This is a genomic window from Micromonospora sp. NPDC051924, from assembly GCF_055586005.1.
The window spans coordinates 1-56,756 of record NZ_JBVJJA010000028.1 but is presented as its reverse complement, the minus strand read 5'-3'; the positions used below and the strand labels follow the sequence as shown (position 1 = coordinate 56,756).

50 protein-coding genes and 1 pseudogene (1 of these 51 running past the window's edge) are annotated in these 56,756 nt (G+C 74.1%); 30 read left to right on the top strand and 21 right to left on the bottom strand.

The genetic code is table 11. The features are described 5' to 3' along the window. Together ACZ6S5_RS21955 and ACZ6S5_RS21950 are read right to left on the bottom strand one after the other, a co-directional pair. Positions 1–828, bottom strand: the 5' portion of a protein-coding gene (locus ACZ6S5_RS21955) for a pyridoxal phosphate-dependent aminotransferase (RefSeq protein WP_466003177.1). Its footprint begins 360 nt before the window's first position; only the first 828 of its 1,188 coding nucleotides appear in the window; the start codon lies at positions 826–828; the stop codon falls past the left edge of the window. A 61-nt stretch (positions 829–889) separates the two neighbouring features. Next, positions 890–1,546, bottom strand: a complete 657-nt coding sequence (locus tag ACZ6S5_RS21950) for an MmpS family transport accessory protein (RefSeq protein ID WP_466003175.1) — start codon at positions 1,544–1,546, stop codon at positions 890–892. 558 nt (positions 1,547–2,104) lie between these two features. Between ACZ6S5_RS21950 and glmS the strand changes: the two genes are divergently transcribed. Next, positions 2,105–4,018 (top strand): glutamine--fructose-6-phosphate transaminase (isomerizing), encoded by a 1,914-nt coding sequence (gene glmS / locus ACZ6S5_RS21945; RefSeq protein ID WP_466003174.1) that lies wholly within the window; start codon positions 2,105–2,107, stop codon positions 4,016–4,018. 125 nt (positions 4,019–4,143) lie between these two features. Here the strand turns inward: glmS and ACZ6S5_RS21940 are convergent, their stop codons facing one another. Both ACZ6S5_RS21940 and ACZ6S5_RS21935 read right to left on the bottom strand, forming a co-directional pair. Further along, positions 4,144–5,736, bottom strand: coding sequence for an alpha/beta hydrolase (locus ACZ6S5_RS21940; RefSeq protein ID WP_466003172.1), 1,593 nt, complete (start codon positions 5,734–5,736; stop codon positions 4,144–4,146). Next, a complete protein-coding gene (locus ACZ6S5_RS21935) occupies positions 5,733–6,029 on the bottom strand; it encodes a hypothetical protein (protein ID WP_466003170.1) in 297 nt (98 codons plus the stop codon). Before ACZ6S5_RS21935 ends, ACZ6S5_RS21940 begins: the two co-directional genes overlap by 4 nt. Positions 6,030–6,252: 223 nt before the next feature. On the opposite strand from ACZ6S5_RS21935, the gene ACZ6S5_RS21930 reads away from it, so the two are divergent. From ACZ6S5_RS21930 to ung, 6 genes are all read left to right on the top strand, one after another. Further along, positions 6,253–6,621: a holo-ACP synthase gene (locus ACZ6S5_RS21930; protein WP_466003168.1), complete on the top strand. Its 369-nt coding sequence runs from the start codon at positions 6,253–6,255 to the stop codon at positions 6,619–6,621. A gap of 55 nt (positions 6,622–6,676) precedes the next feature. Further along, positions 6,677–8,146: an NAD(P)H-hydrate dehydratase gene (locus ACZ6S5_RS21925; RefSeq protein WP_466003166.1), complete on the top strand. Its 1,470-nt coding sequence runs from the start codon at positions 6,677–6,679 to the stop codon at positions 8,144–8,146. A gap of 86 nt (positions 8,147–8,232) precedes the next feature. Next, positions 8,233–9,351 carry an alanine racemase gene (gene alr / locus ACZ6S5_RS21920; RefSeq protein WP_466003164.1) on the top strand — a complete coding sequence of 373 codons (1,119 nt, stop codon included), beginning with the start codon at positions 8,233–8,235 and terminating at the stop codon, positions 9,349–9,351. Then, positions 9,348–10,433 (top strand): alpha/beta fold hydrolase, encoded by a 1,086-nt coding sequence (locus ACZ6S5_RS21915; protein WP_466003162.1) that lies wholly within the window; start codon positions 9,348–9,350, stop codon positions 10,431–10,433. Before alr ends, ACZ6S5_RS21915 begins: the two co-directional genes overlap by 4 nt. After that, positions 10,430–10,912: a tRNA (adenosine(37)-N6)-threonylcarbamoyltransferase complex ATPase subunit type 1 TsaE gene (gene tsaE / locus ACZ6S5_RS21910; RefSeq protein WP_466003160.1), complete on the top strand. Its 483-nt coding sequence runs from the start codon at positions 10,430–10,432 to the stop codon at positions 10,910–10,912. Before ACZ6S5_RS21915 ends, tsaE begins: the two co-directional genes overlap by 4 nt. A gap of 60 nt (positions 10,913–10,972) precedes the next feature. Continuing rightward, complete coding sequence (gene ung, locus ACZ6S5_RS21905; RefSeq protein ID WP_466003159.1) at positions 10,973–11,671, top strand: uracil-DNA glycosylase; 699 nt, start codon at positions 10,973–10,975, stop codon at positions 11,669–11,671. Here the strand turns inward: ung and ACZ6S5_RS21900 are convergent. After that, on the bottom strand, positions 11,660–12,394 hold the full coding sequence (locus tag ACZ6S5_RS21900) for a helix-turn-helix transcriptional regulator (protein WP_466003157.1): 735 nt from the start codon (positions 12,392–12,394) through the stop codon (positions 11,660–11,662). The genes ung and ACZ6S5_RS21900 overlap by 12 nt on opposite strands. Before the next feature lie 243 nt (positions 12,395–12,637). Between ACZ6S5_RS21900 and tsaB the strand changes: the two genes are divergently transcribed. From tsaB to ACZ6S5_RS21870, 6 genes are all read left to right on the top strand, one after another. Further along, on the top strand, positions 12,638–13,315 hold the full coding sequence (gene tsaB / locus ACZ6S5_RS21895; protein WP_466003155.1) for a tRNA (adenosine(37)-N6)-threonylcarbamoyltransferase complex dimerization subunit type 1 TsaB: 678 nt from the start codon (positions 12,638–12,640) through the stop codon (positions 13,313–13,315). Beyond that, positions 13,312–13,764: a ribosomal protein S18-alanine N-acetyltransferase gene (gene rimI / locus ACZ6S5_RS21890; protein WP_466003153.1), complete on the top strand. Its 453-nt coding sequence runs from the start codon at positions 13,312–13,314 to the stop codon at positions 13,762–13,764. Before tsaB ends, rimI begins: the two co-directional genes overlap by 4 nt. Positions 13,765–13,769: 5 nt before the next feature. Then, positions 13,770–14,816: a tRNA (adenosine(37)-N6)-threonylcarbamoyltransferase complex transferase subunit TsaD gene (tsaD, locus tag ACZ6S5_RS21885; protein WP_466003151.1), complete on the top strand. Its 1,047-nt coding sequence runs from the start codon at positions 13,770–13,772 to the stop codon at positions 14,814–14,816. A gap of 15 nt (positions 14,817–14,831) precedes the next feature. Further along, positions 14,832–15,086: a hypothetical protein gene (locus ACZ6S5_RS21880; protein WP_466003149.1), complete on the top strand. Its 255-nt coding sequence runs from the start codon at positions 14,832–14,834 to the stop codon at positions 15,084–15,086. A gap of 71 nt (positions 15,087–15,157) precedes the next feature. Beyond that, positions 15,158–16,864: an ABC transporter ATP-binding protein gene (locus tag ACZ6S5_RS21875; protein ID WP_466003147.1), complete on the top strand. Its 1,707-nt coding sequence runs from the start codon at positions 15,158–15,160 to the stop codon at positions 16,862–16,864. Continuing rightward, the gene (locus tag ACZ6S5_RS21870; RefSeq protein WP_466003145.1) at positions 16,861–18,612 is read left to right on the top strand and encodes an ABC transporter ATP-binding protein; all 1,752 of its coding nucleotides are present in this window, start codon (positions 16,861–16,863) and stop codon (positions 18,610–18,612) included. The genes ACZ6S5_RS21875 and ACZ6S5_RS21870 overlap by 4 nt, the downstream gene beginning before the upstream one ends. A 4-nt stretch (positions 18,613–18,616) precedes the next feature. Here ACZ6S5_RS21870 and ACZ6S5_RS21865 read toward each other — a convergent pair whose 3' ends face one another. The 7 genes from ACZ6S5_RS21865 to ACZ6S5_RS21835 form a co-directional block, all read right to left on the bottom strand. Next, a complete protein-coding gene (locus tag ACZ6S5_RS21865) occupies positions 18,617–19,336 on the bottom strand; it encodes a DUF4142 domain-containing protein (protein ID WP_466003143.1) in 720 nt (239 codons plus the stop codon). A gap of 94 nt (positions 19,337–19,430) precedes the next feature. Further along, positions 19,431–20,612, bottom strand: a complete 1,182-nt coding sequence (locus ACZ6S5_RS21860; RefSeq protein ID WP_466003141.1) for an ROK family protein — start codon at positions 20,610–20,612, stop codon at positions 19,431–19,433. Between the two features lie 25 nt (positions 20,613–20,637). Beyond that, positions 20,638–21,897 (bottom strand): sugar ABC transporter permease, encoded by a 1,260-nt coding sequence (locus ACZ6S5_RS21855; RefSeq protein WP_466003139.1) that lies wholly within the window; start codon positions 21,895–21,897, stop codon positions 20,638–20,640. After that, entirely contained in the window at positions 21,894–22,712 is an 819-nt protein-coding gene (locus tag ACZ6S5_RS21850) for an ATP-binding cassette domain-containing protein (RefSeq protein WP_466003137.1), read from the bottom strand. Before ACZ6S5_RS21850 ends, ACZ6S5_RS21855 begins: the two co-directional genes overlap by 4 nt. Before the next feature lie 109 nt (positions 22,713–22,821). Then, the gene (locus ACZ6S5_RS21845) at positions 22,822–23,925 is read right to left on the bottom strand and encodes a sugar ABC transporter substrate-binding protein (protein ID WP_466003135.1); all 1,104 of its coding nucleotides are present in this window, start codon (positions 23,923–23,925) and stop codon (positions 22,822–22,824) included. 219 nt (positions 23,926–24,144) lie between these two features. After that, positions 24,145–24,624: a Cys-tRNA(Pro) deacylase gene (gene ybaK, locus ACZ6S5_RS21840; RefSeq protein ID WP_466003133.1), complete on the bottom strand. Its 480-nt coding sequence runs from the start codon at positions 24,622–24,624 to the stop codon at positions 24,145–24,147. A gap of 70 nt (positions 24,625–24,694) precedes the next feature. Beyond that, positions 24,695–25,882 carry a THUMP-like domain-containing protein gene (locus tag ACZ6S5_RS21835; protein WP_466003131.1) on the bottom strand — a complete coding sequence of 396 codons (1,188 nt, stop codon included), beginning with the start codon at positions 25,880–25,882 and terminating at the stop codon, positions 24,695–24,697. A gap of 302 nt (positions 25,883–26,184) precedes the next feature. Here ACZ6S5_RS21835 and groES point away from each other — a divergent pair, with 302 nt between their 5' ends. The 3 genes from groES (at position 26,185) to ACZ6S5_RS21820 (ending at position 29,978) form a co-directional block, all read left to right on the top strand. Continuing rightward, on the top strand, positions 26,185–26,499 hold the full coding sequence (groES, locus tag ACZ6S5_RS21830) for a co-chaperone GroES (RefSeq protein WP_018222648.1): 315 nt from the start codon (positions 26,185–26,187) through the stop codon (positions 26,497–26,499). Between the two features lie 70 nt (positions 26,500–26,569). Further along, positions 26,570–28,216: a chaperonin GroEL gene (gene groL / locus ACZ6S5_RS21825; protein ID WP_466003129.1), complete on the top strand. Its 1,647-nt coding sequence runs from the start codon at positions 26,570–26,572 to the stop codon at positions 28,214–28,216. Between the two features lie 124 nt (positions 28,217–28,340). Continuing rightward, the gene (locus tag ACZ6S5_RS21820) at positions 28,341–29,978 is read left to right on the top strand and encodes a molybdopterin-dependent oxidoreductase (protein WP_466003127.1); all 1,638 of its coding nucleotides are present in this window, start codon (positions 28,341–28,343) and stop codon (positions 29,976–29,978) included. A 121-nt stretch (positions 29,979–30,099) separates the two neighbouring features. Here the strand turns inward: ACZ6S5_RS21820 and ACZ6S5_RS21815 are convergent, their stop codons facing one another. After that, a complete protein-coding gene (locus tag ACZ6S5_RS21815; RefSeq protein ID WP_466003125.1) occupies positions 30,100–30,855 on the bottom strand; it encodes a hypothetical protein in 756 nt (251 codons plus the stop codon). Positions 30,856–31,048: 193 nt separating this feature from the next. Continuing rightward, the gene (locus ACZ6S5_RS21810) at positions 31,049–31,432 is read right to left on the bottom strand and encodes a WhiB family transcriptional regulator (protein WP_466003124.1); all 384 of its coding nucleotides are present in this window, start codon (positions 31,430–31,432) and stop codon (positions 31,049–31,051) included. 253 nt (positions 31,433–31,685) lie between these two features. Between ACZ6S5_RS21810 and ACZ6S5_RS21805 the strand changes: the two genes are divergently transcribed. Beyond that, positions 31,686–32,510, top strand: a complete 825-nt coding sequence (locus tag ACZ6S5_RS21805) for a helix-turn-helix transcriptional regulator (RefSeq protein WP_466003122.1) — start codon at positions 31,686–31,688, stop codon at positions 32,508–32,510. Positions 32,511–32,534: 24 nt separating this feature from the next. Here the strand turns inward: ACZ6S5_RS21805 and ACZ6S5_RS21800 are convergent, their stop codons facing one another. Beyond that, positions 32,535–32,939, bottom strand: a complete 405-nt coding sequence (locus ACZ6S5_RS21800) for a DUF5319 domain-containing protein (RefSeq protein WP_466003120.1) — start codon at positions 32,937–32,939, stop codon at positions 32,535–32,537. Positions 32,940–33,138: 199 nt separating this feature from the next. Here ACZ6S5_RS21800 and guaB point away from each other — a divergent pair, with 199 nt between their 5' ends. From guaB to ACZ6S5_RS21780, 4 genes are all read left to right on the top strand, one after another. Continuing rightward, on the top strand, positions 33,139–34,701 hold the full coding sequence (gene guaB / locus ACZ6S5_RS21795; protein ID WP_466003118.1) for an IMP dehydrogenase: 1,563 nt from the start codon (positions 33,139–33,141) through the stop codon (positions 34,699–34,701). Between the two features lie 36 nt (positions 34,702–34,737). Then, the gene (locus ACZ6S5_RS21790) at positions 34,738–35,856 is read left to right on the top strand and encodes a GuaB3 family IMP dehydrogenase-related protein (protein WP_466003116.1); all 1,119 of its coding nucleotides are present in this window, start codon (positions 34,738–34,740) and stop codon (positions 35,854–35,856) included. Between the two features lie 71 nt (positions 35,857–35,927). Further along, complete coding sequence (locus ACZ6S5_RS21785; RefSeq protein WP_466003114.1) at positions 35,928–37,319, top strand: M1 family metallopeptidase; 1,392 nt, start codon at positions 35,928–35,930, stop codon at positions 37,317–37,319. Between the two features lie 86 nt (positions 37,320–37,405). Then, entirely contained in the window at positions 37,406–38,869 is a 1,464-nt protein-coding gene (locus ACZ6S5_RS21780; protein WP_466003112.1) for a M1 family metallopeptidase, read from the top strand. A 1-nt stretch (position 38,870) separates the two neighbouring features. On the opposite strand, the gene ACZ6S5_RS21775 is transcribed toward ACZ6S5_RS21780, so the two are convergent. Then, the gene (locus ACZ6S5_RS21775) at positions 38,871–39,980 is read right to left on the bottom strand and encodes an LCP family protein (protein WP_466003110.1); all 1,110 of its coding nucleotides are present in this window, start codon (positions 39,978–39,980) and stop codon (positions 38,871–38,873) included. A gap of 142 nt (positions 39,981–40,122) precedes the next feature. Between ACZ6S5_RS21775 and ACZ6S5_RS21770 the strand changes: the two genes are divergently transcribed. Further along, the gene (locus ACZ6S5_RS21770; RefSeq protein WP_466003108.1) at positions 40,123–41,820 is read left to right on the top strand and encodes an FAD-dependent oxidoreductase; all 1,698 of its coding nucleotides are present in this window, start codon (positions 40,123–40,125) and stop codon (positions 41,818–41,820) included. A 90-nt stretch (positions 41,821–41,910) separates the two neighbouring features. Then, positions 41,911–43,464, top strand: a complete 1,554-nt coding sequence (guaA, locus tag ACZ6S5_RS21765; protein WP_466003106.1) for a glutamine-hydrolyzing GMP synthase — start codon at positions 41,911–41,913, stop codon at positions 43,462–43,464. Between the two features lie 7 nt (positions 43,465–43,471). On the opposite strand, the gene ACZ6S5_RS21760 is transcribed toward guaA, so the two are convergent. Then, entirely contained in the window at positions 43,472–43,864 is a 393-nt protein-coding gene (locus ACZ6S5_RS21760) for a PspC domain-containing protein (RefSeq protein WP_466003104.1), read from the bottom strand. 144 nt (positions 43,865–44,008) lie between these two features. Here ACZ6S5_RS21760 and ACZ6S5_RS21755 point away from each other — a divergent pair, with 144 nt between their 5' ends. From ACZ6S5_RS21755 to ACZ6S5_RS21745, 3 genes are all read left to right on the top strand, one after another. Beyond that, positions 44,009–44,956 (top strand): NUDIX domain-containing protein, encoded by a 948-nt coding sequence (locus tag ACZ6S5_RS21755; protein WP_466003102.1) that lies wholly within the window; start codon positions 44,009–44,011, stop codon positions 44,954–44,956. Positions 44,957–45,088: 132 nt separating this feature from the next. Then, positions 45,089–46,000: an NUDIX hydrolase gene (locus tag ACZ6S5_RS21750; protein ID WP_466003100.1), complete on the top strand. Its 912-nt coding sequence runs from the start codon at positions 45,089–45,091 to the stop codon at positions 45,998–46,000. Between the two features lie 346 nt (positions 46,001–46,346). Continuing rightward, positions 46,347–47,258: a CDP-alcohol phosphatidyltransferase family protein gene (locus ACZ6S5_RS21745; protein WP_466003098.1), complete on the top strand. Its 912-nt coding sequence runs from the start codon at positions 46,347–46,349 to the stop codon at positions 47,256–47,258. A gap of 61 nt (positions 47,259–47,319) precedes the next feature. On the opposite strand, the gene ACZ6S5_RS21740 is transcribed toward ACZ6S5_RS21745, so the two are convergent. The 3 genes and pseudogenes from ACZ6S5_RS21740 to ACZ6S5_RS21730 form a co-directional block, all read right to left on the bottom strand. Then, positions 47,320–48,567: a phosphatidylserine decarboxylase gene (locus ACZ6S5_RS21740; protein ID WP_466003097.1), complete on the bottom strand. Its 1,248-nt coding sequence runs from the start codon at positions 48,565–48,567 to the stop codon at positions 47,320–47,322. A 646-nt stretch (positions 48,568–49,213) separates the two neighbouring features. Beyond that, positions 49,214–49,498 (bottom strand): annotated as a pseudogene (locus tag ACZ6S5_RS21735) (hypothetical protein); the annotation flags it as partial. Next, complete coding sequence (locus ACZ6S5_RS21730; protein ID WP_466003095.1) at positions 49,495–51,303, bottom strand: PspC domain-containing protein; 1,809 nt, start codon at positions 51,301–51,303, stop codon at positions 49,495–49,497. The gene ACZ6S5_RS21730 and the pseudogene ACZ6S5_RS21735, both read right to left, overlap by 4 nt. A 199-nt stretch (positions 51,304–51,502) precedes the next feature. On the opposite strand from ACZ6S5_RS21730, the gene ACZ6S5_RS21725 reads away from it, so the two are divergent. The 3 genes from ACZ6S5_RS21725 (at position 51,503) to ACZ6S5_RS21715 (ending at position 53,735) form a co-directional block, all read left to right on the top strand. Further along, entirely contained in the window at positions 51,503–52,747 is a 1,245-nt protein-coding gene (locus ACZ6S5_RS21725; RefSeq protein ID WP_466003093.1) for a PspC domain-containing protein, read from the top strand. Positions 52,748–52,749: 2 nt separating this feature from the next. Then, positions 52,750–53,430 (top strand): response regulator, encoded by a 681-nt coding sequence (locus ACZ6S5_RS21720; protein WP_466003091.1) that lies wholly within the window; start codon positions 52,750–52,752, stop codon positions 53,428–53,430. 116 nt (positions 53,431–53,546) lie between these two features. Continuing rightward, the gene (locus tag ACZ6S5_RS21715) at positions 53,547–53,735 is read left to right on the top strand and encodes a hypothetical protein (RefSeq protein ID WP_466003089.1); all 189 of its coding nucleotides are present in this window, start codon (positions 53,547–53,549) and stop codon (positions 53,733–53,735) included. A 102-nt stretch (positions 53,736–53,837) separates the two neighbouring features. Here the strand turns inward: ACZ6S5_RS21715 and ACZ6S5_RS21710 are convergent, their stop codons facing one another. After that, the gene (locus ACZ6S5_RS21710) at positions 53,838–54,572 is read right to left on the bottom strand and encodes a PIG-L deacetylase family protein (protein WP_466003087.1); all 735 of its coding nucleotides are present in this window, start codon (positions 54,570–54,572) and stop codon (positions 53,838–53,840) included. Positions 54,573–55,005: 433 nt separating this feature from the next. Between ACZ6S5_RS21710 and ACZ6S5_RS21705 the strand changes: the two genes are divergently transcribed. Next, positions 55,006–56,649 carry a peptide ABC transporter substrate-binding protein gene (locus ACZ6S5_RS21705; protein ID WP_466003085.1) on the top strand — a complete coding sequence of 548 codons (1,644 nt, stop codon included), beginning with the start codon at positions 55,006–55,008 and terminating at the stop codon, positions 56,647–56,649. Positions 56,650–56,756 lie beyond the last annotated feature (107 nt).

Genomic DNA, 56,756 nt, shown 5'->3' with positions numbered 1-56,756 from the left:
CGGGCCGGCGTTGACGAAGGTGAGGAACTGCTTCACCCGGAGCACCGCGCCGACCAGCGGGGCCGGCCCGCTCACCCAGCCGACCTTCCAGCCGGTGCAGGAGAAGGTCTTGCCGGCCGAGGAGATGCGCAGGGTCCGCTCCCGCATGGCCGGCAGGGTCGCCAGCGGCACGTGCGGCGCGGCGGCGTCGGTGAAGACCAGGTGCTCGTACACCTCGTCGGTGACCGCGTACGCGTCGTGCTCCCGGCACAGCTCGGCCACCACGGCCAGCTCGTCCGGGGTGAACACCTTGCCGGTCGGATTGTGCGGCGAATTGAGCAGCACCAGCCGGGTCCGGGGCCCGAACGCGGCGCGCAGCTCCGCCGGGTCGAAGGCGTACCGGCCGTCGGCGGCGGGACGCAGCGTCACCGGACGGCGGACCGCGCCGGCCAGGGCGATCGAGGCCGCGTACGAGTCGTAGTACGGCTCGAAGCAGACCACCTCGTCGCCCGGCTCGCAGAGCGCGAGGATGCTGGCGGCGATCGCCTCGGTGGCGCCGGCCGTCACCACGATCTCGCCGTCCGGGTCGTACTCCAGTCCCCAGAACCGCTGCTGGTGGGCCGCCACGGCCGCGCGCAGCGCCGGGATGCCCGGACCCGGCGGGTACTGGTTGTGGCCGGTACGCAGCGCCTCGGCGGCGGCCGCGAGCATCTCCGGCGGGCCGTCGGTGTCCGGGAAGCCCTGCCCGAGGTTGACCGCGCCGGTGCGCACGGCGAGCGCGGACATCTCGGCGAAGACGGTGGTGCCGAACGCCCGCATCCGGGCCACCAGCGGATCGGTCGTCGTCACGCGCGCCAGCCTACGGGCCGCCGCCGCCCTGGCAAGCCCGCCGTCCGCCGGCCCGCCGGTCCTACCAACCGAAGCAGGTCGCGCCGTAGTCGCCGGTGTCCTGGGAGACGAGCGTGCCGTCGATGGTGAGCCGGCAGCTCACGGTGTCGCTCTCCGCCGACTCGCCGGGCTGGACGAGCACCTGGATCCGCTCCGGGTCGTCGGCGGTGAACGCCAGCCGCCACGGCGACCGGACCTCCTCGTACTCGAGGAAGTCGCCGTTGGCGTCGTAGAACTGGATGTCCACCGGGCCGGCGCCGGTCACCTCGTAGACGACCGAGAGCCGGCCGGGCCCGGCGGACGGGGTGACGGCGGGGCTCCGGGTGGGTGCCGCTGTGCCCAGTCCGTCGTCCGGGCCGCCCAGGTCGTCCATCTCCGTCGGGTACGGCCCGTCGTCGGGATCCGCCGCCTCGTCCTCGGTCAGGCTGCCGAGTACGCCCAGGCCGAGACAGCCGCAGACGGCGAGCACCACCGCGACGACGACGGCGACGACGGCGGTGACGATCCGGCCGCCACCCGTCCCGGCTGGCGCGCCGCCCGGATACGGGTACGGGGGCGGGTGGCCGGGCGGCGGCCAGTTCGCCGGGGCGTGCCCGGCGTACCCCGGCCCGGGGTGGACCGGCGGCGACCCGATTGGCGCCCCGATCGGGGCGACACCGGCCGGTCCGGCCGGTGGCACGGCGGCCCGGGGCGTCGCCGCCGGCCCCTTCGGCGGGTTCCCCGGCCCGGGTCGGCCTGCCGGCCCCGGCGTGCCGGTCGGGTCGGATGGGCCAGCGGGCGGGGGCGTGCCGGGCCGGTCCGTGGGGAAAGAGGAAGCGGTCGGGGTCGGGTGCCCGGCGGGGAAAGGGGAGACGGGATGAACCGGCGGCGTCCCGATCACGGGTGACGCCCACGGTGCCGGTGCGGCCCAGGGCTGCGGCGCGGCCAGCGGGTCCGGAGGGGTCCAGGGCGCGAGCGGCTCCGGGGGCGTCCAGGGGGCCGGCTCCGGTACGGCGGGCGGCGCGGTCGGATCGGTCGGGCCGCCGGCCTGCGGCTCGGGGGGTGGGGTCGCCTCGGACATCGGCTCAACTCGCAGGGGACGGCGGAAACGGGTGGGGTGTCCGGAATCGGGAGGCGGGGCCCTCAATGTACGGGACGAGGGCCAGTCCCGATGGCTGACCTGTTCGCTCAAATTCAGTGATCGTTTACCCGTCTTTCGAGCACGCGCGATGAGCGAAACTGGGTTAGGCTGCGGACCATGTGTGGAATCGTGGGATACGCCGGCGCGCGCCCGGCGCTCGGCATCGTGCTCGACGGACTGCGGCGGCTGGAGTATCGCGGCTATGACTCGGCCGGCGTGGCGATCGCCTGCGAGGACGAGCTGCTGACCGAGAAGAAGGCCGGCAAGCTGGCCAACCTGGAGAAGGTCCTCGCCGAGCGGGCCGCCAGCGACCCCGACTCCTGCGCCGCCAGCCCGATCGGCATCGGGGACGGCACCACCGGCATCGGCCACACCCGGTGGGCCACCCACGGCGGTCCGACCGACCGCAACGCCCACCCGCACCTGTCGCCCGACGGCCGGGTCGCCGTGATCCACAACGGCATCATCGAGAACTTCGCCAAGCTCCGTGCCGAGCTGGAGGCCGACGGCGTCGAGTTCGCCAGCGACACCGACACCGAGTGCGCCGCCCACCTGATCGCCCGAGCCCTCGCGGACCTGCGCTCGGCCGGCGAGGTGGACGGCCCGCAGCTGCTCTCCTCCGCCATGCGGCTGGTCTGCGAGCGGCTGGAAGGCGCCTTCACGCTGCTCGCTGTCGACGCCGGTATCCCCGGCGCGGTGGTCGGCGCCCGGCGCAACTCGCCCCTGGTCGTCGGCCGCGGCGACGGGGAGAACTACCTGGCCAGCGACGTGGCCGCGTTCATCGAGCACACCCGGGACGCGGTGGAGCTGGGCCAGGACCAGATCGTCCTGATCACCCCGGACAGCATCGAGATCACCGACTTCGCCGGCCAGCCCGCCGCCGGCAAGGACTTCCACATCGATTGGGACTCGTCGGCCGCCGAGAAGGGTGGCTACGACTGGTTCATGCTCAAGGAGATCGAGGAGCAGCCCCAGGCCATCGCCGACACGCTGCTCGGCCGGCTCACCGAGACCGGCGAGATCGCCCTCGACGAGGTCCGCCTCAGCGAGCAGGACCTGCGCGACGTCGACAAGATCTTCATCGTCGCCTGCGGCACCGCGTACCACGCCGGCCTGGTCGCCAAGTACGCCATCGAGCACTGGACCCGGATCCCCTGCGAGGTGGAGCTGGCCAGCGAGTTCCGCTACCGCGACCCGGTCCTGGACCGGTCCACGCTGATCGTGGTGATCTCCCAGTCCGGCGAGACCATGGACACCCTGATGGCCCTGCGCCACGCCAAGGAGCAGAAGGCCCGGGTGCTGGCCATCTGCAACACCAACGGCTCCACCATCCCGCGCGAGTCCGACGCCGTCCTCTACACCCACGGCGGCCCGGAGATCGCGGTCGCCTCCACCAAGGCGTTCCTCACCCAGCTCGTCGCCTGCTATCTGGTCGGCCTGCACCTCGCCCAGGTGCGCGGCATCAAGTTCGCCGACGAGGTGAGCGCGGTGGTCGAGCAGCTCCAGCAGACGCCGGACAAGCTGCGCCAGCTGCTCGACCGGATCGAGCCGGTCCGCGAGCTGGCCCGCGAGCTGAAGTCCGAGCCGACCGTGCTCTTCATCGGCCGGCACGTCGGCTACCCGGTGGCGCTGGAGGGCGCGCTCAAGCTCAAGGAGCTGGCGTACATGCACGCCGAGGGCTTCGCCGCCGGGGAACTGAAGCACGGCCCGATCGCGCTGATCGACAAGGGCACCCCGGTGATCTGCATCGTCCCGTCGCCGGTGGGCCGGGGCATGCTGCACGACAAGGTCGTCTCCAACATCCAGGAGGTGCGGGCCCGGGGCGCCCGCACCATCGTGATCGCCGAGGAGGGCGACGAGGCGGTCGTCCGCTACGCCGACCACCTCATCTACGTGCCGCGGACGCCGACGCTGCTGGCTCCGCTGGTGACCACGGTCCCGCTCCAGGTGCTGGCCGCCGAGATCGCCGCCGCCCGCGGCCACGACGTCGACCAGCCGCGCAACCTGGCCAAGTCGGTCACCGTCGAGTAGTCGCCCCGACCGAGGCCCCTCCGCCCCACGACGGAGGGGCCTCGTCGTGTCCGGCACCCGGGCCGGGTGCGCCGAGACCGCCCGGGTCGGCCCGGGCGGGTGAGCAGGGCTCAGCATCGGTGGTCTCACCGGCCCAGCACGATCCGGGCCATGCCGTCGAGCGCCGGGTTGCCGGCCTCCCAGTAGCCGGCATGGCCGTACCGGCCGCTGGGGAAGCGCCGGCCGCCGAAGCCCGGGTCGGCCGGGTCGTGGCCGAACCACAGCTCGTGGCCGTCGAGCGCGCCGGCGAACGGGCCGAACGGCGTGCCGACCAGCACCGCGCGGCGGGCCAGCTCGTCGGGTGGCCGGGCCAGCCGGATCACGTCGTCCGGCGCCGTCGCGGCCCAGACCTGCCCGGCGGGCATCCGCAGCTCGCCCGCGTGGTCGACGCCCACGCCGGGGGAGCCGACGAAGACCAGCGCGTCCGCGCTCAGCCCGTGGTCGCGGGCGGCGCTGCCGACCACCAGCGAGCCGTAGCTGTGGCCCAGCACGGTCTGCCGGGCCGGCGGCCCCTCGTGCGAGGCGCGCAACCCCTCCTGGAACCGGTGCAGCGCCGGCCCGGCCGCCTCCGCCGGCCCGGGTCGGGCGGCCTCGGGCAGCGCGTCCGGGGCGTCGTAGTCCAGCCAGAGCACCGCCGCCGTCTCGGCGGTCGGGGCGAGCGTCGCGCACCGGTCCAGCACCCGGGCGGCCCGCCCCAGCTCGCCGGGGGCGTCCGCGAGGTCCGCCGTCATGCCCGGCACGTACGTGAGCACCGCGCCGGCCCGGTCCGGGTTGCCCAGCGCCACCACCGCCCGCCCGTCCCCGGCCGGATCGAGCCCGAGCAGGTACGCCCGGGGCGCTTCCGGCGCGGCCAGTCGCTCGCCGAGCGCGTCGAGGCCGCGCAGCGCCGCCTCCGCCCGGGCGAGCCGGGCCAGCCGGGCCAGCTCGAGGGGCCCCGCCGGCAGCGGACGCAGCAGGCCCCGGCGGCGGTCGGCCAGCTCCGCCCGCCAGCCGGCCAGCAGCAGCCGGTTGGCCTGGTCCCGGGCCGCCACCGGCACCCCGTCGAGGCGGCCCACCCGCCCCGGGTCGTGGCGGACCAGCCAGCGCCGCTCCGCCGGGGTGAGCCCGGCCCACCAGCGGCTCACCTCCGCCGGCCCGGCACCGGGCGCGGGCCGCCCGGCGGGCGGGACGCCCACCCAGCCGACGGCCGCCGCCGTGGCCAGCTCGGCCAACCGGCCGGCCGCCTCCCGGTCCGCCGCGCCGGCCAGCGCCAGCGCCCCGCGTAGCTCGGCGGCCGCCTGGGCGACGGCGGGTCCGACCCGCGCCGCCGGACGGGGGCGGGCCGGGTCGGGGCGGACCGCGCCCGTCCGGTCCACCAGCAGTCCGCCCGCCTCCACGTGCGCCACGGCGGCGGCGAGCCGGGCCTTCGCCACCCGCAGCCGGGCGGCGAACTCGGCCAGCGTCTGGTCGACCTCCAGCACCGCGGGCAGCACGTCGGTGAGCGCCTCCCGCAGCACCCCGAGCCGCCCCTGCGCGCCCGCCGCCGCCCCGCCGGACCAACCGGAACGCAGCGCGGCGGCCCGGTCGGCCAAGCCGTCGACCCGCTGCCGGACCGGGCCGGTGAGCGTCGCCCAGGCCGCCCCGACGCCGGCCCAGGCGCCCGGATCGGCCCGCCAGAGCTGCGCGTACCCGACGGTCACCGGGGGATCCCGGCCAGCCGCCCGGCGGCCCGCTCGTCCACCGCCCGGTAGCCGTCGGCGGCGGCGTGGACCGCCTCGGCCGTCGCCGCCACCCGGGCCGCCAGGGAACCACACCAGCGCTGCACCGCCGCCTCCAGCCCGGCCAGCTCCGCGCCGGCCCGCCAGCCGTCGGCCGGCACCACCAGCCCCGGCGCGGCGGCCAGCCCGTGCGCCAGCCGGTACGCGTCGTCGCCCAACTCCCGGGCGACCCCGCGCAACAGCTCCGGCTCGACGGTGAACGGCTCCTCGGCCATCGGTGCCTCCCCGCTGGACGGGCCGCCGGCGGGGATCGCCGGCGGCGGACGCGCCCGACCCGTGACGGGGATTCGGGCAACGGGGACGCTAGGCGGCCGGGCGGCATCGACACCGGCCCTGTGGACAACCGGCGGCACCCGTACGCCGGAGTTGTCCACAGGCCTTGTGCACGGCCCCCGCGGTGGCCGATGGTGGGCCGCGACCGCCGGTAGGGTGAGGTTCGTGATCGTGGCAGTCGGCATCGACGTCGTGCTGGTGGACCGGTTCGCCCGGGCACTGGCGCGGACGCCGCTGCTCGCCGACCGCCTGTTCACCGAGGCCGAGCGGCACACCCGCGCCGGCCATCCGCGGCCGCCCGAGTCGATGGCCGCCCGCTTCGCCGCGAAGGAGGCGGTGGCCAAGGCGCTCGGCGCGCCGGCCGGGCTGAGCTGGCACGACTGCGAGATCGTGCCGGATCCGGCCGGCCGGCCCTGGCTGGCCGTCTCCGGCACGGTGGCCGCCGCCGCGGCCGAATGCGGGATCAACCGCTGGCACCTGTCGCTGTCGCACGACGGCGGGATCGCGTCGGCGATGGTGGTCGCGGAAGGGTGAGCCGACCCGGCGGGCCGGCCGGCCCGCGAGGGCAGCACGCACGGGACGGAGTGGCATGAGACCGGTGTGGCGGGTCGCGGACGTACGCGCGGCGGAGGCGGGCCTGATGGCCACCCTGCCGCCCGGGGCGCTGATGCAGCGGGCCGCCGCCGGCCTGGCCCGCCGCTGCGCGCTGCTCCTCACCGACCGGGGCGGGGCCTACGGTGCCCGGGTGCTGCTGCTGGTCGGCTCCGGCGACAACGGCGGCGACACCCTCTACGCGGGCGCGCACCTGGCCCGCCGGGGCGCGGCGGTCGCCGCCCTGCTGCTCACCCCGGGCCGGGCGCACGCCGAGGGACTGGCCGCGCTGCGGGCCGCCGGCGGGCGTCTGGTCGACCGGCCCCCGGCCGTGGTGGACCTGGTCCTCGACGGGATCGTCGGGATCGGTGGCACCGGTGGCCTGCGGGAGACCGCCGACCAGCTCGCGGCGAGCCTGGCGGAGCGCATCGGGCGGGACGGGACCCGGGCCACGGTGGTCGCGGTGGACGTGCCCAGCGGCGTCGCGGTGGACACCGGGCACGTCCCGGTCACCGCCTCCGGGCGGCCCTGCGCGGTCCGCGCCGACGTCACGGTCGCGTTCGGCGCGTTGAAGCCGGCTCTGGTGGTGGGCCCGGCCGCCGCGCTGGCCGGGCACGTGGAGCTGGTCGACATCGGGCTGGAGCCGTGGCTGCGCGGCAGCCCGGCGTTGCGGGTGGTCGAGTGGTCCGACGTGGTCGGCTGGTGGCCGACGCTCGGCCCGTCCTCGGAGAAATACTCCCGGGGCGTGGTCGGGGTGGCCACCGGCTCGGCCATCTACCCGGGTGCGGCGGTGCTCTCCGTGAGCGGCGCGCTGGCCGGCCCCACCGGCATGGTCCGGTACGCGGGCGGCGCCCGGGAGGAGGTGCTGCACCAGCACCCGTCGGTGATCGCCACCGGCCGGGTCGCCGACGCCGGCCGGGTGCAGGCCTGGGTCTGCGGCTCCGGGCTGGGCACCGGCGAGGAGTCGGCTGCCGAGCTGCGCGCGGTGCTCGCCGCGCCGGTGCCGGTGGTGCTCGACGCCGACGCGCTGACCCTGCTGGTCGACGGCAAGATGGGGGACCGCCTGCGCGACCGGGACGCCCCGATCGTGGTGACCCCGCACGACCGGGAGTACGCCCGGCTCTGCGGGGAGACCCCGGGGGCGGACCGGGTGGCGGCGGCGCTGCGGCTGGCCGCCTGGATGAACGCGGTGGTGCTGCTGAAGGGCGACCGCACCATCATCGGCACCCCGGCCGGCCGGGCGTACGTCAACCCGACCGGCACCCCGGTGCTGGCCACCGGGGGCACCGGCGACGTGCTGGCCGGGCTGCTCGGCTCGCTGCTCGCCGCCGGGCTGGCCCCCGAACGCGCGGCCGCCGCAGCCGCGTACCTGCACGGGCTGGCCGGCCGGGAGGCGGCGCGTGGCGGCCCGGTGACCGCCCCCGACGTGGCGACCGCGCTCCGGCCGGTGCTGGCCCGGCTGGGCTGACCGCGACGGCGGCCGGCGGGCGCGGGCCGGGGACCGGCCGAGCGGCTCACGACCACGGTGATCACCGCCGGAAGTAGGCTGGGGGCATGTGGCAGTCGGAGGTGCGCGTCGACCTGGACGCGATCCGGGAGAACGTGGCCCGGCTCAAGTCGGGCACCAGCGCCGAGCTGATGGCGGTGGTCAAGGGCGACGGGTACGGCCACGGCATGATCCCGGCCGCCCGGGCCGCGCTCGACGCCGGCGCGGACTGGCTCGGGGTGTGCACCCTCGACGAGGCCCTCCTGCTGCGCCAGGAGGGGATCACCGCCCCGGTGCTGGCCTGGCTGCTCGACCCGGGCCTGCCACTGCACGACGGGGTCGCCGTCGGGGTCGACCTGGGCTGCGCCAGCCTCACCCAGCTCGACGAGATGATCGAGGCGGGCCGCCGCGCGGACCGTCCGGCCCGGCTGCACCTGAAGATCGACACCGGGCTGTCGCGCGGCGGGGCTACGGTCGCGGACTGGCCCGCCCTCCTGGAGGCCGCCGCGAAGGCCCAGGCCGACGGCCTGGTCGAGGTGGTCGGGGTGTGGAGCCACTTCGTGTACGCGGACTCGCCTGGGCACCCCACCACGGACCGCCAGCTCGCGGTGTTCCACGAGGGGCTGGAGATGGTGGAGCGGGCCGGGCTGCGCCCGCGCTACCGGCACCTGGCCAACTCGGCCGCCACGCTGACCCGCCCGGACACCCACTTCGACCTGGTCCGTCCCGGTCTGGCGATCTACGGCCTGTCGCCGATCGCCGGCGAGCAGTTCGGGCTGCGCCCCGCGATGACCGCCCGGGCCCGGGTGATGCTCACCAAGCGGGTGCCGGCCGGCACCGGCGTCTCGTACGGCCACACCTACCTCACCGAGCGCGAGAGCAACCTGGCCGTGGTCCCGCTCGGCTACGCCGACGGGGTGCCCCGGCACGCCTCGAACACCGGCCCGGTGCAGCTCGGCGGCAAGCGGCGGACGATCTCCGGTCGGGTCTGCATGGACCAGTTCGTGCTCGACTGCGGCGATGACGAGGTGGCCGCCGGGGACGTGGCGACCCTCTTCGGCAGCGGCACGGACGGCGAGCCCACCGCCGACGACTGGGCCGAGGCGGTCGGCACCATCAACTACGAGATCGTCACCCGCTTCGGCGGGGTCCGAGTGCCCCGCGTCTACGACGGTGAGCGACCGTGAGTTTCCGCGTCCCCCGGCCGCGGACCGCGGCCGGCAAGGTGGCCGGGGTGGTCGGCGCCGCCGTCGGCGTCGCCGCCGCCGGGCTCGCGGCGGGCGTGGTGAGCGAGCGGGTCCTGGTCCGCCGGCTCAAGGGCGACCCCACCGATCCGTACGCCCACGAGGACTTCGGCCAGCAGCGGTACGACGAGGCGCGCACGCTGGAGATGCCGGACGGCACCGACATCCACGTGGAGGTGGTCGAGCCGACCCGCCCGGTCGCCGGGCACCCGACGGTGGTGTTGGTGCACGGCTTCTGTCTGGACATGGGGACGTTCCACTTCCAGCGCGAGATGCTCGCGGCTCGCGGCGACTACCGGATCGTCGCGTACGACCAGCCCGGGCACGGCCGCTCCGGGAGGCTGGAGACCGGCGAGTACGACCTCGCCACGCTGGGCCGGACCCTGCGCCGGGTGCTCGACGAGGTGGCCCCCGAGGGGCCGCTGGTGCTGGTCGGGCACTCGATGGGCGGCATGACGATCATGGCGTTGGCCGAGCTCTATCCGGAGCTGTTCGGTGACCGGGTGGTCGGCACGGTGCTGATGGCCACCTCGGGCGGCCTGCTCGCCGAGACCAAGCTGGTGGCCCCCGCGCTGCTCGGCCGGGTCGGCGCGCCGGTGCTCTACATGATGAGCAACGCCACCCGGTACGGCGGCACGGTGATCGACAAGGCCCGCAAGTCGACCTCCAACGTCGCCTGGCTGCTCACCCGCAGGTACGGCTTCGGCACCTCGAAGCCCAGCCCGGCCCTGGTGTCGTACGTCGAGACGATGAACTCGCGGACCTCGGCCGACACGGTCACCCGCTACCTGCGCACCCTGGCCACCCACTCCCGGTTCCCGGCACTGGCCGCACTGGCCGGCACGCCGGTGCTGGTGGTGGTGGGGGACAAGGACATGATCACCCCGGTGACCCATTCCGAGGAGATCGTCCGCCGGCTGCCGCACGCGGAGTTCATCAAGATCCATGACAGCGGGCACGTGGTGATGTTGGAGCACGCCGACGAGGTCAACGCGGCGCTCGAACACTTCCTGGAGTCGTTGTGACCGTCGTGGTGGAGCTGAAGACGGTCGACGACACCCACGAGTTCGGCCGCCGGCTGGCCGGGGTGCTGCGCGCCGGCGACCTGCTGCTGCTCAGTGGCCCGCTGGGCGCCGGGAAGACCGCGCTCACCCAGGGCATCGGCGCCGGCCTGGGGGTACGCGGCGACATCACCTCACCGACCTTCGTGATCGCCCGGGTGCACCGGCCCGACCCGGCGCGGGGCGGCCGGGTGACCCTGGTGCACGCGGACGCGTACCGGTTGGGGGAGTCGGCGGACCCGCGCGCCGAGATCGACGACCTCGACCTGGACGCCTCGGTGGACGAGGCGGTGACCGTGGTCGAATGGGGCGAGGGGATGGTGGAGCAGTTGGTCGACGCCCACCTGCGGGTGCGGATCGACCGGCAGGAGGACGACACCCGGGTGGTCACGCTGCAGCCGGTCGGTGGCGACTGGGCGGCCCGGCTGGCCACCCTGGACTGACGGTTGTCGTACCTTTTTCCTACAGTGCCGGGGACCGATCAGACCGGCGGAAGGTTGCCGATGCACGACGCTCCCACCCTCGACCTGCTGGCGCTCCTCCCCGACGCCTGGCGGACGGTGCTCACCCCGCACCTCGAGCCGGCCCGCACGGCCGCGCTCGCCGAGTTCGTCGCCGCGGAGTACGCGGGCCAGGCCGTCTTCCCGCCGGTCGAGGACCTGTTCTCCGCCTACCGGCTGTGCGGGCCGGCGGAGACCCGGGTGCTGATCCTCGGGCAGGACCCCTACCACAAGGCGGGGCAGGCGCACGGGCTGAGCTTCAGCGTGCGCGAGGGGGTGTCGGTGCCGCCGTCGCTGCGCAACGTCTTCAAGGAGCTGGGTGAGGACCTGGGCGTGCCGAAGCCGCGCAGCGGCAACCTGAACGGCTGGGCGGCGCAGGGCGTGCTGCTGCTCAACTCGGTGCTCACCGTCCGGCAGGCCACCCCCGGCTCGCACGCGAACAAGGGGTGGGAGGAGTTCACCGACGCCACCATCCGCGCCCTGGACGCGCTCGACCAGCGGGTGGTCTTCCTGCTCTGGGGCGGGTACGCCCGCAAGAAGGCGGCGCTGGTCACCAACCCGCAGCACGTGGTGCTGGAGGCGGGCCACCCGAGCCCGATGAACCCGCGCGGCTTCCTCGGCAGCCGGCCGTTCAGCGCGGCGAACAAGGCCCTCGCCGACGCCGGCCTGCCCACCATCGACTGGGAACGCTCAGCCGGCTGACCCGGCCCGCGCCTCGTCCCCGGCCCGGCCGGCGGCGAGGCGCTGCCGGTGCCGGCGCAGCAGGTCGGCGGCGCGCGGGTCGGTCAGCTCGACCCGGACCAGCGGCTCAATCGGGTAACTCCGGCCGCCGTGCCGCACCTCGATCGGCTCCGGCAGTTCCTCGCACATCCGCGCCCGCAGCTCGCCGTGCAGGGTCTGCCAGCGGTGCTCGCCGGGCTCCTCGGGCTCCAGCCGCAGCCCGCCCCACTCCTCCCAGCGCGCGTTCCAGCGCTGCCCGTACGCCGTCTCGAGGAAGGCGGTGAGCCGGGGCGAGTCCCGCCAGCGCACCGCGACCTCGATCGCGGCCACCGGCAGCGGCGCGCCCTGCAGCAGTGCCGCCGAACTCCCGGTCAGCACGTACGGCAGCTCGCCCAGCGCGTCGAGCATCCGGTCCAACCCGATCTGCCGGATCCGTTCGGCCACCGACGGGCCGGCCAGGTCGTCGAGTGCCGCGTCCAGGTGGCTGTCCAGCGGCTCCACCTCGATGCGCAGCTGCCGACCGAGCGCGGCGAACAGCCGCTCCACCATCGGCCGGCTCGGCATCCGGCTGCCCCGCTCGATGTGGGCCACGGCGCCCTGGGTGAGCCCGACCATGTCGGCCAGGGCCTGCTGGGTCAACTCCCGACGCTCCCGCTCGTGCCGGATGGTGGTGGCGATCTGGCGGGCCAGGCGGCTCTCGGACACCCCACGATGATGACGAACGTATCTAGAGCGACATGTCTGTCAGTCATATTCATGTCTCTCCGACATGTCGCTCACAAGTTGTGTGCCTCCCGACCGGCATCACCGTGAGTAGCGGGCGGGACGGAGCGCGGAGCCGCCCCAGCCGCCCGCCCGCCCGCGCTGCCCGCCCGCGCCGCCACCGGCTGCCGTTGTCGGGACAGGTCGTGACCGGCGGTGACCGGAGGGCGGCTAGGCTGGCATACCGTGCTCGTACTCGTGGTGGACTCCTCGACGCCCGCGGTGACCGCGGCCCTGGTCGAGGTCTCGGCGGACGGTGTCGTGGCCCGCGCGCAGCGGTGCACGGTCGACGCCCGGGCGCACGGGGAACTGCTCGCTCCGCAGGTCGACGCGGTGCTGGCCGACGCCGACGCCCGCCCCGCCGACCTCGGCGCGATCGTCGCCGGGCTCGGCCCGGGGCCGTTCACCGGGCTGCGGGTCGGCCTGGTCACCGCCGCCACCATGGGCCAGGTGCTCGGCATCCCCACGTACGGTGTCTGCTCGCTGGACGGGCTCGGCCACCCGGTGGCCGCCGGCGAGCCGGTGCTGGCCGCGAGCGACGCGCGGCGCCGGGAGGTCTACTGGGCGGTCTACGACGGCGCCGGGCAGCGCATCGCCGGGCCGAACGTGGACGCTCCGGCCGTCGCCGCCGAGCGCGCCCGGGATCTCGCGGTCACCGTCGCGGTCGGCGACGGCGCCCACCGGTACGCGGACGTCCTCGGCCTGCCGGTACGGGAGGAACCCCGCTACCCGGACGCCACGGTCCTGGCCGCGCTGGCCGCCGAGCGGATCCGCGCCGGCGCCCCCGGCGAGCCGCTCACCCCGCTCTACCTGCGTCGCCCGGACGCGGTCGCGGCCACCGGCCACAAGCCGGTCCTGCCGTGAGCGAGGTACACCTCGGCCGCTTCCGGTGGTGGCACATCGACCAGGTGCTGCCGATCGAGGCCGATCTGTTCGGCGCCGAGCAGTGGTCCCCGGCGATGTTCTGGAACGAGCTGGCAAACCGGCACCACTACCTGGTCGCCATCGACGGCGACGGGTCCGTGCTCGGCTACGCCGGGCTGGCCGTCGCCCCGCCCGACGAGGCCTGGGTGCAGAACATCGCGGTCCGCCGGGACGCCCAGCGCCGGGGGATCGGCCGGCTGCTGCTGGAGGCGCTGCTCGCCGAGGCGGCCCGGCGCGGCATCCGCAGCACGCTGCTGGAGGTCGCGGCGGACAATGCCCCGGCGCAGCGGCTCTACGCCACGTACGGCTTCGAGCCGATCGGCGTGCGGCGCGGCTACTACCAACCGAGCAACACCGACGCGCTGGTCATGCAGCGCACCGAGGACTGACGAGCATGGCTGACGAACCACTGATCCTGGGCATCGAGACGTCCTGCGACGAGACCGGCGTCGGCATCGTCCGCGGGCATACCCTGCTCGCCGACGCGCTGGCCTCCAGCGTCGAGGAGCACGCCCGGTTCGGTGGCGTGGTGCCCGAGGTGGCCAGCCGTGCCCACCTGGAGGCGATCGTGCCGACCATGGGCCGGGCGCTGAAGGAAGCCGGGGTGACGATCGCGGACATCGACGCGATCGCCGTCACGTCCGGCCCGGGCCTGGCGGGCGCGCTGCTGGTCGGCGTCGCCGCCGCCAAGGGGTACGCGGTCGCCGCCGAGAAGCCGGTGTACGGGGTGAACCACCTTGCCGCGCACGTCGCGGTGGACACCCTGGAGCACGGGCCGCTGCCCGAGCCGGCGATCGCCCTGCTGGTCTCCGGCGGGCACTCCTCGCTGCTGCGGGTCGACGACCTGGCCCGGGAGGTGACCCCGCTCGGCTCGACCATCGACGACGCGGCCGGCGAGGCGTTCGACAAGGTGGCCCGGCTGCTCGGGCTGCCCTTCCCCGGGGGCCCGTACATCGACCGGGAGGCGCGGGCCGGCGACCCGGCCGCCATCGCCTTCCCGCGCGGCCTGACCGCCGCCAAGGATCTGGTCGGCCACCGTTACGACTTCTCCTTCTCCGGCCTGAAGACCGCGGTGGCCCGCTGGGTGGAGGCCCGGCAGCGGGCCGGCGAGGCGGTGCCGGTCGCCGACGTGGCCGCGTCCTTCCAGGAGGCGGTCTGCGACGTGCTGGTCGGCAAGGCGCTGGACGCCTGCCACAGCAGCGGCATCGACACGCTGGTGATCGGCGGCGGGGTGGCGGCCAACTCGCGGCTGCGGGCGATGGCCGAGCACCGGGCGGCCAAGCACGGGATCCGGGTGCGTACGCCCCGCCCGAAGCTGTGTACCGACAACGGGGCGATGGTGGCGGCGCTCGGCTCGCACCTGGTCGCCGCCGGCGTGGCGCCGAGCCGCCTCGACCTGCCGGCCGACTCCGCGATGCCGCTGACCGTGGTCAGCGTCTGACCGGGAGGAATCGACGTGATCGTCCGGATGTGGGAGGCGAAGGCCGAGCCGTACGGCTTCGCCGACCTGATCACCTGGGTGTGCGAGACCGTGCTGCCCGACTTCGACCACGACCCGCTGCACCTGTCCAGCGAGGTGTTCTCGTCCACCGACCACCGGCTGGTGGTGATCTCCAAGTGGCGGAGCAACCCGCGCGCCCTGCCGGATCCGCCGCCGACGCTGGTCGCCCGCCCGCCGCACACCTGGGACTTCACCCAGGTCGACCGCTGACCCGGCGGCCCGCCTGAGCGGCGGGAATTGGATGGCGTCCGCCCTGGCCGGGCACCTAGCGTCGGGGCGTCATGCGCTTCTCACCCGCCGGCGATCCCGGCACCCCGGACGCCCGGTCCGCCACCCGTTACCTGGTCTGGCTGGCCGGTCGGCACCCCCTGTTCTTCGGCGCCGGCATCGCGCTCGGCGTCGTCTGGATGGTGGCCCAGGCGCTGATGCCGGCCGCCGTCGGCCGGGCCGTCGACGCCGGCCTCGCCCAGCGCGACCCGGACGCCCTGCTTCGCTGGGGACTGGTGCTGCTCGGGCTGGGCGTGCTCCAGGCGATCGCCGGCATCCTGCGGCACCGCTGCGCGGTGCACAACTGGCTCGGCGCCGCGTACCGGACCGTGCAGGTCACCGTGGACGCCACCAACCGGCTGGGCGCCGCGCTGCCCCGCCGGGTGGCCGCGGGCGAGGTGGTGAGCATCGGTACGGCCGACATCGAGCACATCGGCAGCGCCATCGACATCACCGCGCGGGGCACCGGCGCCGTGGTCGCCATCGCCACCGTGTCGGTGATCCTGCTCACCGCGTCCCTCCCGCTCGGCCTGGTCGTGGTGCTCGGGGTGCCGTTGCTGATGGCGATGGTGGCGCTGCTGATCCGGCCGCTGCACCGGCAGCAGGCCGCGTACCGGGACTCGACCGGCCGGCTCACCGCCCGGGCCGCCGACATCGTCGCCGGGCTGCGCGTGCTGCGCGGGGTGGGCGGGGAGCCCGTGCTGGGCGCCCGCTACCGGGAGGAGTCCCAGGCGCTGCGCGCGGACGGCCTGCGGGTGGCCCGGGTGGAGTCGCTGCTGCAGGCCGCGCAGATCCTGCTCCCCGGCGTCTTCGTGGTGCTGGTGACCTGGCTGGGCGCCCGGTTCGCGCTGCGCGGCGAGATCAGCGCCGGCCAGCTGGTCTCCTTCTACGGCTACACGGCGTTCCTGGTCAGCCCGCTGCGGAACCTCACCGAGGCGGCCGACAAGCTGACCCGGGGGCACGTCGCGGCGCGTCGGGTGGTGCGGCTGCTCCGACTCGCCCCGGAGTTCACCGACCCGGTCCGCCCGGTCCCGCTGCCCGACGGGCCCGGCGAGCTGGTGGACGTCCGCTCCGGGCTGGTGCTGCGGCCGGGCCGGCTCACCGCGCTGGCCGCCACCGCGCCCGAGGACGCCGCCGAGATCGCCGACCGGCTCGGCCGGTACGCCGACGGCGACGTGACGCTGCACGGCGTACCGCTGCGGGACGTGGCGCTGGCGGCGGTGCGGGAGCGGATCCTGGTGGCCGACAACGACGCGCAGCTCTTCAGCGGCGCCCTCCGCGCGGAGCTGGACCCGGGGGACCGGGGTGACCGGCCGGCGGTCGAGGCGGCGCTGGCCGCGGCGAGCGCGACGGACATCGTCGACGCGTTGCCCGACGGCCTGGAGAGCGCGGTGGCCGAGCGCGGCCGGGAGTTCTCCGGCGGGCAGCGGCAGCGGCTCCGGCTGGCCCGCGCGCTGGTCGCCGACCCGGAGACGCTGATCCTGGTCGAGCCGACCAGTGCGGTCGACGCGCACACCGAGGCGCGGATCGCCGACCGGCTGGGTGCCGCCCGTCGGGGCCGCACCACGCTGGTCTGCACCACCAGTCCGCTGGTGCTGGGCCGGGCCGAGCACGTGGTCTTCGTGGAGGACGGCAAGGTGGTCGCCGAGGGCCGCCACGACGAGCTGCTCGCCGCCGAGCCCCGGTACGCGGCCACCGTGAGCCGGGAGGAGAACGAGTGAGCACTGCCCTGCCCGTCGCCGACTCGAGCCAGGTCCGCCGGTACGCCCGGGAACTGGCCCGCCGACACCCGCGCGGCCTGGCCGCCGCGCTCGGCCTGCACGCGCTCGCCGCGGCGGCCGGCCTCGTCGCGCCCCGGCTCCTCGGCGACCTCGTGGAGGGGATCTCGCGCGGGGTCGGCGCGGTAATCGTGGACCGGGTCGCGCTGGCCATCGCCGGTTTCGTCGTCGTCCAGTCGGTGCTGGTCCGCTTCGCCCACCTGGCCTCGGCGCGGCTCGGCGAGCGGGTCCTCGCCGAGCTGCGCGAGGAGTTCGTCGACCGGGTGCTCGCACTGCCCCTGTCCACCGTGGAGCGGGCCGGCACCGGCGACCTGCTCACCCGCACCTCCCGGGACGTGGCCGCACTGTCCCGGACGGTCCGCTTCGCCGCCCCGGAGACGTTGATCTCGGCGGTCACCGTGCTGCTGATCCTCGGGGCGCTGGTGCTGACCGGCCCGCTGCTGGTGCTGCCCTGCCTGGTCGCGGTGCCGATGCTCTGGGCCGGCACCCGCTGGTACCTGCGCCGGGCGCCGGCGGGCTACCTGCGGGAGAACGCAGCGTACTCGGACATCACCGACGGGATCAGCGAGACGGTCGAGGGGGCACGGACCACCGAGGCGCTGCGCCAGCAGGCCCGCCGCCGGGCCCGCAGCGACGCCGACATCCGCCGGTCGTACGCGGCCGAGCGCTACACGCTCAACCTGCGGACGGTCTTCTTCCCGATCGCCGAGATCGGGTACCTGCTGCCGGTGGTCGGCACGCTGCTGCTCGGCGGCTGGTGCTATCTCGAAGGCTGGGTGAGCCTCGGCCAGGTCACCGCGGCCACCCTCTACGCCCAGCAGCTGGTGGACCCGGTCGACCGGCTGCTCTCCTGGCTGGACGAGTTCCAGGTCGGCGGCGCCTCACTGGCCCGGCTGCTCGGCGTGGCCGCCGACGACGCCGACGCCGAGCCGGGGGAGGCCCGCCCCACCGGAAGGGTGGCGACGGACGGGCGGCTCGCCGCCCACGACGTCCGGTACGCGTACCGCGCCGGCCACGACGTGCTGCACGGGGTGACCCTGGTGCCCCGGCCGGGCGAGAAGCTGGCCATGGTCGGGCCGTCCGGCGCCGGGAAGTCCACGCTGGGGCGGCTGCTGGCCGGGGTGCACGCGCCGCGGGCCGGCTCGGTGACCGTGGACGGCCGGCCGATGGGCGAGCTACCCCTGGCCGAGCTGCGCACCCACGTCGCGCTGGTCAGCCAGGAGCACCACGTCTTCATCGGCACGCTGGCCGACAACGTGGCGATGGTCCGGCCGAACGCCGGCCGCGTCGAGGTCGCCGCGGCACTGGCCGCGGTCGACGCGCTGGGCTGGGCGGAGGCGCTCCCGGACGGGCTCGACACCCGGGTCGGCGCGGACGGCCACCCGCTGTCCCCGGCCCAGGCGCAGCAGCTCGCGCTGGCCCGGCTGGTGCTCGCCGACCCGCACACCCTGGTGCTGGACGAGGCCACCTCGCTGATCGATCCACGGGCCGCCCGGGCCCTGGAGCGCTCGCTGGCCGCGGTGCTCCAGGGCCGGACGGTCATCGCCATCGCGCACCGGCTCTTCTCGGCGCACGACGCGGACCGGGTGGCGGTGGTCGAGGACGGCCGGATCACCGAGCTGGGGTCGCACGACGAGCTGGTCGCGGCCGGTGGCTCGTACGCCGCCCTCTGGCGCTCCTGGCACGGCTGAGGCGTCAGCTGCGGCGCAGGATGCGCCAGGTCGCGTAGCCGCCGGTGAGCAGGGCGAGCAGGAACACCGCCCAGACCACGGTGGTGCTGACCTCGACTCCGCGGCCGCTGCCGACGTTGGCCGCCGCCGCGGCGACCAGCGAGTCGCTCTGCGCCGGGGGCAGCGCCGCGGGCGGGAGCTGCTGCCAGCGGACCAGCCCGGTGCTCTCCAGCATCGTCATGTGGTCGTTGACGAACGTGTTCGCCTCCTCGGCGAGCTTGCGGACGATCGGGTCCCGGGTGCTGGCCCGGACCGCGCCGATCACCGGGAAGATCTTGCCGTGCGCCACCCGGAGACGGGTCACGAAGATCTGGTCGAACCGAGCGCCGGTGGCGTTCTGCATCTCGGCCAGCCACCCCTTCTGCTCGGCGGTGGGCTCGGTGGGCAGGGTGGCGCCCAGCCTGTTCGCCGCCTGGACCACGAGCTGGTCCAGCACGCCGTGCTGCCGGGCGATCTCCGCGCCGATCTCGCGTACCCGGGCGGACCGGCCCTTCTCGGCGGCCATCTGCCCGGCCGGCATCTCCCAGAGGCCGGCGAGCCGTACGCCGTTGAGCAGGGTCATGTCGGCGGCGTTGAGCTGCTGACCGGGCGCGGCCAGCGCCGCGCCGGGAAGGACGCCGATCCCCACGACGAGCGCGACGAGCAGCAGCGTCAGGCGGCGGCGGACAGATTCCAGCGGTGCCATTGGTGCGGTGCCTCCTCGGTCCGGACCGGTACGCGGATGTCGCGGACTGGTACGGATCACGGCACCGATCGGTTCAGGCGGTGCGGGGCGGAGGTCAGCCGACGTCGAGGGGGTCGGCGAGGAGGCGTTCGAAGGCCAGTTCGGCCGCCCCGATGAGCGCCGCGTCGTCGCCCAGCTTCGGGGTACGCAGCCGCACGTGCTCCAGGCAGGCGGGCAGGCCGTTGGAGTTGAGCCGGCTGCGCACCTGGGCGGCGGCGGCCAGGTAGAGGTCGCGCATGGTGCCGCCGAAGATGAGCATCTCCGGGTTGAAGATGTTGACCAGGTTGGCCACGCCGAAGCCGAGCCAGTCGCCGGCCTGCCGGACTGCGGTCTGGGCCCGGGCGTCGCCCCGGTCGGCGGCGTCGAAGACGGCCCGCAGCGCCTCCTGACCGCGGGCGTCCGAGCGGCCGGCGGCGCGGAGCAGCCCGTGCTCGCCGATCTCGGTCTCCCAGCAGCCCCGGCGCCCGCAGTCGCAGAGCTGGCCGTCCCGGACCACCACCATGTGCCCGACCTCGCCGCTGTACCCGCCGTGCCCGGTCAGCCGCCGGCCGCCGGCGATGATGCCCGCCCCGACGCCGACGTCCCCGTACAGGTAGATGACGTTGTCGCAGCCGGCGGCGACGCCGCGGGCGTGCTCGGCGAAGGCGGCCACGTCGGCCACGTTCCCCACCGTGATCGGTACGTCGATGCCCAGCTCGGCGGCGAGCGCCGCGCCGATCGGCTCGTCCACCCAGCCGGTGGTGGGACTCAGCCGGACGAGCCCGTCCTCACGGCGGACCATGCCGCAGACCGCGACCCCGGCCCCGACGCAGATGGAGCCGGCCGGCACCGACTGGTGCATCTCCTTCACCGCGCCGGCCAGCAGCGGCGCCGCCTCCCCGGCGACCAGGTTCCGCGGCCGGTCCAGCTCCCGGCTGTCGAGCACCTCACCGCCGAGACCGACCCGCGCGGCCCGCAGCCGGTCCACCTCGACGCTGTACGCGTACGCATAGACCCGGGCCGACTCGGGCCGGACGACCAGTGACGGTCGTCCGGCCCGGCCGGTCTCCTTCGGCGTCCCCTCGCTGACCAGACCGGCGCCGGCCAGGTCGGCGGTCAGCGCGCCGATGGTGCTGCGGTTGAGCCCGAGCGCCGTGGTCAGCTCCGCGCGGCTGGTCGCCCCGTGCACGTGCACGTAGCGGAGCAGTGCGCCCAGGTTCTGCCGACGGATCTCGTCCTGGCTCGGTCCCGCACGCATTGCCACAGCCATGTCCGTACGACGTTCAGCGGGTGCCGGTGGCGGCGGCCCGGCGCCGGGACAGCGCGTCGATCGTGGCGGCGGCGAGCAGGACCACGCCGGTCACCACGTACTTCACACCCGAGCTGTAACCCATCAGTCCCATACCGTTGTCGATGACCGCGACCACCGCGCCACCGAGCACGGCGTCGAGGACCCGGCCCTTGCCGCCGAAGAGGCTGGTGCCGCCGATCACCGCCGCGCCGACGGCGTAGAGCAGTACGTTACTGCCACCGGTGTTGGGGTCCACCGAGTTGGCCCGGCTGGCCGCCACGATGCCGCCGATCGCCGCCATCGTCGAGCAGATGACGAAGACGGAGATGCGGATCCGGTCGACGTTGATGCCGGCCCGGCGGGCCGCCTCGCTGTTGCCGCCGACCGCGTAGACGTGCCGGCCGTAGCTGGTGCGGTGGAGCACGAAGGTCCAGACGACCAGCAGGATCGCGATGATCGGCACCACGATCGGCACGCCCTTGAGCGAGACGACCAGCACGTTGCGGCTGCGCTCCAGGTTGAGCACGTAGACCGCGACGCCGAGGATGACGGCGAGGCTGACGATGCGGGCGGCCACCACGGCGATCGGGTCGGTGAGCAGGCCGCGGGCGGCGCGGTTGCGGTGCCGCAGCAGCTGCACGGCCGCGTAGCCGGCGACGGCCACGGCGGCCAGCGCCCAGCCCAGCGCGGGAGAGAGGTTGCGGTTGGCGATCGCGACGAGGGTCTCGTCCCGCACCGAGATGTTGGCGCCGGACTTCATGAGCATCAGCACGACGCCCTGGAAGGCGAGGAAGCCGGCCAGGGTGACCACGAAGGACGGGATGCCGACCTTCGCCACCAGCATGCCGAGCACGGTGCCGATCACCACGCCGGTGACGACGGCGGCGAGCACCGCGACGTACCAGGGGTAGCCGAGCACGGTGACCACGTTGGCCAGGATGGCGGCGCAGACGCCGCTGGCGAAGCCGGCGGAGAGGTCGATCTCGCCGAGCAGCAGGACGAAGACGAGCCCCATCGCGATCAGGGTGACCGCGGCCCCCTGGGTGAACAGGTTGGCGAAGTTGCCGGCCGTGAAGAATGAGGGCCGGGCGATCGAGAAGCCGACGCAGAGCGCGAGGAGCATGACCACTGCGGGCAGCGCGCCGATGTCGCCACCGCGTACCCGGCGCCAGTAGTTGCTGAGGTGGGTGCCGACGGTGGGCGCCGGCGCGACCGCGGCGGGGCCTTCCTTCTTCACGGTGGTGGTGGTCATCGGACGGCTCCTGGGGTGGTGTCGGCGGGCGCGGCGCCGTTGCCGTTGGTGGCGGATTCGGCGGCGAGGCCGAGGTTGCCGGAGCGGCCGGCGGTGATCAGCTCGACCACCTGCGAGTGGGTGATGTCGGTGGTCTTCACCTGGGCCACCATCTGGCCGAGGTAGAGCGCGGCGATCCGGTCGGAGACCGCGAAGACGTCGTTCATGTTGTGCGAGATGAGCACGACGGCCAGGCCGTTGTCGGCCAGCCGGCGGACCAGCTCCAGCACCTGGGCGGTCTGCGCGACGCCGAGCGCGGCGGTCGGCTCGTCCAGGATGACCAGCTTGCTGTTCCAGAGCACGGCCTTGGCGATGGCGACGGTCTGCCGCTGCCCGCCGGAGAGGCTGGCGACGTGCTGGCGCAGCGACTTCACGGTGCGGACGCTCAGCCCGGCCAGGGTCTCGGCGGCCATCTGCTCCATGGTCGGCTCGTCGAGCACGATGCCGCTGCGCTTCTCCCGGCCGAGGAACATGTTCTGCACGATGTCGAGGTTGTCGCAGAGCGCGAGGTCCTGGTAGACGACCTCGATGCCCAGCCCGGCGGCGTCGCGCGGGCTGTTGATGCTCACCGACCGGCCGTCGAAGAGGAACTCGCCGGAGTCGGTGGGGTAGATACCGCTGATGCACTTGACCAGGGTCGACTTGCCGGCGCCGTTGTCGCCGACCAGCGCGGTCACCTCGCCGGCGTGCGCGGCGAACGCGACGTCACGCAGCACCTGGACGGGGCCGAAGCTCTTGTCGATCCCGCGCAGCTCCAGCAGGGGGGTTGCGGACACGGGTGTCTCCTTTGAACGGAGGGGAGGTCTCGGATCCCGTCCGGCGCGGGAGCCGCCCGGCACGGGAGAACCCGTGCCGGGCGGCGTCGCCTGAGGCGGGTGGGACAGGTCAGCTGATGCCGGCGTCGGCGCAGAGCTTGGCGTAGGTGCCGGTGCAGAGCTCGTCCTTGGTGACGAAGCCGTCGGCGACGACGTCCTTGACGTTGTCCTTGTAGATGGCCTTCGGGGTCAGCAGGACGGACGGGACGTCGCGGCCACCCTCCGGGTCCTTGACCGTCTGGCCGGTGTCCTTCTTCTCGCCCTTGGCGACGGCGATGGCCAGGTCGGAGGCCGCCTTCGCCTCCTCCTTGATCGCCTTGTAGACGGTCATGCACTGGTCACCGGCGAGGATGTTCTGCAGGCCCTGGACGGTGGCGTCCTGGCCGGTCACCGGGACCTTGCCGTTGAGCTTGTTCTTCTTCAGCACCGAGATGGCCGCGTTGCCGAGGCCGTCGTTGGCGGCCAGCACACCGTCGATCTTGCCGCCGGCCTTGGTGAGCTGCTGCTCGAAGATCGTGGCGGCCTGGGCGTTGTCCCAGTCCGGCACGGAGTCGTCGGCGACCTTGTTGTACTCCTTCGAGTCGAACTTCGGCTTGAGCACCGAGTCGTACCCGTTCTTGAACAGGGTCGCGTTGTTGTCGGTCGGCGAGCCGTTCAGGTAGGCGATCGCCGGGTTCTTCGCGCCCTTGTCGGTCAGGCACTTGCTCAGGCCCTCGCCCTGGAGCTTGCCGACGGCCTCGTTGTCGAAGCTCACGTAGTACTGGGCGGAGCCGCCCAGGGTGAGCCGGTCGTAGTCGATGGTGGCCACGCCCTGCGACTTGGCCTTGTCGAGCACGGCCTTACCGGTGCCGGAGTCCAGGTTGACGATCATCAGGGCGGTGACGCCGCTGGTGATCATCTGGTCGGCGATGGTCTGGAACTGGGTCTTGTCGCCCTGGGCGTTCTGGATGTCGTAGTCGACGTTCGCGGCCTTGAACGCGTCCTCCAGGAACTTGCGGTCCGCGCCCTCCCAGCGGGCGGAGGACTTGCTGTCCGGGAGGATGACGCCGATCTTCGGCTTCTTGGCGTTGGAGCCGCCGGCCTGGTCGGAAGAACCGCCGTTGTCACCACAGGCGGCCATGCTGCCGGTCGCGAGGAGACCGACGGCCGCGAAGGTGAGGAAGCCCTTGCGCATGTGCACGGGTCCTTTCGGAGGATGGGGGAGTGATGCTCGGTGTTTTGTTGTGTCCGGCAACGTATTCCCCGCCGCAGTGGAGGCGCAATACCGCCGAGGTCAGAGTTTTGTTGGCGGCGGTAACAATTCAGCAACGCGACTGTCACCCGGCTGTCACTCCGCTGAGAGCGCTCCCCGCCCGATGTCCAGAAACGCTCCCAACCAGCTCCGCCGGGCGGTTCAGGCGGTGGCGATCGGGGCCGTGACGGCGTCGGTGAGGGCGACCAGATCGGCCGGGGCGAGTTGCAGTTGCAGGCCCCGGCGGCCGGCCGAGACGTAGACGCTCGGCTGCGCCAGCGCGGACGCGTCCACCACGGTGGGCAGTCGCTTGCGCTGGCCGAGCGGGCTGATCCCGCCCCGGACGTACCCGGTGGCCCGCTCGGCGACGTTCCGGTCGGCCATGGCCGACCGCTTGCCGCCGACGGCGGCGGCGAGGGCCTTGAGATCCAGTTCCCCGGTGACCGGGACGACCGCCACGGTGAGGCCGCCGTCGACCTCGGTGACCAGCGACTTGAAGACCCGCTCCGGGGGCACCCCGAGGGCCGTCGCGACCAGCGCACCGTAGTTGGGCGCGTCCGGGGAGACGTCGTACGGGTGGGTGCTGTGGGCGATCTTCCGCTTGGTCAGCAGTGCCGTCGCCGGAGTCCCCTGTCCCGCCATGACCGACAAGCTAACGCGGCGGGGGGCGGCGGGCGAGTCGAAACCACGGGCCGGGAATCGCCTCGCCGGCTCAGCCCGGCACCGGCCGGCAGACCAGCACGGTCGGCGCGCCGGCCACCCGGGTCAGCACCAGGCTGGCCGCGCCGTCCCCGGCCAGCCTCAGATCCCGGCGCAGCTGCTCCGGCTCCAGCGCCGAGCCGCGCTTGAGGATTTCCACCCGGCCGACCCGCCGCTCCCGCAGCAATGTGCGCAGCCGCTTCAGCGAGAACGGCAGCACGTCGGTGACCTCCAGGCACCGGGCGAACGGGGTGGGTCGCGCCGCGTCGGCGTACAGGTAGGCGATGCTCGCGTCGGCCAGCGTGGCGTCGAGTTCGCCGGCCAGCTCGGCGACGAGGTGGGCGCGGACCACCGCCGGGTCCGGGTCGTACAGGAAGCGGCGGACCGGCCCGACCGGCGCTTCGGCGTCGCCCGCCCCGGTCAGCAGGTGCGCGGCGTCGGCGCGGAGCAGAGTGGCGCGGCGGGGGACCTCGGCCAGCGCCCCGCACCAGAGGGCCGCCTCGACCAGGTCGCCGTCCACGCTGACCCACTCGGCCTCGGCACCGGCCGGGATCAGGGCGTGGTCCAGCCCGGGGGCCACCTTCACCACGGTGTGCGGCACCCGCTCGGCCAGCCCGGTGACGAAGTCCCAGGGCGGCGAGTAGGCGTTCGGGTCAAAGATCCGCCGCCCGGTGCCGGCCTTCCGCCGGGCCGGATCGCAGAAGACGGCCTCGACCCGGGTCGCGTCGAACGCCGTCGCGTCCCCGCACTCGACGGTGAACAGCGCGGCCAGCCCGGCCGCCTCGGCGTTCGCGGCGGCCATCGCGGCGGTCACCGGGTCGGCCTCCACCCCGTACACCCGGATGCCGGCGCGGGCGGCGGCGAGCGCGTCCGCGCCGAGCCCGCAACCCAGGTCGGCGAGGGTGCGCACGCCGGCGGCGCGCAGCCGGGCGGCCCGCCGGTCGGCGACCACCCGGCGGGTGGCCTGCTCCAGCCCGGGACGGGTGAGGAACATGCCGGCGGACTCCGGCCCGAACTTGCCGACCGCCCGCCGGCGCAGCTCGGCCTGGGTCAGCGCGGCGGCGGCCAGCCCGGCCGGCACCCCGGCCGAGCGGAGCGCGGACGCCGCGGCCAGCGGATCGCCGCCGGCCAGCCCGGCGGCCGTCGCGAGCGCGGCCGACCCCTCGGGCGTACGCAGGGCGGCAAGCTGGTCCAGATCCACCCGCCCATTCTCCCGGCCGGCGTTCGGGCCGGCCGCCTCGGACCCGGCCGGGCCATGATCCGGCCGCGGCGAACGCGACTCGCCGGGTGGCGCGTTGGCACTCTCCTTGACGGAGTGCTAGCCGAGGAATAACCTGCGATTAGCACTCTCGCCCTGAGGGTGCCAACGCCCGGGCCCTCGTGTCCGGGAGTTGAACGCCAGGCGGACCGGCACCCGCGACGACGGCCCCGCCCGGTGGCATGTGGCAGATTGACGCAGGTCGGCGCGCCGACCTGCAACGACACCAAGTACCCCAGGAGGGTATGCCCGTGACTACCGCGACCAAGGTTGCGATCAAGCCGCTCGAGGACCGCATCGTGGTCCAGGCGAACGAGGCCGAAACCACCACCGCCTCGGGCATCGTGATCCCCGACACCGCCAAGGAGAAGCCGCAGGAGGGCACCGTCCTCGCTGTCGGCCCGGGCCGGATCGACGACAAGGGCAACCGCGTGCCGATCGACGTGAAGGTCGGCGACACCGTCCTCTACTCGAAGTACGGCGGCACCGAGGTCAAGTACGCCGGCGAGGAGTACCTGGTGCTCTCCGCCCGCGACGTCCTCGCGGTCATCGAGAAGTAATCAACCGATCAGTGTCGTTGCCCCGGTCCGGCTCGCCGGGCCGGGGCAACGTCGCTTCGAAGGGATACTGATGGCGAAGATCCTCAGCTTCTCGGACGACGCCCGGCACCTGCTCGAGCACGGTGTCAACGCCCTCGCGGACACGGTCAAGGTCACTCTCGGCCCGCGCGGGCGCAACGTCGTCCTGGACAAGAAGTTCGGTGCGCCCACGATCACCAACGACGGCGTGACCATCGCCAAGGAGATCGAGCTCACCAACCCGTACGAGAACCTCGGCGCGCAGCTGGTCAAGGAGGTGGCGACCAAGACCAACGACGTCGCCGGCGACGGGACCACCACCGCGACCGTGCTGGCCCAGGCCATGGTCCGCGAGGGCCTGCGCAACGTGACCGCCGGGGCCAACCCGGCCGGCCTCAAGCGGGGCATCGACGCGGCGGCCGGCAAGGTCTCCGAGGCGCTGCTCGGCAAGGCGGTGGAGGTCTCCAGCAAGGAGTCGATCGCGCACGTCGCGACGATCTCCGCGCAGGACGCCACCATCGGCGAGCTGATCGCCGAGGCGATGGAGAAGGTCGGCCGCGACGGTGTCATCACCGTCGAGGAGGGTTCCGCCCTGACCACCGAGCTGGATGTGACCGAGGGTCTCCAGTTCGACAAGGGCTTCATCTCGCCGAACTTCGTCACCGACGTGGAGGGGCAGGAGTCGGTCCTGGAGGACCCGTACATCCTGATCACCACGCAGAAGATCTCGGCGATCGAGGAGCTGCTCCCGCTGCTGGAGAAGGTCCTCCAGAACAACAAGCCGCTGCTGATCATCGCCGAGGACGTCGAGGGCCAGGCCCTGTCCACGCTGGTGGTCAACGCGCTCCGCAAGACCCTCAAGGTCTGCGCGGTGAAGGCCCCCGGCTTCGGTGACCGTCGCAAGGCGATGCTCCAGGACATGGCGATCCTGACCGGCGCCGAGCTGGTCGCGCCCGAGCTGGGCTACAAGCTCGACCAGGTCGGCCTGGAGGTGCTCGGCACCGCCCGGCGCGTGGTGGTCGACAAGGAGAACACCACCGTCGTCGACGGTGGCGGTCAGGCCGCCGAGGTCGCCGACCGGGTCGCCCAGATCCGCAAGGAGATCGAGGCCTCGGACTCCGAGTGGGACCGGGAGAAGCTGGCCGAGCGGCTGGCGAAGCTCTCTGGCGGCATCGCCGTGATCAAGGTCGGCGCGGCCACCGAGGTCGAGATGAAGGAGCGCAAGCACCGCATCGAGGACGCCATCGCCGCGACCAAGGCCGCGGTCGAGGAGGGTACGGTCCCGGGTGGCGGCGCCGCCCTGGCCCAGATCCTCTCGGTGCTCGACGGCGACCTGGGCCTGACCGGTGACGAGAAGGTCGGCGTCTCGATCGTGCGCAAGGCGCTGGTCGAGCCGCTGCGCTGGATCGCCCAGAACGCCGGCCACGACGGCTACGTGGTGGTGCAGAAGGTCGCCGCCCAGGAGTGGGGCAACGGCCTCGACGCCGCCACCGGCGTGTACGTCGACCTGGTCAAGTCCGGCATCATCGACCCGGTGAAGGTGACCCGCAACGCGGTCACCAACGCCGCCTCGATCGCCGGCCTGCTGCTCACCACCGAGAGCCTGGTGGTGGAGAAGCCGGAGAAGGCCGAGCCGGCCGCCGCCGGGGGCCACGGCCACTCGCACGGCCACGGCCACCAGCACGGCCCGGGCTTCTGATCCCCAGCCGTACGGCCTGACGTCGGGGCACACCGCCAGCGTGGCGGTGTGCCCCGACCCGTATCGGTTACGGAACGCTGACATGGTTGGCCACCGGCCCGTTTGATCGACAACACTGGTCGGCGTGAGCAGCTTGTCCCGCGGCTACGCCGCGCTGGCCGGAATCACCGCCGCCGCCGTGGCCGTCGGCGTCGCCGAGCCGGTGGCCGTCCTCACCGGCCCCCGCTCCGCACCGCTGATCGCGGTCGGCGGGCTGGTGGTCGACCTGGTGCCGGAGACCCTCAAGCACCTCGCCATCTCCCTCTTCGGCACGCACGACAAGATCGCCCTGCTGATCGGGACGGCGGTGCTGCTGGCCGCGATCGCCGCGCTGCTCGGCGTCCTCGCCGGCCGCCGGCTCCGGATCGGCCTGGCCGGCATCGCCGCGTTCGCCGCCCTCGGCGTGGCCGCCGCGCTGACCCGACCCGGCGCGGGCCCCGCCGCCGCGCTGCCGTCGCTGGTCGGCGGCGGGCTCGGCGCGCTGACACTCTGGGCCTTCATCGCCGGCCCGCTGGCCCCCGACCTCTGGCCCTGGTCCCCACCCACCCCGGCCGGGGGTGCCGCACCCGAGGGCCGTCCGGGGGAGCCGGCCGCCGGGGCGCCCGTCGGCGCCCGGGTAGCCGGGCCCGCCGGGGAGCGCGGTGAGGAGAGCGATCCGGAGGGGCGGCGGCGGTTCCTGCGCGGCGTGGGCGTGCTGGCCGGCGCGGCGGCGGTGGCCGGGCTAGGCGGGCACTGGCTCGCCGGCCGGCGGGGCGTCTCGGCGGCCCGGCAGGCGGTCACCCTGCCGACCCCGTCGGTGTCCGCGCCGGCGGTGCCGGCCGGCGCGGACCTGTCGCTGGCCCAGCTCGCCCCGTACGTCACCCCGAACAGCGGGTTCTACCGGATCGACACGGCGCTGGTGGTGCCGCAGGTGGACCCGGCGACGTGGCGGTTGCGGATCCATGGCCGGGTGCGCAAGCCGATCGAGCTGACCTTCGACGAGCTGCTCGCCCGGCCGATGGTCGAGCGGTACGTGACCCTGGCCTGCGTCTCCAACGAGGTGGGCGGGGACCTGATCGGCAACGCGCGCTGGTTGGGCGTGCCGATCAAGGAGCTGCTGGACGAGGCGGACCCGGAGGAGGGCGCCGACCAGGTGGTCGGGCGTTCGGTGGACGGCTGGACCTGCGGCACCCCGACGGCCGTGCTGCGCGACGGGCGGGACGCGCTGCTCGCGGTCGGGATGAACGGGGAGCCGCTGCCCGTCGAGCACGGCTTCCCCGTACGCATGGTGGTGCCCGGCCTCTACGGGTACGTCTCGGCCTGCAAGTGGGTGACCGAGCTGGAGCTGACCAGCTTCGCCGACTTCGACGCGTACTGGGTGCCGCGGGGGTGGTCGGCGCAGGGCCCGATCAAGACGGAGTCGCGGATCGACACGCCCCGCCCGCGCAACAAGCTGACCGCGGGTCCGGTGACGGTCGCCGGGGTGGCCTGGGCCCAGCACCGGGGCATCCGCGCGGTCGAGGTACGCGTCGACGGCGGCCCGTGGCGGGCGGCGGCCCTCGCCCCGACCGTCTCGGTGGACACCTGGGTGCAGTGGTCGTGGCGCTGGGACGCCAACCCGGGGGAGCACACCCTTCAGGTGCGGGCCACGGACGCCGGTGGGGTGACCCAGACACCCGAGCAGCGACCGGTCGCGCCGGACGGGGCCACCGGCTGGCACACGGTCAAGGTGACGGTGCGCTGAGGGCCGGGCCGGGCCCTCGCCCGGTGGCGCGCCGGTGGGCCGGAGGCCGAGGGGCGGCCGTGCCGCCGCCCCTGGTCGGCAGGGGCATTCAGCGGAGCGCGGGGAGCTGTCCGCGCGTGGGTCACCAGGCGACGGGGAAGTACGCCACCGACCAGCCGCGGTAGGAGCCGTGGTCGAGGTAGCCGGCCACGCCGACGCCGCCGCTGACCGAGGTGCCGATGACCTTGCCCTCGCCGAGGCTGATCGCGACGTGCCCGGTGCCGGCCGAGTTGTGGTACCAGACCAGGGCGCCGCGCGGCGGGATGCCGGAGGTGTTCAGGTACCCGTGGCTGGTCTCCCAGTCGCCGCCGATCTCCGCGGTGTTCCAGCCGGAGCCGCCCCAGCCGTACGCCTGGGCGACGAAGGCGAGGCACAGGTTCTCGTAGGCGGTGGAGCGGTAGCGCTGGAACGCCCAGTTGATCGCCCCGTTGGGGGAGCGCGGGTTGGTCTTGGACGACGGCTCGTTGCCGACGTAGACGCAGCTGTTGACCACCTGGCCGTCGGAGCCGGTGCTGACGTAGGCGTCCGAGACCATGCCGCCGTTGGAGAGGAAGTCCCACAGGGTCGTGGTGCCGTACGTGCCGGTCACCGACTCGCCGTTGGTCTGGCAGAGCAGCGTGACGCTCGCCCCGTCGGCCACGGTGCGCCAGGAGTCCCAGGTCGTGCTGGGGCCGGACCGGACGTTGAGGGCGACGCCGGAGGTGTTGATGGTGCCGGTCGCCGAGCTGGCGTACGCCTGGGCCACGCCGGGGACGGCGAGCACCAGACCGGTGACGAGTGCGGTGGCGGCGGCGAGTCCGCGTACGGAACGACGCCGTGCATCGACGAGTGTCCACATGTTGCCGAAGGTAGTGAGCGGGATTCCCGTGGTAAACGGGCCGCGCGGCTCCTGACGGGATCTGCGCCGGATTGTCAATTGTTGCCGACGGCGCAGAAAGTTCGGTAAAGAACCTTCGATCACCGGGTCCCCGGACGCGTCGACGCCGCGCCCCGGTGCGGGGCGCGGCGTCGACGGTGGTCGGTGGACCGGCTCAGGCGATCTTGCGCTGGTCCGGGACGGCGGACTTGTGCGGCCGGCCGAGGCGGGCCTCCAGTCGGGCGACGTCCACCCTGGTCTGGCGGCGGTCGGCGAGGTCCTCCCAGCCGAGGGCGAGCAGCCGCAGCCGCTCCGCCTCGCTGAACCCGCCCCACACGCCGTACGGCTCGCGGACCGACAGGGCGTGCGCGGCGCACTCGGCCCGGACCGGGCAGGCCCGGCAGACCGCCTTGGCGCCGGACTCGCGGCGCAGTCGCGAGGAGCCCCGCTCGCCGTCCGGGTGGAAGAACTGGGCGCTGTCGCGGCCCCGGCAGGCGCCGAGACGCTGCCAGTCCCAGAGGTCGACGATGGGTCCGGGCAGTCTGCGTACGTTGGACATCTGCACCCCTCCTCCCGCGCGGCACCGCGGAGATCCTTCGTGGCCAGCTACCGGGCGGCGGTCCGCGCGGGACACCGTTTCCGGACTGGCCCCTCGGTACCCGGGCTTTCCCGCGCTCACACATGTCGTGATCGAAAACCTCGGACAACTGGCGGCATATGCCCCATCTGCCGGAAAAGTTCGGATGATTGCCCGGAACCTCCTCCGACGCCGACCCCGCCGTGGTCGACTCTGTGTCGGAGAGGAGACCACTGTGCGTAGCGTTCTCGTGTGCGTTCGGACACCACTCGCGGCCCAGCACCTGACCTCCGCGGCGGCGCGGCTCGGGCTGGCCGGCGTCGTCCGGACGGCCGTCTCCGATCCCGAGGTGATGCTGCGGCTCGCCGAGCGTCCGGTCGACGTCGTGCTCGCCGACACCGCCCTCACCCGGCCGGACAGCGCCGGCTTCGTGCGCCGGGTGCTCGCCCGGGCGCCCCAGGCCGCGGTCGTGCTGCTCGGCGCGGAGGAGTCCGAGGCGGCGGCGGCCACCATCAACGCCGGGGCGCGCGGCCTGATCCAGGGCGCCGACCACGACCTGACCAGCGCGGTGGCCAAGGCGCTGCTGCTGCTCTCCGCGCCCGGCCGGCCGGCCCGGCACCGGGTGACCGACCCGGCCCGGGACGCGGCCGCGGTCGGCGGACCGGCCCGGTCCGGTGCGCCCGGGCGTACCCAGGGCGGAGCGACGGCGACCTGGTCGGCGGCCCCGGCGGAGGGCCCCGGCGGGGCGCCCACGGTGGTGCCGGTGCAGCGCGGCGACGACCCGGCCGAGGGAGCCGGCGGCGAGCCGGAGCCGACGCCGGCGGGCACCGCCCCGCGGGCCGGCGGGCGTACCCCCCGCAGCGCGATCGGGCTGACCGAGCGGGAGCTTCAGGTGCTGCTGGGGATGGCCGAGGGGAAGAGCAACGCGGAGATCGGGCGGGAGCTGTTCGTGTCGGAGGACACCGTCAAGACGCATGCCCGCCGGCTCTTCCGCAAGCTCGGCGCCCGGGACCGGGCACACGCCGTCGCGGCGGGCTTCCGCGCCGGCCTGGTCGCCTGACCGACCGGAACCCGGCCCTCCCGGTCAGTCCTCGGCGGAGTCCTCGGTGCCCTCGGTCAGGGTGTCGTGCACGCCGTCGGCGTAGCCCCGGGCGTAGTCCCAGCTGACGTAGTGGTCCGGGTCCGGGTCGTAGGCCGGCTCGTGCACCCGGGGCCGCCCGGAGCTGAGCAGGTGGCGCAGGTTGCCGCGGAGCAGGTCCCAGTCGAAGTAGTGCGGCTCGCGGCAGTCCTCGCACTCGATGACCAGACCACGCACCCCGATCGGCTGGAGCAGCGCCTGGTAGATCTCCAGGTCGGCGAGGTCCTCCAGGACGTCCTGTCGCTCGATCTCGGTCAGCGGGTCGAGCGGGTCGTCCTCGCGCGAGTCGTGCAGGCCGGCAGCCGGATCGGCCGGGTCGCCGTTGAACGGGTCGATGGGCTCGTCGTGCACTCCCTCACCGTAGTCCCCGACGGGCCGGAAAGCCCGCCCCCCGGGCCGTCCCTGTGGCCTGGCCTACCCGTACCCGCCGCTGCCCGGGGCGGCGCAGCTCAATGGGTACGATGAAGCCACGCGCCCGCACTGCGGCGTGCCCCGGTGCCCGCGCGCGCCGCCTCGCTGAAGCCCGTCCGAACAGCTCAGGGGAGCAATCGTGGAGAATTCGCCCAGCACCCACCTTACTGCCGGCGTCGACGGCGGCGAGCTGGGCGGTCATCTGCCCGAGCTGCCGGCCGGCTCGGCGCGGGTGGTGCCGCTCGGGCTGACCTTCGACGACGTACTGCTCCAGCCGGGCGAGTCGGACGTGGTCCCGAGCCGGGTCAACACCCGCACCAAGCTCACCCGCACCATCGAGCTCAACGTCCCGCTGCTGTCCAGCGCGATGGACACCGTCACCGAGGGGCGGATGGCGATCGCCATGGCCCGCCAGGGCGGCATCGGCGTGCTGCACCGCAACCTCTCCGTCGAGGACCAGGCGCTCCAGGTCGACCTCGTGAAGCGCTCCGAGTCCGGCATGATCACCAACCCGGTGACCGCCAGCCCCGACGACACCCTGCGCGAGGTCGACGCGCTCTGTGGCCGCTACCGCATCTCCGGCGTCCCGGTGGTCGACGGCCAGGGCGAGCTCGTCGGCATCGTCACCAACCGCGACATGCGGTTCGTCTCCGACCCGGCCACCCCGGTCCGGGAGATCATGACCCGCGCCCCGCTGGTCACCGCCCCGGTCGGGGTGAGCAAGGACGAGGCGCTGGCGCTGCTCCGCCAGCACAAGGTGGAGAAGCTGCCCATCGTCGACGAGAGCGGCAAGCTGCGCGGGCTGATCACGGTCAAGGACTTCACCAAGAGCGAGCAGTACCCGAACGCCACCAAGGACTCGGCCGGCCGGCTCCGGGTCGCCGCCGCCGTCGGTGTCGGCGAGGACGCGTACAAGCGGGCCCGCACCCTGGTCGACGCGGGCGTCGACGTGCTGATCGTGGACACCGCGCACGGCCACCAGCGGGCCGTGCTGGAGATGGTGGCCCGGCTCAAGAAGGACGTCGCCATCGACATCGTCGGCGGCAACGTGGCCACCTACGCCGGCGCGAAGGCGCTGGTCGACGCGGGTGCGGACGGCGTGAAGGTGGGCGTCGGCCCGGGCGCCATCTGCACCACCCGGATCGTCGCCGGGGTGGGGGTACCGCAGGTCACGGCGATCATGGAGGCCGCCCGGGCGGCCCGCCCGGCCGGCGTGCCGGTGATCGGTGACGGCGGCATCCAATACTCGGGCGACATCGCCAAGGCCCTGGTGGCCGGCGCCGACACGGTGATGCTCGGCAGCCTGCTGGCCGGCTGCGAGGAGAGCCCCGGCGAGCTGATCTTCATCAACGGCAAGCAGTACAAGGCCTACCGCGGGATGGGCTCGCTGGGCGCGATGCAGTCCCGCGGCCAGGCCAAGTCCTACTCGAAGGACCGGTACTTCCAGCAGGATGTGACCAGCGACGAGAAGCTGGTCCCCGAGGGTGTCGAGGGCCAGGTGCCCTACCGGGGCCCGCTCGCCCAGGTCGCCCACCAGCTCACCGGTGGCCTGCGGCTCGCGATGGGGTACGCCGGCGCCGAGAGCATCCCCGAGCTGCACCAACGCGGCCAGCTCATCCGGATCACCGCGGCCGGTCTCAAGGAGAGCCACCCGCACGACATCCAGATGACCGTCGAGGCGCCCAACTACCACACCCGCTGACTCCCCCATCACCCCCGAAGACACCTGGAGTGACCCATGCGTGACGTGGTCGAGATCGGGCTGGGCAAGACCGCGCAGCGCGGTTACCACCTGGACGACATCGCCATCGTGCCGAGCCGGCGCACCCGGGACGTCGACGACGTCTCCACCGCGTGGCAGCTCGACGCGTACCAGTTCGGCATCCCCTGCGTCGGGCACCCGTCCGACGCCACCATGAGTCCCTCCTCGGCGGTGCGGCTCGGCCAGCTCGGCGGCCTCGGCGTGCTCAACGTCGAGGGCCTCTGGACCCGGTACGAGAACCCGGCCAAGGTGCTGGAGGAGCTGGCCGGCCTGGACGAGGAGGCCCGGGCGACCAAGCGCCTCCAGGAGGTGTACGGCGAGCCGATCCGCCCCGACCTGATCGCCGAGCGGGTCCGCGAGCTGCGGGCCGGCGGTGGCACGGTGGCCGTCCGGGTCTCCCCGCAGCACACTCTCGCGCTCGCCCCGGTGATCCTCGACGCCGGCGTGGACATCCTGGTCATCCAGGGCACCATCGTCTCCGCCGAGCACGTCTCCACCACCGACGAGCCGCTGAACCTCAAGGAGTTCATCGCCGACCTCGACCTGCCGGTCATCGTCGGCGGGTGCACCGACTACAAGACCGCGCTGCACCTGATGCGGACCGGCGCGGCGGGCGTCATCGTCGGCATCGGCGGCGACGACTGGTCGACCACCGAGTCGGTGCTCGGCATCCGGGTGCCGATGGCCACCGCCATCGCCGACGCCGCCGCGGCGCGCCGCGACTACCTGGACGAGACCGGCGGCCGGTACGTGCACCTGATCGCCGACGGCGACATGCAGACCTCCGGCGACATCGCCAAGGCGCTCGGCTGCGGCGCGGACGCGGTGATGCTCGGCGAGCCGCTCTCGCTCTGCGAGGAGGCCCCGGCCGGCGGCGCCTGGTGGCACTCGGCGGCCAGCCACCCGTCGCTCCCGCGCGGCGCGTTCGAGGTGGCCGGCGAGCCGCTCGGCTCGATGGAGAAGCTGCTCTTCGGCCCGGCCGACGAGCCGGACGGCCAGCTCAACCTGTTCGGCGGCCTGCGCCGGGCGATGGCCAAGTGCGGCTACCGCGACCTCAAGGAGTTCCAGAAGGTCGGCCTGGTCCTGGACCGCTGAGCCGGCAAGCCTCGACGGCGCGGGTGCGGATTCCGATCCCTCCCGCGCCGTCGCGCGTCTAGGCTCGGCGGATGACGCGGGGGCGGCGCTGGCCGGCGGCGGCGCTGTCCGTCGCGCTGCTGCTCGGCGGCTGCACCGGGGACGACGGGCGGTTCCGGCCCGGGGCGGCCGACGCCGGCGACCCGTACGTGCCGGGGGCCGGCAACGGCGGCTACGACGTCGCCCACTACGCCCTGCGCCTGCGCTACGACCCGGCCGACGACCGGCTCACCGGCCGGGCCACCGTCACCGCGACCGCCACCACCGGACTGTCCCGGTTCCACCTCGACTTGGCCGGCCTCACCGTCGACCGGGTACGCGTCGACGGCGCCCGGGCGCAGCACCGGCGCGACGGCAACGAGCTGGTCGTCATCCCGGCGCACGGCCTGCCGGCCGGGCAGCGCTTCACCGTCGAGGTCGGGTACGGCGGGGTGCCGCAGCCGCTGCCCAGCGCCGAACTGGGCGACGGCGGCTTCCACGCCACCCCGGACGGCGCCATCGCGCTCGGCCAGCCCGAGTCGGCGAGCACCTGGTACCCGGTCAACGACCACCCCTCCGACAAGGCCACCTACGACCTCGAGGTGACCGTCCCCGACGGACTCGCCGCGCTCGGCAACGGGGTGCCGCAGGGGCGGTCCAGTCAGGACGGCTGGACCACCTGGCGCTGGGCCGAGGCGGCCCCGATGGCCAGCTACCTGGCCACCCTGGTGATCGGGAACTACCGGGTGTCGACCGGCACGCACGCCGGGAAGCCGCTGGTCACCGCGGTCGCGGCCGGGCTGCCCGCGGACGGACCGGCCGCCGCGTCGGTGGCCCGCACCGGCGAGGTCGCCGACTTCCTCGCCGGCCGGTTCGGGCCGTACCCGTTCGACGCGTACGGCGGGATCGTGGTCGCCGACGAGCGGATCCGGTACGCGCTGGAGACCCAGACCCGGCCGGTCTACGGGCCGGGCTTCTTCCGGGGGAACAGGCCGAACACCGAGGTGGTCGCGCACGAGCTGGCCCACCAGTGGTTCGGCGACAGCGTCTCGCTGGCGAGGTGGCAGGACATCTGGCTCAACGAGGGCTTTGCCACGTACGCGGAATGGCTCTGGAACGAGCACGACGGCGGCCGCGGCGTCGCGCAGTCCTTCGCCGACGCCTACGCGGCCACCGACTGGACGAAGCCCTCGCTGGACCCGGGCCGGGCGGCGATGTTCGGCGACGCGGTCTACCAGCGCGGCGCGCTCGCCGTGCACGCGCTACGGCGGGCGGTGGGCGATGAGACGTTCTTCCGGGTCCTGCGCGGTTGGCTGGCCGAGCGGCGGAACGGCACCGCCACCACCGCCGACTTCGTCGGGTACGCCGAGCGGGTGGCCGGCCGGCCGCTGCGCCCGCTCCTCGACGCCTGGCTGGTGGGCGCGACCGCGCCGGCCCTGCCGTGACGCGGACGTGACCGTCGGTCGGTAGGCTGCCGCGGGCGGAGCGGCCCGGGCGGGTCGGCTCGCGCGCCCGGGGAGGGATCGAGGCGATGGCGCTGGCGCGGCAGGGTGCACGACGACGGCTCGGGCTGCTGGTCACCGGCGTGCTGCTGCTCGGCGGCTGCGGGTCCACCGAGGTCGGACCGGCCGCCCCGACGTCCGCCCAGCCCGCGCCGAGCGCCTCGCGGAGCTTCGGGCCCGGTGCGGCCGGCGCGGGCGACCCCTACTTCCCGAGCTACGGCAACGGTGGCTACGACGTCGCCCACTACACCGTGAAGGTCCGCTACGACCCGGCCAGCGACCGGCTCAGCGGCACCACCACGCTGCGGGCCACCGCCACCGCCAACCTCTCCGCCTTCAACCTGGACCTGGCCGGGCTGACCGTTCGCTCGGTCACCGTGGACGGGGTCAAGGCCCGCCACGCGCGGGCCGACGACGAACTGGTCGTCACCCCGGCCACCGCGCTGACCTCCGGGAACGGCTTCGTCGCGGAGATCCGGTACGACGGCGTGCCGGCCGCGCTGCGCAACGAGGTGCTCGGCGAGGGCGGCTGGCTGCACACCTCCGACGGGGCCGTCGCGCTCGGCCAACCGGAGTCGGCGAGCACCTGGTTCCCGGTCAACGACCACCCCTCGGACAAGGCCACCTACGACTTCGAGATCACCGTGCCGAAGGAGCTCACCGCGGTCTGCAACGGGGTCCCGAAGGGTCGGACGCTGCGCGGCGACTGGGCCACCTTCGCGTGGTCCGAGGGCGCGCCGATGGCCAGCTACCTGACCACCGTGGTGATCGGGAAGTTCCGGGTCACCACCGGGGAGCACAAGGGACGGCCGGTGTACAGCGCGGTCAGCACGAAGGTGGCCGACGGCGCCCCGGACCGGTCGCTCGGCCGGACCGTCGAGGTCGCCGACTACCTGGAGAGCGTCTTCGGGCCGTACCCGTTCGACGCGTACGGTGGGGTGGTGGTCGCCGACGACCGGATCCGGTACGCGCTGGAGACGCAGAGCCGGCCGGTCTACTCGGCCGGGTTCTTCCGCCAGGGCGACAACACCGGGGTGGTCGCGCACGAACTGGCCCACCAGTGGTTCGGCGACAGCGTGTCGCTGGCGCGGTGGCAGGACATCTGGCTCAACGAGGGGCTGGCCACCTACGCCGAGTGGCTCTGGGCCGAGCACGCCGGCTCCTCGACCGTGCAGCGCACCTTCGAGGAGAAGTACGCGTCGGCGTCCGGGCAGGTCTGGCGTACCCCGCCGGGCCGGCCCGGGGTGGCGAACCTGTTCGGCCGGTCCGTCTACGACCGGGGCGGGATGACCGTGCACGCGCTCCGGGTGGCCGTGGGCGACACCGCCTTCTTCACCATCCTGCGCACCTGGGCGGCGGAGAAGAAGAACGGCAACGGCACCACGGCCGAGTTCGTCGCGCTCGCCGAGCGGATCTCGCACAAGAAGCTGGACAAGCTCTTCGACGCCTGGCTCTACGGCACCGAGCGCCCGGCCGAGCCGAAGCCGCGCTGAGTCAGGTCCGGACCCGCAGCGACGGGTGGTCGGCGAGGAACGCGTCGGCGTCGCCGGCCCGCAGCGCCGCGAGGAACTGCCGGCCCACCGGCTTGAGCTGCTCGCCCCGGTACGACCCACCGCTGCCCACCGCGTCGCCGGGGAGCCCGACCAGGACGAACCCGTTCGCCGGCACCCCGCCGAGGGCGTACGCGAAGTCGACCAGGCGGCGCCCACCGCCGACGTAGACCAGGGTCCGGCCGAGCGCGTCGACCACCTGCTGGACCCGGTCCGGGTCCCGGGCCAGTCCCTGGTCGAGGATCTTGCGGGCCAGGGCGCGGATGAGCTGCTGCTGGTGCCGCTGCCGGGTGTAGTCGCCGCCGGCGGTGTACCGCTGCCGGGCGTAGTCCAGCGCCTGCCAGCCGGTCAGGTGCCGGTTGCCCTTCTGGTAGACCATCTGCGGCCCGACGTATTCGCTGCCGACCCGGTCCCGGTACCGCCCGTCGGGCCGGCGGTGGATCGAGGCGACCCGCTGGTCGACGTAGAGATCCACGCCGCCGAGGGTGTCCACCAGCTTGTCGAAGCCGCCGAAGGTGATCACCGCGCCCGCGTCGATGCGCAGCCCGGTGTACCGGCTGACCGTGCGGCGCAGCAGTTCGTACCCTTGGGCGGTGCTCGGGTGCAGCTTGTCGCCGGGGACCCGGCTGCCGTAGCTCATCGCGTGGGTGAGCTTGGTCCGGCCGCCGGGGTAGCCGGCCTTCGGGTAGCTCGGGATGTCCACCACCAGGTCGCGGGGGAGCGAGAAGAGGTACGCCCGGCCCAGCCCGGCCGGCACGTGCAGGACCAGGACGGAGTCGGCGTGCGGCTCCCAGCCCGGCACGCTGACCCGGGTGTCCACCCCCACCAGCAGCAGGTTGAGCGGGCCCTTGAGGTCGGCGCCCGGCGGTGGGGTGGGGCTGGCCGGGGCCGGGGCCGGGGTCGACGGGTCGGCCGACGGGGTGGGGGTGGCGGAGCCGGCGACCGGGGCGGGCGCCGGGCGGGAGACCAGCCGGGTGACCATCACCGCGCCGGCGGCGACCACCAGCACGGCCATCAGCGCCGCCAACCCCAGCATCCACCGTCGTCGCGTCATCGGTTCTCCTTCCCCGTAACCACTCGACGCGCGAGGCGGGCCACGGGTTGCGGCGCTGAGCATCCCGGATCATCGAGCGCTCTGCATGATCTGCGAAAAACTCGCGCTGGCGCTATAGCTACCCGTCGGTAATGATGCGTTCATGCGGTACGACGTGGTCGTCATCGGTTCCGGCTTCGGCGGCAGCGTCACCGCGCTGCGGCTGGCCGAGAAGGGCTACACGGTCGGTGTCCTGGAGGCCGGCCGGCGCTTCGCCGACGACGAGTTCCCGGAAACCTCCTGGCGGGCCCGGCGTTTTCTCTGGGCGCCGAAGCTGGGCTGCTACGGCCTGCAACGGATCGCCCTGCTCCGCTCGGCCGACCGGAAGGCCGGCGGTGGCGTGCTGGTGCTCTCCGGCTCCGGGGTGGGCGGTGGCTCGCTGGTCTACGCGAACACCCTCTACGAGCCGCTCGACGCCTTCTACACCGACCCGCAGTGGCGGGACATCACCGACTGGCGCGACGAGCTGGCCCGCCACTACGACCAGGCGAAGCGGATGCTCGGCGTCACCACGTACCCGATCGTCACCGGCGCGGACCGGGCGATGCGGGCGGTGGCCGAGCGGATGGGGGTAGCGCACACCTTCCACGCCACCCCGGTGGGCGTGCACATCGGCCGGCCCGGCGAGCGGGTGGCCGACCCGTACTTCGGCGGGGCCGGGCCGGAGCGCACCGGCTGCAACCACTGCGGCGCCTGCATGACCGGCTGCCGGCACGGCGCGAAGAACACGCTGGTCAAGAACTATCTCTGGCTGGCCGAGCGGCTGGGCGTCCAGGTCCACCCGCTGACCACGGTGACCGCGGTCCGGCCCGCCGCCGGCGGCGGGTACGAGGTGCACACCGAGCGCACCGGCGCCTGGCTGGGCAGGCGCCGCCAGGTGATCCGGGCCGACCAGGTGATCTTCGCCGCCGGCGCGCTGGGCACCCAGCGGCTGCTGCACGAGATGCGGGCCTCCGGCGCGCTGCCCAACCTCTCGGCCCGGCTCGGCGAGCTGACCCGGACCAACTCCGAGGCGATCCTCGGCGCCTCGGTCGGGCCGCGGCAGGCCCGGCAGCGCGGGCTCGACTTCACCGAGGGGGTGGCGATCACCAGCTCGTTCCACCCCGACCCGCAGACCCACATCGAGCCGGTCCGCTACGGCAAGGGCTCCAACGCGATGGGCCTGCTCCAGTCGCTGCTGGTCGACGGCGGCCCGCGCCGGGTCCGGCGCTGGCTGGGCAGCATCGTCCGGCAGCCCGGGCTGGCCGCCCGGATGCTCTCCGTCCGCAACTGGTCCGAGCGCACCGTGATCGCCCTGGTGATGCAGTCGGTGGACAACTCGCTCACCACCCGGCTCCGGCGCGGCCCGCTCGGCCGGCGGCTGGTCTCCGGACCCGGGCACGGCGCGCCCAACCCGACCTGGATCCCGGCCGGCAACCAGGCGGTCCGGCTGCTCGCGGAGGAGATCGACGGCACGCCGGGCGGGGCCGTCACGGAGCCGTTCAACATCCCGATGACCGCGCACATCCTCGGCGGCGCGGTGATCGGCGACACTCCCGAGCGCGGCGTGATCGACCCGTATCACCGGGTCTACGGCCACCCGGGGCTGCACGTGGTGGACGGGGCGGCGGTCTCGGCGAACCTCGGGGTCAACCCGTCGCTGACCATCACCGCCCAGGCCGAGCGGGCGATGTCGTTCTGGCCCAACAAGGGCGAGGCGGACCCCCGCCCGCCGCTGGGCACGGCGTACCGCCGGGTCGACCCGGTCCCGCCCCGGGAGCCGGCCGTCCCGGCGCACGCCCCCGCCGCGCTACGCCCCTGAGCAGGGCGGGTCCGGCCGGGCCGGGAAGCGGCGCGCGACACACCGGGGCGCGGCCCGGGGGGACGGTGACTGTCGGTAGGCTTTCTGCACATGAGCACGCCTCGCCCCGTCCTCGTGGTGGACTTCGGAGCCCAGTACGCCCAGCTCATCGCGCGTCGCGTGCGCGAGGCGAAGGTCTACTCGGAGATCGTCCCGCATTCCATGCCGGTGTCCGAGATGCTGGCGAAGAACCCGGCCGCGATCATCCTGTCCGGCGGCCCGTCCAGCGTCTACGCGCCGGGCGCCCCGCAGATCGACGCCGGGATGTTCGACTCCGAGGTGCCGGTCTTCGGCATCTGCTACGGCTTCCAGGCGATGGCCCAGGCCCTCGGCGGCACCGTGGCGCAGACCGGCAACCGGGAGTACGGCGGCACCCCGCTGCACGCCCGCCCGGAGGCCGGCGTGCTGCTCCGCGACCTCCCGGCCGACCTGCCCGTCTGGATGAGCCACGGCGACTGCGTCACCGAGGCCCCGGCCGGCTTCACGGTCACCGCCGAGTCGGCGGGCGCGCCGGTCGCGGCGTTCGAGGACCTGGCCGGCCGCCGAGCCGGCGTGCAGTTCCACCCCGAGGTCGGGCACACCGCGCACGGTCAGGAGATGCTCAGCCGCTTCCTCCACGACATCGCCGGGATCGAGCCCACCTGGACGCCCGAGAACATCATCGACGAGCAGGTGGCCCGGATCCGGGAGCAGGTCGGCGACAAGGAGGTCATCTGCGGCCTCTCCGGCGGCGTCGACTCCGCGGTCGCCGCGGCGCTGGTGCACAAGGCCGTCGGCGACCAGCTCACCTGCGTCTTCGTCGACCACGGGCTGCTGCGGGCCGGCGAGGCCGAGCAGGTGGAGAAGGACTACGTGGCCGCCACCGGCATCAAGCTGAAGGTGGTCGACGCCCGGGAGCGGTTCCTCGGGGCCCTCGCCGGGGTGACCGATCCGGAGCAGAAGCGAAAGATCATCGGCCGGGAGTTCATCCGGGTCTTCGAGGCCGCGGCCCGGGAGATCGCCTCGCACGGCGACGTCGAGTTCCTGGTGCAGGGCACCCTCTACCCGGACGTGGTGGAGTCCGGCGGCGGCACCGGCACCGCCAACATCAAGAGCCACCACAACGTCGGCGGCCTGCCGGAGGACCTGAAGTTCGCCCTGGTCGAGCCGCTGCGCACGCTCTTCAAGGACGAGGTCCGCACGATCGGACTGGAGCTCGGTCTGCCCGAGGCGATGGTCTGGCGGCACCCGTTCCCCGGCCCGGGCCTGGCCATCCGGATCATCGGCGCGGTCGACGAGGAGCGGCTCGCGGTGCTCCGCAAGGCCGACCTGATCGCCCGGCAGGAACTTTCCGCCGCCGGGCTGGACCGGGGCGTCTGGCAGTTCCCGGTGGTGCTGCTGGCGGACGTGCGCAGCGTCGGCGTGCAGGGTGACGGGCGCAGCTACGGGCATCCCGTGGTGCTGCGCCCGGTCTCCAGCGAGGACGCGATGACCGCCGACTGGTCGCGGCTGCCGTACGACGTGGTGGCCCGGATCTCCACCCGGATCACCAACGAGGTCGCCGAGGTCAACCGGGTGGTCCTGGACGTGACCAGCAAGCCGCCGGGCACCATCGAGTGGGAGTGAGCCCGGCTCACGCCGCCGGCGGCGTCGGCGGCTGAGGCGCCGGCCGGGGCCCCGGTTCCGGCGTCGGCCGCGGGGCCACTCCCGGCTGCGGCGCGGGTCCGGCGGGCGGCGCCGGGGCGGCGACCGGCGGGACCGGCGGCCAGCCGGGCGCGGTGCCCGCCGGGTGCGGCCAGGCGGGTGCGTCCGCCGGCTCCTCGGGCATCAGGAACCACATGATCGGGTACGCCAGCGCGGCGAGCCCGCCGGTGAGCAGGGTGGCGACGGCGAAGACCACCCGGACCAGGTTGGGGTCGACGGCGAAGTAACGCCCGACGCCGCTGGCCACACCGGCGATCATCCGGTCCGTGACGGGCCGGCGGAGCTGCTTGTACGGGGCCTGAGGGGTGCTCATGGAGGTCATGTACCCACGGTCCCGCGCGGGTCGGCTGGCGACCTCGGTGACCGCCCGGACTCATACCCTGACCCGCCCCTGAGGCGCCAGAAAAGAGTCAGGAATCTGACTCTTTTCGATGGAGGTAACCGACGCCGGGGAGAATTTCCTCCCGTGACCACCTCGCTGGAGCCGCTCCGCAGGATCGCGGCATACGCAGTTTGTGCTGATTCAGACGGCCGAGTGTTGCTGGTCCGCGCATCGGAGCGCTCCGGCACCCCCGGCACCTGGTCGCTCCCCGGAGGGGCGGTCGACCACGGTGAGGACCCCAAGCACACCGTCGTCCGGGAGACCGCCGCGGAGACCGGCCTCTCGGTCGCCGTCGCCGCCCTCCAGGACGTGATCGCCGACATGCGGGCGCTGCCCGAGCGCGGCATCACGATCCACACCGACCGCCTGCTCTACACCGTCTCGGTCCGGGGCGGCACGCTCACCGAGCGGGTCGACCGCCCCACCGACCTGGCCCGCTGGTTCACCCTCGACGAGGCTCGGGAGCTGCCCCTGCGGTCGTTCACGGCGCGCGCCCTGGGCCTGCCCGCCTCCACCGACGACATCGTGCCGGAGGAGGTCCCGGAGTTCCCCTCGTTCTACGCGGTCCCCGGCCCGGACGGGCTGCACCGCGCGCAGCGCTTCGCCGCGTACGCCGTGGTGACCGACCCGGAGGAGCGGGTGCTGCTCACCCGGGTCTCCGACGGGTACCCGGGCGCCGGCTGCTGGCACCTGCCTGGTGGCGGCACCGACTACGGCGAGCAGCCGGGCGCCGCGCTGATCCGGGAGCTGGTCGAGGAGACCGGGCAGACCGGCCGCCTGGTCGAGCTGCTCGGGGTGGCCAGCCACCGGGACGCCGCCTCGCTCGGCCCGGAGGGCTACCCGATCGACTGGCACGGCGTCCGCGCCTTCTACCGGGTGGTCGTCGACCAGCCGGCCCCGCCCACGGTGGCCGACGTCGGCGGCTCGACCTGCGAGGCCCGCTGGTTCCGTCGCGAGGAACTGGGCGCCCTCCCGACGGACCGCCTCACCGAGGTGACCGCCGAAGCCGTCCACGCCGCCCAACTCATCTGACCCCACCCACCCCACCCACCCGCCCCGCTCCCGGGGCCTGCCGTTGATCATGAGGTTGACGGTGTGAAATGTCCGCCCCGGTGCCGTTAACCTCATGATCGACGGAACGGCGGGTCGGGGGAGAGGGTACGGGTGGAGGAGCGGCGGCGGATCGGGGCGTACGGGGTTCTTCGGGATTCCCGGGGGCGGGTGTTGCTGGCGCGGGGGGCGGCCGGCTGTCCGTATCCGGGGGTGTGGCAGCTGCCCGGTGGTGCGGTCGAGCACGCGGAGCATCCCGCCGACACCGTGGCGCGCGAGTTCGCCGAGGAGGCCGGGCTGGCCGTCGCGGTGACCGCCGTCCGGGCGGCCGTCGCCGACGTGGCCGTCTTCCGCACCGAGGGTGTCGCGGTGCACACGGACCGGATGGTCTTCGACGTCGAGGCCCGCGGTGGTGAGCTCCGCCCGGGGCCTGGCGGGGGCAGTGACGAGCTGGGCTGGTTCACCCCGGCCGAGGCGGCGGCGGTGCCGCTGATGCCGTTCACCGCGGAGCTGCTCGGGCTCCCCGTCTCACCCCTGCCGGCGGACCTGCCCCGGGCTCTCCCGCCCGCCCAGGCCGTCCCGGCCGTCGGCCGGCGCCAGCGGTTCGCCGCGTACGGGCTGGTCACCGACCCGGCCGACCGGGTGCTGCTCACCATGATCGCCGACGGCTATCCGGGCGCCGGCAGGTGGCACCTGCCCGGCGGCGGCACCGACCACGGCGAGCAGCCGGTGGCCGGGCTGCTCCGCGAGCTGGTGGAGGAGGCCGGCCAGCTCGGGCGGGTGGTCGACCTGCTGGCCGTGGACAACCTGCACAACCCGGCCGCGCTCGGACCGGAGGGCCGGCCGCTGGACTGGCACGGCGTACGGGTCATCTACCGGGTACGCGTCGACGCCCCCACCGAGGCGGTGGTGACCGAACTCGCCGGCGGTTCCACGGCGCGGGCCGCCTGGTTCGCTCCCGAGCAGGTCGGCGCGCTGTCGATGACCGACGTGGCGGCGCGGGCAACCGGACGGCGGGGCAGGTAGCACCCGCTCACCGAGCCGGGACGGGGCACCTCCGGTACAGTCGGGAGTTGGGGTTGGCCGACGAAAACGGGCGATGAGGCCCGAGATAGGAATATGTGAGCAGTTCGCGCGGTTAAGGGAGTTATAAGTACCGCCGGCAGCTATCGCCAAGCCCCTATCCCCTGTGCAATGGTGTACTCCGCAAAATGGGCTGCCGGATCCGAAAGGTCCGGCACGAGACAGCCGGACACCCGCCCCCGTGGCGGTCAGCCGATCCGGTGATGGAGGAAACGTGCCGAGAGCCCCATGGCGCCGGCGTCGTACGACTGACAGTCCGCGCCCCGCAGGGCGTCGCTGGGCGGGCAGGTTGCGCCGCAGCAGCACGTTCGCCCGCCAGGTGCTGTTGGTCCGGGTGGGCCGCCGGGACGGCGCAGCCATGCCCGGCACCGACCTGGTCAACCCCGACCACCGCTGGGCCGACCGCCAGCGTCGCCGCTACGGGCGGTTCGACGCCGAGGTCGAGGCGGTGATGCCGGTCAGCCCGGCGCTGGCCCCCGCCGCGCCGGTCGACGAGACGCCGTCGATGTCGATCCCGCTCCTGCCGGGCGAGCGCACGGCCGCCCGCCGGGCCAAGTTCGCCGTGGTCAACGCCTGCACCCTGAGCAGCCTGATGCTCGGCATGCTGGCGATCTTCCTGGCCATGCAGGGCGAGGTCCGGTCCGCCGCCCTCTGCCTGATCGCCTGCGTCGCGTTCGACGGCCTGGACGGCGCGCTCGCCCGCAAGCTCGGCGTGGCCAGCCCGTTCGGCGCCCAGATGGACTCGCTGGCCGACATGTGCTCGTTCGGCCTCGCCGCCCCGGTCGTGGTCTACGCCTCGCTGGCCGGCTCGGTCCCGGCGGCGGCCGCCGCCGTCGCCTGCGCCCTCGTCGCCGCCTGCGCCGCGATCCGGCTCGCCCGGTTCAACGTCTCGCCGAAGGACGGCCGCTTCTTCTGCGGCGTACCGACGACCATGGCGGCGGCGGTGCTGGCCCTGACCGTGGCGATCGGGCTGCCGGTCTCCGGCCTGGTCATGGTCAGCGGCGTGGCGCTGCTCGCCTTCGCCATGGTGTCCAGCTTCCCGTACGCGAAGCTCGCCCGGCTGCTGAAGCTGCCGCCGTGGCTCTGGCTGGCCCCGGTGGTCGGCGCGCTGATCGACATCCGGCTCACCTTCGCCCTCGTGGTGGTGGGCTACCTGGTCAGCGGTCCGGTGCTCTGGCTGCGCCAGCGCCGTACCGCCTGACCCGACCGCAACAAGAAGGGGCGCCGCGACCAGCGGCGCCCCTTCTCCGTGTCCACGCGGGTCAGACCCAGCGGGCGATCACCGTCGAACCGCCGACCACCTTGTCGCCCGGGCCGACCAGCGGCTCCGCCGCCGCCACGGGCAGGTAGACGTCGGTCCGCGAGCCGAACCGGATCAGGCCGAACCGCTCGCCCCGCGCCAGCAGCGCGCCGACCGGCGCCCGCTGCACGATCCGCCGGGCGATCAGGCCGGTCCGCTGCGCCACCACGACGGGGCCGTGGTCGGTCTCCAGCACCGTGTACGCCGCCACGTTGTGCTCGGCCTCCGGCTTCATGGCGTTGACGAACCCGCCGTCCGCGACGAAGTAGTCGATCACCTTGCCGGCCACCGGCGCGCGGTTGACGTGCACGTCCAGCACCGAGAGGAAGACCGCGATGCGCAGCCACTCGCCGTCGCCGAAGCGCTCGTCGTGCAGCCGCTGGACCGAGAGGACCTGACCGTCCGCCGCGGCGACCACGGCCGACGGGTCCTCCGGGACGTCCCGCTCCGGGTCCCGGAAGAACGCGGCGACCGGCCCGGCGGCCAGCGCCGGGAGCAGCCAGAGCTTCGACTTCGGCCGGGTGATCTTGGCCAGCGCGGCCAGGCCGAGGCTGATGCCGGCCGCCGCGACCCCGTTCGAGTCGATGTGCATGCTCCGGGTCAGCGGCACGCTCGACGGCCGGTACGCCGGGGAGAGGTGCGCGGCCAGCGCCGCGCCGGCCGGGGTGAACCGCAGGTGGTGCACCCGTACCGGCGGGGAGTTGCGCAGCACCAGGTCGGTACGGACGCCGTGCAGCACACCCTGCCGGTCCAGCTCGGCGCCGGCGCCCTCGGTGCGGAACACCGGCGCGGCCACGCTGAGCACGGCCCCCTCGGTGAGGTACTTCGACAGCCCGTCGACGGCCACCCGGGCCTCGTCGGCGGTGCCGGTGAACGGCTCGGCGGCGATGACCACCTCGGCGGCGTCCGCCTCGGCCAGGGTGTCGGCGACCCGTACCCGGTCGGCGACCCAGCGGCCCTGGGCCGTCACGTGCTCGCGGAGCGCCGCCGCGGTGCCGCCCTCCGCCGGCACGACGGTGAGCCGGTCGCCGGGGAGCAGCGCCTCGATCGCCGCGGCCAGCACCGCGGAGTCCGGGGTCGCGCCGACCAGCAGGCCGGCCTTCGGGTCGTTGCGCCGGGCGAGCTCGGAGACGAGGGTACGGGCGGCGCGCTCGCCGATGCGGACCGGACCGGACGGGCCGGGGGTGCGCACGGCGGGGGACTGGGTCATGTCGGACGGGCTCCTGACGGGGTGACGACGGGGACACGGCGGGACCGCCACGGCGCACCGACCGGCCGGGGCCCCGGACGGTGCCCGGCGACCGGGAGCGCCCGCCGCGGCCACGGCCATCCGGGCTCGGCCCGTCTGACGCCGTGTCGCGACGCCGGACAGCCGAGCGCCACGGGGTGGGCCGGCCGGCGGAGGCGAGGTCTCCGCCAGCCAGCATATGCGCCGCCCGGGGCGCACCGCACCGCCGTGGGTCAGCCCGTCGGTCGCGCCGGCCGGCCCGGGCCGGCCGCGTCGGCCCGCCGGCCGGCCACTCCGGAGCGACCGCGACGGGCGGTCACCGGGGCGGCGTCCCGGCCTCCCCGGCCCGGCCCGCCTCCGTGGCCGGCAGTTCCCGGATCGCCGGGGCGGCGTCTCGGGCCGGACCCGCCTCCGTCGCCGGCAGCTCGCGGGTGGGCGGCTCGGTGTCCGCGGTAGCGTCCGCCCCCGCCCCGGACAGCTCCCGCGTCGCGCCGACCTGCCCGCTCGGCGGTCCCGTCACGTCCGCGCCCTCCGGGGGCGCGAACGGGGACCAGCGCGGCTCGCCGGCGGACGGGACGTCCTCGGTGGCCTCAACGCGCTCGTCGGTGACGGCGTCCGTGGCCCACTCGTCGGCCTCCGCGGTCGGCCCGCCGGCGGTCGGGGCGCCGTCCACGTAGGGTGCCGCCACGGTGGCTTCCGGCTCCTCGGCGGAGGGCTCCCGGTGGGCGTGCCGCCCGGAGCGCAGCGCGCCGAGGAGCCCCAGCAGTCCGATCAGGATCAGCGCGCCGGCCAGGAACCAGCCGACCGGCGGCAGGGTGAGGCCGAGGATCCGGGCGAGCAGCCACCAGACCGCGAGGGCCAGGAAGGTCAGCCCGAAGGCGAACGACACGACGTCGGTGCGGTGAGCCTTCACCGGGTCACCTCCAGGTCTCCGGCGTTCACCCGGATGATCAGCCGCAGGGTGCCGCCGCCGCGGCCGTCCGCGCCGAGGTCGGTGGTCTCCCACCGTGGGCGGTTCAGCCCGCCCGTGCGCCGGCCGAACACGGTGGCGTCGCCCGCGTTCACGTCCGCCACCGTGGTGACGTCCACGTTCGGCGGTACGACGACCGTGGCCTTGCCGAGGTTGACCGAAACGGTCACCTGGGTGTCCTTCTTGTCGAAGTCGACCGCGCGCAGGTCGAGCACGGTGTCGCCGAAGTTGTTCTCGTACCGGTCGGCGAGCTCACCGTAGCTGGTCGGGGCCCAGGTCACGTCGCCGTCGATCCCGCGTACCCGGTCGTAGGACTCGGCGACGGTGGCGATGCCGAGCGCCGCGGCGGTCACCAGGCCGAGAGCGATCAGCCACCGGGCCCGGCCGAACCAGGTGCCGACCAGCAGCCCGAGCCCGATGGTGGCCAGCGCCGCCGCGAAGTAGCCGGCCGCCCCGACGGAGAAGACGTCGAGCAGGTCGAGCACGGCCACCAGCCCCAGCGCCAGGAAGATCAGCGAGAAGGTGGCCGCGCCCAGGGCGGACCGTTCCTTCGGCCGCTTCGGCGGCCGTGCCGGCCGCGCCGGTGCGGGAGCCGGCGGGTAGGGCCCGGCGTACGGGCCGTGCGGCGCGAACGGCGGCCGGTAGCCGCCCGGCGGCGGTGGCGCGCCCACCGGCGCCGGCACGGAGACGGGCTCGCCGACCGGGGCGCCCGTCGTCGGCGCGCCCGGCCAGGCCGGCCCGGCGTGCTCCGTCCACACCTCGCCGGGGCGGCCGGCGGGGCCGGCCTCGACCGGGGACCCGGCCGCCGGCCAGGCCGGTTGGGCGGGTAGCGGTTCGGTGACGGGCGCGCCGGGTTCCCCGGCGACGCGTTCCGCGCCCGGCCAGGCGGGCTGCCCGGCGGAGGGTTCGGTCGCCTGGGCGGCGGTTCGGTCCGCCCCGGACCAGGCCGGGCCGCCGGTCGCCGGGGCCGTGGTCCCGGCGGGCTCGCCTCCCGACCGGGCCGCCGGTGCGGCGCCGGCCGCCGCCGGGGTCCAGCCGCCCGCCGGGCTCTCCCGCCAGACGGTGCCGCCCGGGGCCGGGGCGGTGCCGCCGGGGGTCGTCGGGGCGGTCGCGCCGAAGCCGGCCGGGGCGGTGGCCGGCCAGCCCGCCGGCGGGGTGCCCGGTCCCGGCCGCGCCTCCGCCGGGCCGCGCTGGTCCCGGTTGAGCAGCAACGCGCCGCCGATCAGGATCACCGCGCCGAGCAGGATCGCCCGGAACGCGTTGGTGACCACGTAGCCGAAGCCGACCGCGACCACGATGCTGAGCACGATCACGGTGACCGGGGACATGCTCGACCGTCCCCGGCCCAGCATCGACTCCACCGGGGAGGCCGTGTCGCCCTCGCCGGGGATGATCAGCCAGGCGGTGACGTACACCAGGATGCCGATCCCGCCGAAGAAGCCCAGCACGGCCAGGAGCACCCGCCAGAGCACCGGGTCGGTGTTGGTGGCCCGGCCGATCGCCGCGCAGACGCCGGCCAGGTAGCGGCCCTCGCGGGGGCGCACCAGCCCGTACCGCGTGGTGAAGCCGGCGGCGCCGGGCGGTGGGGCGTACCCCCCGGGTGGTGGCCCGGGGTACGGCCCGGAACCGCCGGGCGGTGGCGGCGCCGCGGGATCGGCGGCGGTGGGCGCCGGCCCCGGCGGGGGTGGCGGTGGCCCGTCCTGTGCGGCCGCCCCGGGTCGGGGCGGACGGGCAGCGTCCTCGGTCATGCCTCCGATCCTGCTGCCCCGGCCGCCCGAGCGTCCTCCGGACCCGACCCTGACGCCACCCTGAGATCCCCGGGGCCCGAATGTCGGGGGCGTCCCCGTGGTCCGGACGGGTCCGGCCGTGTGACGATCGGGACGGCGCCGGCGTGGGCCGGCCGTCACCAATGTCACCCCGACCCGGGAGCCTCCGATCAGCAGCACCGTGACCCCGCACCCGCCGCGGCTCTACCGGGCCACCGAGCACCGGTTGGCCGCGGGCGTCGCCGCCGGCATCGCCGAGCACCTCGGCATCTCGGTGCTGCGGGTCCGGATCGCCTTCATGGTGCTGCTCGGGCTGAACGGTCTCGGACTGCTCCTGTACGCCGCGTTCTGGGCGGTCGTCCCGCCGCGCCCCGGCGACACCGCCGTCCCGCCCCGCCGCGACCTCGGCCAGCTGCTGCCCTTCGTCGCCATCGGGCTGGGCGTGCTGATGATCCAGGTGATGGCCTTCCACTCGGTCGGTGCGGCCGGCACGGCCGGCTGGCTGGTCGCGATCATCGCGGTCGGCGCCGGGGTGATCTGGCACCAGTCCGCGCCCGAGCGCCGCCGGCAGTGGGGCGGATCCATGCCGGTGCCCTGGCTGGGCGCGGTGGTGGAGGAGAGCGACCGCCGGGCGTTCGTGCTCCGCTTCATCGGCGGCGGGGTGCTGGTCGCCGTCGGCATCATCGGCGTGGCCGCGGTCTACTCGCCGGCGCAGAACTTCGACGCCGTGCTCAACGGCGTGATCTTCGCGCTGGTGGGCCTGGCCGGGGTCGGCGTGGTGACCGGCCCGGTGCTCTGGCGCACCTGGAACCAGCTCCGCTCGGAGCGGGAGGGGCGGATCCGGGAGCAGGAGCGGGCCGAGCTGGCCGCGATGGTGCACGACCAGGTGCTGCACACCCTCGCCCTGATCCAGCGCAACGCCAGCGACATCAAGACGGTGCAGCGGCTGGCCCGTGGTCAGGAACGGTCGCTGCGGAACTGGCTCTACAAGCCGACCGCCTCGCCGACGGAACGCTTCGCCGCCGCGCTGGAGCAGGCCGCCGCCGAGGTGGAGGACACCTTCGCGATCACCGTCGAGGCGGTGGTGGTGGGCGACCGCGAGACCGACGAGCGGGTCGGCGCGCTGGTCGCCGCGGCCCGCGAGGCGCTGGTCAACGCCGCCCGGCACGCCGAGGTACGCACCGTCTCGCTCTACGCCGAGGTGGAGCCGGACCAGGTCAGCGTCTTCGTCCGGGACCGGGGCAAGGGCTTCGACCCGGATACGGTGGAGGATCACCGGCACGGTGTCCGGGGCTCGATCATCGGGCGGATGAAGCGGCACGGCGGCCGGGCGGAGATCCGGTCCGGGCCGGGGGAGGGGACCGAGGTCCGGCTGATCCTGTCGATCAGCGGTGGCGCGGGCTCCACGGCGGAAAGGGACAGATGATCATGACGGAGCACGGAGCGGTCGAGCCGGCGGCGCCCCGGGAGGGGTGGCTGCGGGTGTTCCTCGTCGACGACCACGCCATGTTCCGGGCGGGCGTACGCGCGGAGCTGGGCGCGCACGTCGAGGTGGTGGGGGAGGCGAGCACGGTGACCGAGGCGGTCACCCGGATCGCCGCGACCCAGCCGGACGTGGTGCTGCTCGACGTGCACATGCCCGACGGCGGGGGCCGGGCGGTGCTGGAGGCGATGCGGCGTACCCACCCGCAGGTGCGGTTCCTGGCGTTGAGCGTCTCGGACGCGGCCGAGGACGTGATCGGGCTGATCCGGGCCGGCGCCCGGGGGTACGTCACGAAGACCATCTCGCCGGACGAGCTGACCGACGCGATCCGTCGGGTGGCCGACGGGGACGCGGTGTTCAGCCCCCGGCTGGCCGGGTTCGTGCTGGACGCGTTCGCGGCCCGACCGGACGCGCCGGTCGCCGACCCGGAGCTGGACCAGCTCACCAACCGCGAGCGCGAGGTGCTCCGGCTGCTGGCCCGGGGGTACGCGTACAAGGAGATCGCCAAGGAGCTGTTCATCTCGATCAAGACGGTCGAGACGCATGTCTCCAACGTGCTGCGCAAGCTCCAGATGTCCAACCGGTACGAGCTGTCCCGGTGGGCGGCCGACCGCCGGCTGGTCTGACCGGCGGCTCCGGGCATCCCCCGCCCCGGGGATGACAAATGATCATCGAATCGTCCATGATGGCCCGTCGCGTGCGGGTGGTGCGGGACCCCTGCGGAGAAGCTGGGCAAGGTGCAGTGGGTGCTGACCCACGGCTACCCGAACGGCGATCCGGCCGCGCTGCTCCGTCGACCTCGCCGGCCGGTCAGGGCGGCAGGCTGCCGCTGACCGGCTCGCCGGTCGCCACCGTGGGCGTGCTGCTGCTGGCCGCCGGCGCGGTCACCGTGCTGATCGTCCGGCGGCGCAAGGTCCGCTTCACCGCCTGACCCGAGCGGTCCGTCCGGCCCCGGCGCCCCGCGCGGTGCGCCGGGGCCGGACGCTTTCCGGATACGCGGACAGGTGGCGATCGCCGACCCGGGCGGCGCGGCTCACTCGGTGCGCAGCACCGTGAACGCCTCGGCCAGCCGGCCGGCGGGGAGGCCGGCGTTGTCGGCCACGGTGGTGAGCCGGTCGCGTACCCAGGTCTGGACGTCCAGGTGCGCGGTCTGCGAGTGGTGCGCGCGCATCGCGGCGATCTTGCGGTCGACCTGGTCGGTCACATCGACGACGTGGTCGGGCGCCGGGCCGCCCGCGTACCAGATCTCCCGGACCACCCACGGCTCCAGCCCTTCGTCCAGCAGCTCCGGGAAGGCGAAGCGGTTGCGCGAGTCCGGGTAGACCGCGCAGGTGGTGGCCTCCCCGACGGCCAGGTGATCGGGGTGGCTGGGTCCGGCCAGGTGCTCCCAGCGGCGCAGCGGGGAACTGGTCAGCACCCGCTCCGGCCGGAACCGGCGGATCGCGGCGCTGACCTGCCGGCGCAGCTGCAGGCTCGGGGAGAGGGTGCCGTCGGGGTGGCCGTCGAGGAAGTCGACCCGGTGCACGCCCACCGCCGCCGCGGCGGCCCGCTGCTCGGCCTCCCGCCGGGCCGGCATCGCCTCCCGTGGGGTGTCGTCGAAGCCGCCGGAGTCCCCCCGGGTCACGATCAGGTAGGCGACCTCGATACCCTCCTCCACCCAGCCGGCGATCGTGCCCGCACAGCCGAAGTCGACATCATCCGGATGGGCAAAAACGGCGAGGGTCCGGCGGACGTCCGGGAGCGCCGGGGCGGAGGCAGGAAAGCTCACAACGCCCGAGCCTACGCGTGGGGCCCTGCCCGGTGTGGCCGTGTCTCGGCTGTTCAGACCGGTTCGAGCAGGTCGTTTCATGATCTTTTCTCAAGTATCGGCAACGTGGCGGGCAACTAACGGCTTGATAACGGCACCTTCACGGAATGGGCCGGTGGGTGTCACAGTGGCAGCACCTCACCCCTGCTGTGAGGCACCCCGTCGGGCCCGCCGACCACGTGACGCCGCCTCCGAGCGACGCCGCGTGGCCGTCGCCCCTGCGCGGTGTCTTTCGTCAAGGGCGTGGTGCCCGGCGGATCGGTACCCCTGGGGGTGTCCCGATTTCCTCTGCGGTAAGCCGGCGATCTGTGGTTCGGGTCGCAGGTTGGTGTCACCCCCCAAACGTGCGTGAAACCCACGACGGAACCAGGTTAGAAAGAGGAGGCCCCTCGGAATGAGAGTCTCGAAGCGGGCGAGCGGCGCGCTCGCGGTGGGCGCGGCATTCGCGCTCATCGCGTCTGGCTGCTCGAGCGGGAACAACGACGACGGTGGCAACGCCGGCGCCAGCAAGGACGGCGCCATCGTCATCGACGGCACCCAGCCGGAGAACCCCCTGGTTCCGGCGAACACCACCGAGACCGGTGGCGGCAAGATCATCGACTGGCTGTTCACCGGTCTGGTCGAGTACCCGAACAACGGTGGCGCGCCGCAGAACGCGCTGGCCGAGTCCATCGACACGAAGGACTCGAAGGTCTTCACGATCAAGATCAAGCCGAACACCAAGTTCCACGACGGCACCACCGTCAAGGCCGAGAACTTCACCAAGGCCTGGAACTGGGCGGCCTACGGCCCGAGCGGCGCGCAGAACGCCAGCTTCTTCGCGGACATCCAGGGCTTCGGCGACGTCTACACCGAGGACCCGGACGGTCCGGACGGCCCGCAGAAGGCCCCGGAGCCCAAGGCCAAGGAGATGTCCGGCCTCAAGGTCATCGACGAGACCACCTTCGAGGTCACCCTCTCGGCCCCGACCGCGGTGTTCCCGACCAAGCTCGGCTACAGCGCCTTCATGCCGCTGCCGGACTCCTTCTTCGCCGACCCGGTGAAGTTCGGCAAGAACCCGATCGGTAACGGTCCGGTGAAGTTCGTCTCGTGGCAGGACGACGTCGAGATCAAGCTGACCCGCTTCGACGACTACAGCCTGCGCGACAAGATGAAGATCAAGGACGTCACCGTCAAGATCTACCAGGACGACACCGCCGCCTACAACGACCTGGTGTCGGGCAACCTGGACTTCCAGCAGCAGGTCCCGGTCTCCGCGCTGGCCGGCGACAAGTGGAAGAACGACCTGGGCGACAAGGCGATCTCCTCGACCACCCCGTCGACGGGCATCATCGCCTTCCCGATCTACGACAAGCGCTTCCAGAACCCGAAGCTGCGCCGGGCGATCTCGCTGTCGATCAACCGGCAGGAGATCACCGACAAGATCTTCTTCGGCAACCGCAAGCCGGCTGACAGCTGGGCCAACCCGCTGACCCCGGGTGCCGAGCCGGGCAACTGCACCGCCTGCAAGTTCGACCCGACTCAGGCCAAGCAGCTCCTCCAGGAGGCTGGCGGCTTCACGGGCAAGCTGACCCTGTCGTACAACGCGGACGCCAGCCACAAGGAGTGGATGGAGGCCGTCGCCCAGCAGATCAAGACCAACCTGAACATCGACGCGGTCGCCGTCGGCGTGCCGACCTTCGCGGTCTTCCGCCAGAACATCAACGCCCACAAGATGACCGGCGCCTACCGTGCCGGCTGGCAGCAGGACTACCCGGACGTGGAGAACTGGGTCAACCCGCTCTACGTCAAGGGTGGCTCCTCGAACGACGGTCTCTACAGCAACAACGAGGTGAACACCCTCGCCAAGGAGGCCTCCTCGGCCCCCAGCCTCGAGGAGTCGCACAAGAAGTTCGCTGAGGCTGTCAAGATCATCGACCAGGACGTCCCGTCGATGCCGATCTACTTCGGTGGCCAGCAGTCCGGCCACTCGGACAAGATCAAGAAGATGGAGCTGACCAACGTCGGCGAGCTCGACATCACCTCGGTCGAGATCTGATCCGAACGGTCTGACCCCGGGTCGGGCTCGCCTACCGGTGAGCCCGACCCGGGGCCAGTTCCCGAGGGGGTGTGCAACAAACCCCCCGCAAACTTTTCCCCCCCCGT

What these genes read in the sequence shown, in the direction of transcription:
- glmS (WP_466003174.1), top strand. Translation starts at nt 2,105, where the DNA reads ATGTGTGGAATCGTGGGATACGCCGGCGCGCGCCCGGCGCTCGGCATC.
- ACZ6S5_RS21935 (WP_466003170.1), bottom strand. Translation starts at nt 6,029, where the DNA reads ATGGCCGAGGAGCCGTTCACCGTCGAGCCGGAGCTGTTGCGCGGGGTC.
- ACZ6S5_RS21925 (WP_466003166.1), top strand. Translation starts at nt 6,677, where the DNA reads ATGAGACCGGTGTGGCGGGTCGCGGACGTACGCGCGGCGGAGGCGGGC.
- alr (WP_466003164.1), top strand. Translation starts at nt 8,233, where the DNA reads ATGTGGCAGTCGGAGGTGCGCGTCGACCTGGACGCGATCCGGGAGAAC.
- ung (WP_466003159.1), top strand. Translation starts at nt 10,973, where the DNA reads ATGCACGACGCTCCCACCCTCGACCTGCTGGCGCTCCTCCCCGACGCC.
- tsaD (WP_466003151.1), top strand. Translation starts at nt 13,770, where the DNA reads ATGGCTGACGAACCACTGATCCTGGGCATCGAGACGTCCTGCGACGAG.
- ACZ6S5_RS21875 (WP_466003147.1), top strand. Translation starts at nt 15,158, where the DNA reads ATGCGCTTCTCACCCGCCGGCGATCCCGGCACCCCGGACGCCCGGTCC.
- ACZ6S5_RS21865 (WP_466003143.1), bottom strand. Translation starts at nt 19,336, where the DNA reads ATGGCACCGCTGGAATCTGTCCGCCGCCGCCTGACGCTGCTGCTCGTC.
- ACZ6S5_RS21860 (WP_466003141.1), bottom strand. Translation starts at nt 20,612, where the DNA reads ATGCGTGCGGGACCGAGCCAGGACGAGATCCGTCGGCAGAACCTGGGC.
- ACZ6S5_RS21855 (WP_466003139.1), bottom strand. Translation starts at nt 21,897, where the DNA reads ATGACCACCACCACCGTGAAGAAGGAAGGCCCCGCCGCGGTCGCGCCG.
- ACZ6S5_RS21845 (WP_466003135.1), bottom strand. Translation starts at nt 23,925, where the DNA reads ATGCGCAAGGGCTTCCTCACCTTCGCGGCCGTCGGTCTCCTCGCGACC.
- ybaK (WP_466003133.1), bottom strand. Translation starts at nt 24,624, where the DNA reads ATGGCGGGACAGGGGACTCCGGCGACGGCACTGCTGACCAAGCGGAAG.
- groES (WP_018222648.1), top strand. Translation starts at nt 26,185, where the DNA reads ATGCCCGTGACTACCGCGACCAAGGTTGCGATCAAGCCGCTCGAGGAC.
- groL (WP_466003129.1), top strand. Translation starts at nt 26,570, where the DNA reads ATGGCGAAGATCCTCAGCTTCTCGGACGACGCCCGGCACCTGCTCGAG.
- ACZ6S5_RS21815 (WP_466003125.1), bottom strand. Translation starts at nt 30,855, where the DNA reads ATGTGGACACTCGTCGATGCACGGCGTCGTTCCGTACGCGGACTCGCC.
- ACZ6S5_RS21810 (WP_466003124.1), bottom strand. Translation starts at nt 31,432, where the DNA reads ATGTCCAACGTACGCAGACTGCCCGGACCCATCGTCGACCTCTGGGAC.
- ACZ6S5_RS21790 (WP_466003116.1), top strand. Translation starts at nt 34,738, where the DNA reads ATGCGTGACGTGGTCGAGATCGGGCTGGGCAAGACCGCGCAGCGCGGT.
- ACZ6S5_RS21785 (WP_466003114.1), top strand. Translation starts at nt 35,928, where the DNA reads ATGACGCGGGGGCGGCGCTGGCCGGCGGCGGCGCTGTCCGTCGCGCTG.
- ACZ6S5_RS21780 (WP_466003112.1), top strand. Translation starts at nt 37,406, where the DNA reads ATGGCGCTGGCGCGGCAGGGTGCACGACGACGGCTCGGGCTGCTGGTC.
- ACZ6S5_RS21775 (WP_466003110.1), bottom strand. Translation starts at nt 39,980, where the DNA reads ATGACGCGACGACGGTGGATGCTGGGGTTGGCGGCGCTGATGGCCGTG.
- ACZ6S5_RS21770 (WP_466003108.1), top strand. Translation starts at nt 40,123, where the DNA reads ATGCGGTACGACGTGGTCGTCATCGGTTCCGGCTTCGGCGGCAGCGTC.
- guaA (WP_466003106.1), top strand. Translation starts at nt 41,911, where the DNA reads ATGAGCACGCCTCGCCCCGTCCTCGTGGTGGACTTCGGAGCCCAGTAC.
- ACZ6S5_RS21760 (WP_466003104.1), bottom strand. Translation starts at nt 43,864, where the DNA reads ATGACCTCCATGAGCACCCCTCAGGCCCCGTACAAGCAGCTCCGCCGG.
- ACZ6S5_RS21740 (WP_466003097.1), bottom strand. Translation starts at nt 48,567, where the DNA reads ATGACCCAGTCCCCCGCCGTGCGCACCCCCGGCCCGTCCGGTCCGGTC.
- ACZ6S5_RS21730 (WP_466003095.1), bottom strand. Translation starts at nt 51,303, where the DNA reads ATGACCGAGGACGCTGCCCGTCCGCCCCGACCCGGGGCGGCCGCACAG.
- ACZ6S5_RS21720 (WP_466003091.1), top strand. Translation starts at nt 52,750, where the DNA reads ATGACGGAGCACGGAGCGGTCGAGCCGGCGGCGCCCCGGGAGGGGTGG.
- ACZ6S5_RS21705 (WP_466003085.1), top strand. Translation starts at nt 55,006, where the DNA reads ATGAGAGTCTCGAAGCGGGCGAGCGGCGCGCTCGCGGTGGGCGCGGCA.